The sequence below is a fragment of the sulfur-oxidizing endosymbiont of Gigantopelta aegis genome, assembly GCF_016097415.1.
Lineage (GTDB): Bacteria > Pseudomonadota > Gammaproteobacteria > GRL18 > GRL18 > GRL18.
Map to the genome: position 1 here is coordinate 1580015 of NZ_JAEHGE010000001.1, position 57671 is coordinate 1637685.

Genomic DNA, 57671 nt, shown 5'->3' on the forward strand with positions numbered 1-57671 from the left:
ATAAAATTCCGAGATTCTAAAGCAGCCACTAAGGTGACTGCGGGGGTGTCGGAATGCCTTAGTCTATTGGGGCTATAGCTCAGCTGGGAGAGCGCCTGCCTTGCACGCAGGAGGTCAGGAGTTCGATCCTCCTTAGCTCCACCAATACTAACACTCAGCAAAATCCAAAGGCGGATTAAGTATAGTTACTGACACATTGTAAGATTCAGTATTTATAGTTAATCCATTTTTATGGATTAGAACGAAGACTTGGCAACAAGTCATCGTGCTCTTTAAAAATCAGTGAAGTAAACCAACGCAAATGTATCTTAGGTGATACATTGTGCTTGCCTGTTTTTTATCCAACAAGCAAGTACAAACAATTACCGAGGGTATGCGTCTACAAGCAATGGCTGGTTGTATTGACAGTGCTCGCAAGAGGACAGAAGAAACAACTGGCTAAAGTTCAATAGTAGAAAAGTAGTTCTTAAAAACGAGGCCACCGACGCAAGTTGGTGGTTGAATTCTTAGAAGAAAGTTACGAAAAGCGATCTTTATGTATCCATAGTCTTAACTAGCAATAGTGAGAGACAGGTATTTTCGACGCAACGACGCGAGTCGCAGCAAACAAAAGGCCGAGAGTACTTTGTGATATATAGTCAAGAGATTAAGCGCATACGGTGGATGCCTAGGCGATAAGAGGCGATGAAGGACGTGGTAATCTGCGATAAGCTCTGACAAGGTGATAAACATCCGTTATAGTCAGAGATTTCCGAATGGGGAACCCAGCCAGTGTAAGCTGGTTATCAATATCTGAATACATAGGATATTGAGGCAAACGAGGGGAACTGAAACATCTAAGTACCCTTAGGAAAAGAAATCAATAGAGATTCCGTCAGTAGCGGCGAGCGAACGCGGAACAGCCCAAAAGTTTAATAAGTGTTAGTGGAATGACTTGGGAAGGTCAGCCAAAGAGAGTGATAGCCTCGTACACGAAAGCACATATTAGATGAATCTGAGTAGGGCGGGACACGTGATATCCTGTCTGAATATGGGGGACCATCCTCCAAGGCTAAATACTCCTTATCGACCGATAGTGTACCAGTACCGTGAGGGAAAGGCGAAAAGAACCCCGGAGAGGGGAGTGAAATAGACCTGAAACCGTGTGCGTACAAGCAGTGGGAGCAGACTTTGTTCTGTGACTGCGTACCTTTTGTATAATGGGTCAGCGACTTAATTTCAGTAGCAAGGTTAACCGAATAGGGGAGCCGTAGGGAAACCGAGTCTTAATAGGGCGCAAGTTGCTGGTATTAGACCCGAAACCGAGCGATCTAGCCATGAGCAGGTTGAAGGTGCCGTAACAGGCACTGGAGGACCGAACCCACTTATGTTGAAAAATGAGGGGATGACTTGTGGTTAGGAGTGAAAGGCTAATCAAGCTCGGAGATAGCTGGTTCTCCTCGAAAGCTATTTAGGTAGCGCCTCGTATCTTACTCCAGGGGTAGAGCACTGTTTCGGCTAGAGGGTCATACCGACTTATCAACCCGATGCAAACTCCGAATACCTGGAAGTACAATTACGGGAGACACACGGCGGGTGCTAACGTCCGTCGTGGAGAGGGAAACAACCCAGACCGCCAGCTAAGGTCCCAAAATTATTGCTCAGTGGGAAACGATGTGGGAAGGCCCAGACAGCTAGGAGGTTGGCTTAGAAGCAGCCACCCTTTAAAGAAAGCGTAATAGCTCACTAGTCGAGTCGGCCTGCGCGGAAGATTTACCGGGGCTAAGCAATATACCGAAGCTGCGGATGCCGCTATTTATAGTGTGCATGGTAGAGGAGCGTTCTGTAGGCTGATGAAGGTGTTCTGTAAGGAATGCTGGAGGTATCAGAAGTGCGAATGCTGACATAAGTAACGATAAAGGGGTGAAAGACCCCTCGCCGAAAACCCAAGGTTTCCTGCTCTACGTTAATCGGAGCAGGGTGAGTCGGCCCCTAAGGCGAGGCAGAGATGCGTAGTCGATGGGAAACTGGTTAATATTCCAGTACTTTTTATAACTGCGATGGGGAGACGGAGAAAGCTATACCAGCCTGGTGATGGTTATCCAGGTTTAAGCCGGTAGGCATGTCACTTAGGAAAATCCGGGTGGCTTTATGCCGAGACGTGATGACGAGACACCAAGGTGTTGAAGTGGTAGATGCTCTGCTTCCAGGAAAATCCTCTAAGCTTAGGTTATAAGGAACCGTACCCCAAACCGACACAGGTGGGTGGGATGAGAATTCTAAGGCGCTTGAGAGAACTCGGGTTAAGGAACTAGGCAAATTAGCACCGTAACTTCGGAAGAAGGTGTGCCCTCCATGGTGAAGCATTTACTGCGTAAGCTGAGGAGGGTTGCAGTGAACTGGTGGCTGCGACTGTTTATTAAAAACATAGCACTCTGCGAACACGAAAGTGGAAGTATAGGGTGTGACGCCTGCCCGGTGCCGGAAGGTTAATTGATGGGGTTAGCTTCGGCGAAGCTCTTGATCGAAGCCCCGGTAAACGGCGGCCGTAACTATAACGGTCCTAAGGTAGCGAAATTCCTTGTCGGGTAAGTTCCGACCTGCACGAATGGCGTAACGATGGCCACACTGTCTCAACCCGAGACTCAGTGAAATTGAACTTGCTGTGAAGATGCAGTATACCCGCGGCTAGACGGAAAGACCCCGTGCACCTTTACTACAGCTTTGCACTGAACTTTGAACCTACTTGTGTAGGATAGCTGGGAGGCTTTGAAACCATGACGCTAGTTGTGGTGGAGCCACACTTGAAATACCAGCCTGGTATGTTTGAGGTTCTAACCTAGACCCCTTATCGGGGTTGGGGACAGTGTATGGTGGGTAGTTTGACTGGGGCGGTCTCCTCCCAAAGAGTAACGGAGGAGCGCGAAGGTACCCTAATCCTGGTCGGAAATCAGGAGGTTTGTGCAAAAGCATAAGGGTGCTTGACTGCGAGACAGACATGTCGAGCAGGTACGAAAGTAGGCTTTAGTGATCCGGTGGTTCTGTATGGAAGGGCCATCGCTCAACGGATAAAAGGTACGCCGGGGATAACAGGCTGATACCGCCCAAGAGTTCATATCGACGGCGGTGTTTGGCACCTCGATGTCGGCTCATCACATCCTGGGGCTGTAGCCGGTCCCAAGGGTATGGCTGTTCGCCATTTAAAGTGGTACGCGAGCTGGGTTTAGAACGTCGTGAGACAGTTCGGTCCCTATCTGCCGTGGGCGTTGGAGAATTGAGAGGAGCTGCTCCTAGTACGAGAGGACCGGAGTGGACGAACCTCTGGTGTTCCGGTTGTCACGCCAGTGGCATTGCCGGGTAGCTACGTTCGAACTGATAAACGCTGAAAGCATCTAAGCGTGAAGCAGGCCTCAAGATGAGTTCTCCCTGACACTTTAAGTGTCCTAAAGGGTCGTTGAAGACTACGACGTTGATAGGTTGGGTGTTGAAGTGCAGTAATGCATGAAGCTAACCAATACTAATTGCCCGTGAGTCTTGACTATATATCGCAAAGTACTTTCGAATAAGAGATTGTTTGAGAGAATTACATTCTACAGAATGAATTAAGGCTTTAGCGTATACCCAAAGATACGGTTGTTACCGAGTACCAAGGGTAACGATAACGACCAGCGTTGGGCGGTTTGATAACCGCCTGAGAAGTTTACTTCCAATATTCGAGCGAGGGGCGAAGCGCAAGCTAGCCTCTTACTCCACCGCCTTTCCTGGCGGCCATAGAGACATGGAACCACCCGATCCCATCCCGAACTCGGAAGTGAAACGTGTCATCGCCGATGATAGTTTGGGAGTTCCCATGCGAAAGTAGGTCACTGCCAGGGTTTAATACGGCTTGCACTGAAAAGTGCCAAGCTAAGAAGAAGCCCCTGAGTCTCACGACTCAGGGGCTTTTTTTTGTGCGAAAGAAAAGATGCAAGAAAAAGACTAAAAAAAGCAGGGTTGATAGTTAGGTATCGTTGCGCTTAAAGTACAAGTTATTGAAACGTAGGATGCTGCTGAGGCACGATGCGCATCAATGTAAAGTTTAGGCACTATTTAATTAACACTTTATTCACTCTTAAAAAAATGCATTTGAAAATAACTGCAAATAAACTCTAAAGTTTCAAAATTTATGGCCGCTAACGCATGTGAGATCTTATAAATTTTATTTGATCGTTAATTTTGTGAGGTGTTTATGGAAATTTCAGGTGTTTCGACAGGTGTTGTGGTTGATACTGCGGTGAAAAGTGCTGATGTCAGTACTAATAACGAGGTGGATAAAAGTACACGTAATGTCCAGTCTCAAACTGATACACAAACTAAGAATGCTGTGCCTCAGACTTCCGAAAATTTAGGACAGAATATTAACGTTAAGGTTTAAATGCGCTTGTTTGAACCTGTCTGTCTTAATTTGCTATTCACTCATCGTACTATTTAAATAGTGCGAGGACTTCTGACGCCTCTTGTCGGTCATTTCCTTTGCAGCTGATCGTGCGCTTAACGCCAAATGTTATTTGCTCTGAATTCTTGTATATTTCTTTGGTAAAATCAGTAAAGTGATTAGAAATGAGTACCGGTATTCCTTTCTTGGCTAATTCTTCTGCTAATTCTGCTAATTTTTTTTGTTGCTCTATGCTAAAGCCATTTTTCTGGTATTTGAATGATGAATTGCTATCGTTTGATAGTACATAAGGCGGATCGCAATAGATAACATCGCCTTGTTTAGCGTTGGCCATTGTGGTTTCAAAATCTTGGTTTACAAACTCGGCATTATTACTTTTTTCTATAAACTCATAAATGTAAGCCTCTGGAAAACTCACTTTTTTATATTTTCCAAAGGGGACATTAAAGCCGCCAGATGAATTGTATCGGCATAGGCCATTGTAACCGTGCTTGTTTAAATATAAAAAAAGTGCAGCTCTTAACTGCTTGTTGTCAGTTTCATTAAAGGTTTTTCTAAATTCATAGTATTTGTCTGCATCATTATTTGCTGGAATAAAAAACTGGCTAGCATATTCAACAAATGTTGTTTCTTTTTGTTGTAGGTGATGATAAATATTAATAACATCTTTATTGGTGTCTGCGATGAGATTTTTACTATAATCCGTATTAAGAAATACGGTTGCTGAGCCACAAAAAGGTTCTATTAATCGCTGTCCCTCGGGTAGTAATGCTTTTATTTTATCAATGATTTTACGTTTGCCACCGGCCCACTTTAAAAATGGAACCTTGGATTTATAGGGTGTTTTTGTATTTTTCAAAATTATTATAAGCTTTTTATATAGACGGCTGAATTGCGTTGATAATTATACAAGGCTTGCTTTTCACTGGGTAAATCTGCCAGTGTCTTTTTGACAAAGCCGTGCTCCATAAACCAATGGGTAGCCTGGGTTGTTAAAATAAAGAGTGCTTTAAGTCCCATTTTTGCAGACTGCTTGCAAATATGAGAAAAAAGTTTTTCGCCACGACCCTGTGATTGATATTCAGGGGCGATTGCCATGCAGGCAACTTCAGCCTGCATAGCATTGTCTGCAATATAGAGTGCGACACAGCCAATAATGGAATTTTCCCGTTCTATGACGTAGAAGTTATTAATTTCGGTTTCTAAACGTTCACGGGAACGTTTTACCAGCATACCGGATTCTTCCAATGGTTGGATGAGTTCGATGATACCATTGACATCATCAATTGTGGCTTTGCGAATATCTTCCAAATGATCGGTGCTGACTAAAGTACCAATGCCATCCTGAGTGAATAACTCTAGGAGTAGTGAACCATCAATATTTCTATTGATCATGTGTACACGTTCTACTCCGGATTCGCAGGCGTGTATGATGCGTTGATAATGGCGTTTAATATTCTCAGAGATAGCACCAGATTGAATAAGTTCTTTTAGCTCATTGACGGTGAGGTCTCGTAAGAGTTTATTGTTTTCGTCACGGATGCCATTACTATCGTCAATGAAAATGAGCTTATCGGCTTTTAGCTCGATAGAGCTTTGGGTGGCCAGATCTTCACCATTGATATTGAAAGATTCACCGGTTGGGGAATAACCTACTGGCGATAACAAAATGACATCACCGGCAGATAAAGAGCGAAGAAATGAATGGGTATCAATTTTTCTAATGTCGCCGGTATGCAAGTAATCAATGCCATCAATAATACCTTTGGGTTTGGCGATCACAAAGTTACCGGAAATGATATTAATTTGTGAGCCTGCCATGGGGGTGTATTTTAAACTGGTGGTAAATAAGGCCTCGATATTGAGACGAATACATCCGGAGGCTTCTTTGATCACTTGCATGGTTTTGCTATCGGTAACACGTAGTCCATGGACGTATTCTGACTTGATGCCTAAATCGGTCAGCCGTTTATCAATTTGTGAGCGTGCGCCATGTACCAGAACGAGTTTGACCCCCAAACTATTGAGTAAGCTTATGTCGTGTACAAAAGAAGGAAACTCATTATCTGCTAGCACATCACCACTGAAATAAATAACAAAAGTTTGATTACGGAAGGCATTAATATAGGGCGCAGCATTGCGAAACCATTGCACGAAGTCTGTTTCAATCGCGTTTGTTGAGATTGCACTTGTTGATAGCATATCCGTTGAGGATGAGTTGTTGCTTGGAGTTGTGTTAGAATTACTCATGTCTTTCTCTTATACCTTTGTTTAGTATACCATTAAGACGATTTTATTACCTAACCTAATTAGCATTGGATTTTTTACCCTTTATGTCACTCTCTTTACCGGATTTATTGGCCTTAGTGGCTTATCTTATTGTTGTTATGGCCATTGGTCTGTATTTTTCACGGAAAAATATCAGTACAGAAGAATATTTTGTCGGTGGTCGTTCGTTTTCGGGCTGGGTGATTGGCCTGAGCCTGGTTGGAACTTCGATTAGTTCAATTACCTTCCTGGCTTATCCCGGCGATGCGTTTAAAACAGCCTGGTTACGCTATTTGCCCAATCTCATGTTGCCCGTTGCTATTTTTGTTGCTGCTTATGTCTTTTTACCCTTTTTTCGACGTGGTAATACTATTACGGCTTATGAATACCTTGAAGATCGCTTTGGCCCTTCGATTCGTGTCTATGGCGCTTTGACCTTTATTTTGGGTCAATTAGTGCGTATTAGTTTAATTTTATATTTATTGTCTTTATTAATTCATGAATTAACAGGATTAAGTGCTGAGATGTCGATTGTTTTAGGGGGCATTTTTGTGGCGGTTTATACCATCGTTGGTGGCATCGATGCAGTCATCTGGACCGATGTTTTACAGACCATTGTGTTGGTTGTGGGTGGTATTTTTTGTCTGGCAGTGATTGTGCTGAGTTTGCCCGGTGGTTTTGAGCAGATTATTAGTGTTGCTACTGAGCATGGTAAACTAGCTTTTGCAGAGCTTAAAGGGGGTGAGTTAGTTCCTGTCGATTGGTCATTTTCATTACAGGATAAAACCGGAACGATGTTATTGCTTTTGGGCTTAACGGCCTGGTTAACTGAATACAGTGCTAATCAAAATACCGTACAGCGTTTTTGTGCCTCCAAAAGTGATACTGAAGCGCGTAAGGCAATGTTTGTCTGTGCTTTTACTAGTTTGCCAATTTGGGCTTTTTATATGTTTTTAGGCACTGCATTGTATGTCTTTTTTCAGGTGTTCCCAACTGAAACTGCGGCGCAGATTTTAAACGGGGAACAAAAAGCTGAGCAGATTTTACCCTATTTTATTAATCACTATTTACCGGCTGGTGTTGCAGGGATTGTGATTGCAGCGGCCTTGGCAGCGGCAATGTCCTCATTGGATTCCAGTATTAACGCTATTTCCACTGTATCGATTGTGGATATCTATAGGCGTTTTTCCACAACAGAAAGAAGCGACAAACACTATTTACGTGTAGCACAGCTCATTGCGGTATTGGTGTCTATTATTATGATTGTGGGAGCGACCTTATTGATTAATGCGGAAACGAAAACCTTGCAGGATACAGCAACTATTTTAGTGTCTATCGTCTCTGGCGGTGTTTTAGGGATTTATTTATTGGGCTTCTTTACTAATCTAGGTGATGCACGTGCTATCTGGAGTGGTTTAATCTTGACGGCTTTATTTACTATCTGGACTATTTTAGCGAAAAAAAGTTTATTGCCCGATGGCTGGAATTTACCTTTTGAGCTTTATTATACGGCGATTATTGGTAATTTTTTGATGTTTATGAGCGGTTTTCTGGTGGCACAATTTATCTTTAAACGTACTGATAAGGTGGGTGATTTATCAGTTTGGGGACGTAGTGCTTAAACGTCTATATTTCGAACCTTCTTATTACCTATGATACTTGGAAATGCAGGCTTCGTTATTTTAACTAAAAGCCTCAATCATGTAGTGCTTATACAATCAATCGGCTCTTAGTCAAAATGCCTCGCTGCATTTCCAAGTATCATGGGTATAAATATGAGAGATTGAGTTTTTTTATCTTTCATAAACTCTTATAATGCTAGCTTTTAGATAATACTCTGAATCAATTTATTGATTACTGACTTTTCTCAAGGATTTATTTATGCCTGAATATCGTTCAAGAACTACTACTGCCGGTAGAAATATGGCGGGTGCAAGAGCGCTTTGGCGTGCCACTGGAATGAAAGATGATGACTTCCAAAAGCCGATCATTGCCATTGCCAACTCCTTCACTCAATTTGTGCCAGGCCATGTGCATTTGAAAGATATGGGGCAATTGGTTGCACGTGAGATTGAAAAAGCCGGTGGTGTGGCAAAAGAATTTAATACCATTGCTGTGGATGATGGTATTGCCATGGGCCATGATGGCATGTTGTATAGCTTGCCGTCACGAGAAATTATTTCCGATGCGGTGGAATATATGTGTAATGCGCACTGTGCTGATGCGCTTGTGTGTATTTCTAATTGCGACAAGATCACACCGGGTATGTTAAATGCCGCCTTGCGTTTAAATATTCCGGTTATCTTTGTTTCGGGTGGCCCAATGGAGTCCGGCAAAGTGGTCATGAATGGTAAGGAAGTACATCTTGATTTGGTGGATGCTATGGTTGCTGCCGTTGATGATAGGGTCAGTGATGCTGATACCGAAATTATGGAGCGTTCAGCTTGTCCAACCTGTGGTTCTTGTTCTGGTATGTTTACCGCCAACTCAATGAATTGCTTAACGGAAGCATTGGGTCTCTCTTTGCCTGGTAATGGTTCATTGTTGGCAACCCATGCGGATAGAGAAGAGTTATTTCTAGAAGCAGGACGTCGCATTGTCGATTTAGCAAAACGTTTTTATGAGCAGGATGATGAATCGGCTTTACCGCGTAATATTGCGACTTTTGAAGCTTTTGAAAATGCCATGTGCCTGGATATTTCCATGGGGGGGTCAACCAATACCATTTTACATTTGTTGGCAGCAGCCCAAGAGGGGGAAATAGCGTTCACTATGGATGATATTGATCGTTTATCCAGAAAGGTGCCTAATTTATGTAAAGTTGCCCCCAGCACGCAAAAGTACCATATGGAAGATGTGCATAGAGCTGGCGGAGTAATGGCTATTTTAGGCGAATTAGCGCGTGCAGACTTATTGAATATGGATGTCAAAATGATTCATAGTGATTCGCTGTCAGAGGCGATTGCACATTATGATATTGCGGTGTCTGATGATGCTAAGGTACGAAAAATGTTCAGTGCCGGCCCCGGTGGTGTTCCCACTCAGGTCGCTTTCAGTCAGTCAAAGCGCTGGGAAAGTCTGGATGAGGATCGGGTTGATGGTTGTATTCGTAGTAAAGCCAATGCCTATAGTCAGGATGGTGGTTTAGCGGTTCTCTATGGCAATATTGCCTTGGATGGCTGTGTGGTCAAAACGGCCGGCGTGGATGATTCTATTTTATGTTTTACCGGTCCTGCGCGTATTTTTGAAAGTCAGGATGCTGCGGTAGCGGCAATTCTAGCTGATGAAGTCGTAGCGGGTGATGTGGTGATTATTCGTTATGAAGGACCCCGTGGTGGACCGGGTATGCAGGAAATGCTGTACCCGACCAGTTATTTGAAATCCAAGGGTTTAGGTAAGGCTTGTGCTCTATTGACCGATGGACGTTTTTCCGGAGGCACTTCAGGCTTGTCGATTGGTCATGCTTCGCCAGAAGCGGCTGAAGGTGGGGCAATTGGTTTGATTGAAGAGGGTGATTTGATTGCTATTGATATTCCTAAGCGTAAAATTGATGTTAAAATCAGCGATGAGGCATTAGAGCAACGCCGTCAGGCAATGGATGCCAAAGGTGATTCTGCATGGCAGCCTGAGCTGCTGCGTGTGCGTAATGTGACTCCTGCTTTGATGGCCTACGCAGCGATGACCACATCGGCATCGCGTGGTGCAGTACGCGACGTTTCTCAGTTGAAAAGAAAGTTTTAGTATCAATAAAGACTAATAAGCGATTGAATTATGGCATAAATTGGTAGTTTTGTGAATTTGTGCCACAATATGTTGTATATAGGAAATTTAAAAATACGACATAGAGGTTATTATGGCAATTGCAGCAGAAGTTGATCGTCGTGAACACCCCAGACATCCCGTTCAGTTGGAGGTCTTTGTCTCGCCTGTCAAGGTAACGAATACCCGTCTTGCTTCCAGAATTATTAATATGAGCTTATTAGGCTGTGCGATTGAGCCTAATGACTATGTATTTACTAATAAAGAAAAGCTGGCCATTTGCTTTGTTGCTTCGAAAGAGCAATGCTCGATGTCAACGCTCATTAAGGCTGAAGTGGCTCATATTTGTGATGACTATATTGGCTTGTCATTTGAGTCGATGGGCATAGAAGTGATTGAGTTGTTACGTAGTTTACTTGATGAAGCGAAATATTTTTGAGCTAGGAATAAATTGGTAAGTTAAGCTATAAAAGCACACAAACTTACCAACATCTTTCGCTTATAAACTTATAAACGATTCCAGTTCGCTTTTTTCTGACCAGAACGGAGTTTAGGGAATATCAAGCCTAAAATCATCCCGCCAAATAAGACACCTGCACCAGTCATAAACCATTCTTGATCGCTATTGTCTTCTAAAGTTTGATATTCTTGCTTTAGAATGCGGTTTTCAGCTTCTATTTTGACCAGATCATTTCTCAGTTGATCATTTTCTGCTTCGAGTTGCATGGGACGTGCGGCTATTTTCTTGAGCTTGGTTAATTCTACATTGAGTTTTTCTTTATAGTCTAATAATTGCTTCTCTGAGCTACTCAGTGTGTCGCGTTCTACGGTGATGGTTTTAAGTTTACCTTCCATGGCATCATATTTTTCTTTCATTTGCGCGACGTCGCTTTGTGCCTTGCTGAGTAAGGTTCTGGCGACCGGCGTTTTTATCAGGAAACGGCTGAGTACCCAGCCTTCAACGCCTTGCGGTGTCCTGGCGCGAGTATAACCGGCATCTTTTTCTAACACGGTGAGAGGTGTGCCGCTTTTGACGATTTTAATTATTTTAAAGCCATTGCCTTTGCCTGAACGCATATTAATCACCAACTCATCACTAACATATTGCACTAATGCCATTGATGTGCTGCTAATTAATAATAAAAATAATGTAATGAGGCTTATGAGTAAGGTGCGTTGTCTTGGAATATCCATATTAGAGTCCTTGGAGGATTAACTGAGTCGTCAATTTTGCTATTGATGAAGTCATTATTTTAAACGATAAAATAATCGAGGCGCTATTATCCTAAATTCTGCAACAGGTTTCCACTATTCAAACGCTTCTTGTAAATATTCGGAGGGATCGGAGTAAAAGAATAGGCCGATCTGAGTGCCATCAACCCGAGTGACCTTGGCGGCAATGGAATAACTATTTTGACTATGATTGATGGGTAAATAAAGGTTAACGTCGTCTAGTTTGGATAGAATAGTGCCGGATATTTTATCTAATAGCATGCCCCCTCGACCGATATTGATGGCAGTTCCTTTGGCTCGTTGGCCATTGGCTAATTCGATTCCGACGTTAAAGCTGACACTATTACGGCTATATTCTCTTTTATTATGCATTGTTGCTAGGACTCATTTGTGTTATTTATATCTCTGTAGAGAGATGATAGCCTATGAAGGGATATTTATCACCCTGTATTGGGCTGACTTTAATTTTTTTAAGACTGATAAGAGATATGATGGTGAAACAACGATTCTGCTTGCTTATGTGCTTGTTATTTACGATTAATTTATCTATGGCGCAAGCTATGGAAACTAAGGATAAAGATTCTGAAGATTTAGCGCATTTTCAGCCTGTGTTGAGTTATGAATTTAAACAATTATTTTATGATGCTGATCTGTCTGCAGGTGAAGAATATTTTATGCGTAAATGCTCTTCTTGCCACGATAGTGAAAAAAGTGATACGCATGGTAAGGGGCCTAATTTATGGAATATATTTGGCCGCAAAGCGGGTACGGCAAAAGGTTTTGAGTATTCGGATGCGATGCGCCAGTCAGGCCATATTTGGAATTTTGCAACCCTTAATTATTATTTGACCCGTACTGAACGGGCAGTGCCGGGGCGTATTATGAATTTTAGAGGCATTCGTCAGGATAAGTATCGGGCAAAGTTATTACTTTTTTTAAGCACGATGAATGATGTTGCACCTGTTTTGCCAAAGTGATTTAAGAAAAAAACGAGGGACGTTTGAAAGTGGTGTCTCCAACCAGACTTACCCACCTTTTTAGCACCCATTTCGAACTCTAACAATGAACCTCCGGTAGTTCATCCCATTGGCTGGTATAAGACGGGGAGCGATAAGCTTGACGCATGAGCCATTTTTTATGCACGCCTTCAGCGGCAACATAAATTGAATTTTTACCATAATGCTGGTTGATTTTATCCATGGTATTCATAAGCTGATCGGTTTTTATTGCTTGTCCAGCATGAAAAAGATCCAATTGTTGATGTTTCTTTTCACTGAGATCTAATAAGCCCACGCCGACTTTAATGTAGGCGATATTGGCCTTGAAAATTTGTTTAATGACCTGGCGAGCAAGGTTTGAAATGAGTCGGGTATCATTGCTGGGATAGGGTAATTGTATAACACGTTGTTGATTGTAAAGTGGATTTTCGTAGCTGACGCAATAGAGTAAGACTTGTATTGAAGCACAGAGCGATTGTTGTGCGCGCAGTTTTTCACAGGCACGGGCAACATAGAGGCTGGTGGCATCCAAAATACTTTGCAAATTGCTGGTTTTGTTGGCGAAAGAGCGGGAGCAATATATTTGCTTTCTGATGTTGGGAATTTCATCCAGTGACAAGCAGGCATGACCATTGAGTTCTTCAATGATCCGCTCGACGCAGACATTAAAGTAGCGCCGTATGTATTTAGGATCGGCATTGGCCAATTCCAATGCGGTATAGATATTTAAGTCGGCCAGACGTTTGGCAAAGCGTGTTGAGATCCCCCAAATATTATCGACCGGCGTTCTTTTTTTCATCCAGTCCCATTTCTTTTTATTGTCGAGTACACAGACGCCTTGGCACTTGGCGATGTTTTTAGCGGCATGGCTCGCTAGTTTGGCCAGTGTTTTGCTGGGTGCAATGCCCACACCAACAGGTAATGCTGTATGTTGATAAACTGTTTGTTTGATATGGCGTCCATAAGCCTCTATGGATTGAGTATTGCTATGATCTTCAAGATAAAGAAACATTTCATCGATGCTGTAGATTTCAATATGTGTAGCAAATAACTTTAAGGTGCTCATGACACGGGCGGATAAATCACCATAAAGTGGATAATTACTGGAAAACAGGGTGACGTTTTTCTGTTGCATCCAAGGCTTTATGGCTGCTGTGGTTTGTAGGTTACCGATCCCCAATGCTTTTGCCTGAGGAGAACGTGCGACGATAAAACAATCGTTATTAGACAGTACAACGACAGGCTTATTACGTAGATCGGGACGAAAAACTTGTTCACATGAGGCGTAAAAACTATTGCAGTCAACTAAACAAAACATACTTATCTATGGTTAAGACTGAGGGGTAATATGATGGCGTATGGAGTGAATCACTACGCCTTCGATAATGAGCTCAGAAAATTCACTGAGTTTGATTGGGCTATAATTATTGTTGGCAGCCCGTAGACAGCGGTTTTGCTTATCCAGTATTTTGCAAGTGAGTTGACCATCAATGGCGGCAATAATAATTTGCCCCTGTTGTGCTTCGAGACTGCGATCAACAATCAATAAGTCACCATCATAAATACCACTGCCTTCCATCGAATCACCACGAGCGCGTGCCATATAGGTAGCAGCCGGGTGTTTGATGAGGTAGATATTTAAGTCCAGACTGCGTTCCATATAGTCATCAGCAGGGGATGGAAATCCTGCGGGGACGGAATGGAGAAAGAGGGGGATGCTTAATAATTTCATGATTTTTTAAAATAATGTACGATAATCAAATTATAGCTTGTTAAGAAAAAATGTCCAGAATAATCGGGAGTTTTTAAAAAAGTGGAAAGGGAGTGAAATCGTTGTTATTTTTCTATACACTCTTGTTAGCCTATATTCTGTAAATTTGCTGGGCCAATAGAATGAGCGTGGAATTAAGAGTAAATGAATGAAACAAATGTTTACATTGGTCTGAGTAATCCTAAAAGTCCGGATAATGTTAATTCAGTGAAGCGTGCAGCGGGTAATTATGGCGTTGATGCGATTTTTTATACTGGGACGCGCTATCCTCGGGCATTAAAGTTAAATCCCGGTGGAGTGAATATGAGTCGGGATGTGAGTTTGAACATTCCGCTGAACGGTGTTGATGATTTGCTTGAGGTGAAAGTTGAGTGCATGCAAATCGTCTGTGTTGAATTTGTCGAAGGTGCTATCGCGCTACCGGATTATCAGCATCCTGATAAGGCTTTTTATATTTTTGGACCGGAAGATGGTAACTTGACTCAGGCTATTATCGATCAGGCTGATGCAGTGGTTTACGTGCCGACGCGCGGGTGTATGAATTTGGCGGCAACGGTGAACGTGTTATTGTATGATCGGCTTGCTAAGTCGAATCAAACTGCTATTGGAGAAGAGCTGATTCGACAGAGTCGGGATAAGAATAATAATCTTAAAGTAATAAAAAAGTGTGATTTTAAATGAAAACAGTGATTTATAAGGGACATAAAAAGCAGGATAGCTATTTGTATCTTGAGCAGGAAGATGATTTTTCTCGAGTGCCGGAAATATTGCTAACGTCTTTGGGGCAACTTGAATTGGTAATGACGATAGAGTTAAACCAGGATAAAAAACTGGCTCAGGCTGATGCTGTCCGAGTTATGGCCTCATTAACAGAGGATGGGTTTTATTTACAAATGCCGAGTGAGTCTGAGCGTTTGGCTTTGTCGGGTAAAAAGCCGGTATCTAATCCGATTCCCTCGCTTTAATTTGCCGTTTGAAATAACCAAAGCGATACAGCCAAAAAGGCATGGCAATGACCTCACCGATGACGGCGGGCATACTAATGCGGTTGTTGTATAAAATCAATTCAGGATCAAAAGGCCAAAAAAGCCAGATGGGCAGGGCGATAGCATAGGCGCTGATATAGGTCAGGGCTAGGCAGGAAAGAGCATCTCTAATGGTTCTGCGATTAGTATTTGAAGTAAGAAAACGTGCCATGAGTAGCCATTGCCCAATCGTGATTATCACTTGAATGGGCGCATTGACTGATAGGGCTAGCCATGCGGCTTCGATGATTTGTGCTAGGGAAGGCATGGTCTCTAATACTTAGTAAGAGGCTTTGCCCATTAAGAATTCTAAGAGTGCTTTTTGTGCATGCAGGCGATTCCCCGCCTCATCCCAGACTACACTTTGCTTGCCATCAATGACTGAGGCGCTGACTTCTTCACCGCGATGTGCTGGTAGGCAATGCATGAATATCGCATCATTATCTGCCTGTGCCATGAGCTTATCATCGACAAAATAGCCGTTAAAGGCTTTTTCCCTACGTGCTTGTTCTTCTTCCTGCCCCATGGATGTCCAGACATCGGTAACGATTAAGTCTGAAGCAGTAGAAGCTGCCATTGGATCACGAATAATTTCCACCTGATCGCCCGCCGCAGAAAAAATTTCAGCATCGGGATCATAGCCTTCAGGGCAGGCAATATTCAGTTTGAAGCCCCATTGACGGGCGGCATTAATATAAGAATGGCACATATTATTACCATCACCCACCCAAGTTACTGTTTTGCCTTCAATACTCCCTCGGTGTTCCTGATAGCATTGCATATCAGCAAGTAATTGACAGGGGTGATACATATCAGTGAGAGCATTAATGACAGGTACGGATGAATATTGGGTAAAGGTTTCTAATTTCTCATGCTCAAAGGTGCGGATCATTATAATATCAACCATTTGAGACAATACGCGGGCGCTGTCTTCAATGGGTTCACCACGACCGAGTTGAGTATCTCTGGGAGATAAGAACAAAGCGCCGCCACCAAATTGCACCATGCCCGTTTCAAAGGAAACGCGGGTACGGGTGGATGATTTTTCAAAAATCATTCCCAGCATACGATTTTTTAATGGCTCGTAGATATCACCGGCTTTCTGCATTTTTTTTAATTCTACAGCACGAGTGGTCATATTTCTCAGTTCAGTACTGGAAAAGTCCATTAAAGTTAAAAAGTGGCGTAATTTAGTTTCAGTTGTCATTTTTTCTTCTCCTGCGATGCAGGTTGCTCTTATAAAGTGTTCTAGGTTATTTGCTAGCGATAAATGCTTTGATTAAGTCGCTAACAATGGCGATGATTTCATCGGCTTGTTCATTGCTACTGATTAGTGCCGGTAATAAACGAATGACGCTATCAGCGGTGACGTTGATCAAGAGTTTTTTATCTAAGGCTTGTTTGACTAATTCAGTGCAGGGTTGATTCAGTTCAACGCCTATCATCAAGCCCTTGCCGCGAATATCTGTTACTGCACCCTGAGCAATTAAATCGGCCAGAGACGCTTTGAAGCCTTGTAGAAAATAGTCGCCTAATTCAGCGGCACGTTTGTCTAGTTGTTGTGCTTGCATGGTCGTGACAGTGGCTAGCGCTGCGGCACAGGCCAGGGGGCTACCACCAAACGTTGAGCCATGAGTGCCGGGCACTAACATTTCAGCTGCTTTGCCCTTGGCTAAACAGGCGCCAATAGGAAAACCATTACCCAGGCCTTTGGCTAAGGTCATGACATCCGGTACTATAGCGCTATGTTGTCCGGCAAACCATTTGCCGGTACGACAAACACCGGTTTGAATTTCATCAAGAATCATCAGCAGATCATGCTTATCACAAAACTGCCGTATCGCGGGTAAATAAGTGCTATCAGGGATGCGTAAGCCCCCTTCACCCTGAACCGGCTCGACCATAATGGCGACAATGTTGTCATTATTTTCGGTGGCCTGTTTGATAGCATCCATATCATTATAAGCAACATGAATAAAACCACGCACTAAGGGCTCAAAGCCTGCCTGTACCTTGGGGTTGCCGGTTGCTGATAAGGTCGAAAGCGTGCGCCCGTGAAAACTTTGATTGGCCACAATAATCGTTGGTAAATCAATATTTTTACTATGGCCAAAACGCCGTGCTATTTTTATTGCGGCTTCATTGGCTTCGGCACCGGAATTACTGAAAAATACCCGCTCCATTGCGGATAATTCACAGAGCTTGTCGGCCAGTTCTTCCTGCTTTGGAATACCATATAAATTGGAGGTATGCATCAAGGTTTTAGCTTGTTCAGCAATGGCCTGGGCAACTGCGGGATGGCTATGACCCAGACCACAGACAGCAATACCTGTGAGCGCATCGAGATAGCGTTCACCCTGTTCATCAAAAAGATAGCAGGCTTCTCCTTTGACGAAACTGACCGGTAAACGGCCATAGGTATTCATGATATGATCAGGCACTGAAACATCCTCAAAACAAATAAATGATAGGCTCAATCTAATAAGGCTAAGCCTAAAATAAAAAAAGCAGCCGGTAAGACTGCTTTAGTGGACTGAGCATTATAATAATTTTAGCGGGCAATATCAATAGCACTGATTTATTGGGCTTAATGCGTTAATGGCCTGTTTTGAATCATATTTATAGCGCAAGAATGGATAATACGAGCATGCTGAGCATAGAACAAAGAAATAAAGCCTATCTGGACTGGGTTAATGAGTGTAATCAATACCAGGTGAGTGATTTTCATCCCTTTTTTATTGATGATGTCGTATTGGGTTATGTGCATAAAGAGAAATTATCTGTTTTTGATGATTTTCCACATATTTTTTCTCATGATGTTTTTCAGGGGCGTGAAGGACTGACCTTTCAGCCGACAATTAATGATTTTGAGCGTCGCACTCAGGCCGCCGATGAAGTCGCTAAAGCTTGGTATCAATCCGGTGTAATTAGTTCTTGGGTGGGGGAGCAATACGATGTCAGTAGCGGTTTTAATCATCGTTCTTATTTCACCATAGAGCGTGCCGCATCATCATTATTAGGCATAAAAAAATACGGTATACACCTTAACGCTTGGGTGGAGAAAGATAATGAAATGTACCTCTGGGTAGCACGACGTGCTCGAGATAAACATACTTTTCCCAGCAAGCTTGATCACCTTGTAGCCGGTGGTCATGGTGCAGGTTATAGCATTGAGGAAACGATGGTAAAAGAATGTGCAGAAGAAGCCAATATTCCTGAGGCCATTGCCTTGCAAGCCAAAGCGGTTTCACTGGTTTCTTATGTGATGGATATTAAACAAAAATTACAGCAGGATCATTTATTTGTTTATGACTTACAATTAGGCGTTGATTTTGTGCCAGAAAATACCGATGGCGAAGCCGAAGAGTTTTATCTTTGGCCTATAGATAAGGTGCTGGATTGTGTTGCGACGACACGAGATTATAAAACCAATTGTAATTTAGTGATCATTGATTTTGCCGTGCGCCATGGTTTTTTAAAACCGGATGAGCCTCATTATATGGATATTTGCTCAGGATTACAGCATTGTAAGCTTTAGGGTTAATGATGCGCTTCGTACCTCAGCAGCATCCTACGGGACAAATAGTTGTGAAAAAATATGTAGGATGCCGCTGAGGTACGAAGCGCATCAATATAAAATACATTGCGATATTTATTTAGCAAGCCGTCAGTTTAAAATTTCAGACCCAAAATAAGGATATCACCCTCCAATGAAAAAAATAATTATAATAATGCTGTTAATTATTTTCACCAGCTATATGTTTACTCGTGAAAACGATATGGGTGAACTCGACCCCGGTCTGGGAAAATCCATTATCGATCTGCATGTTCATGTTGCAGGCCTAGGCTATGGTGATAGTGGTAGTTTTGTCAGTGAGCAGATGCGAAATAACCCTCGTTTTCCAATTTACCTTTGGTCAATGGATGTGTCAGAGGATGAGCTAGTTGAACAAGGTGATCAAATTTTATTTGCCAAACTCAGTGCTAAAATTGCGGATTCAAAGACGGTTAAAAAGGCCGTTGTGTTAGCCATGGATGGCTATATTGATTTAGAGGGGGCGACAAAAGGGTTGTTAAATAAAAGCAAAACCCAAATTTATGTACCCAATGATTATGTGGCAAAAGAAGTCGCCAAATATGACAACTTGCTCTTTGGTGCCAGCATTAACCCTAATCGCAGTGATGCCTTAGAGCGTTTACAACAGGCTAAGGATAATGGTGCGGTATTGGTTAAATGGATTCCTTCGATAATGAATATTAATCCCGCCAATCCTAAGCTCATTCCTTTTTATCAATTAATGAACAAGCTGAACATGCCATTGCTAACCCATACTGGGATGGAAAAATCGTTTGCCGATGCACGTGATGGACTGGCTGATCCCAAACGCTTGAAGCTACCCTTAGAACAAGGTGTGACCGTCATTGCTGCACATATCGCTACCACCGGAGAAAGTGAGGGAGAGGATAATTTTCAACGTATTTTACCCATGCTAAGGAAGTATTCAGGCCTCTATGTTGATATTTCCAGCTTAACGCAACTCAATAAACTGAACTATTTAGCCAGTGCATTGCAGGAAGAAGGCCTGAGCCAAAAAATGCTGTATGGCACTGATTGGCCCTTGCAGTTTTTTCCGCTTATTTCACCCTGGTATCACATTAATCATATCAGTATCAAAGATGCATTTCGTGTTGGTGGTATCAAAAATCAATGGGATCGGGATGTGGCTTTGAAAGTGGCCTTTTCTGTGCCGAATGCCGTGTTTTTAAGAACAGGGAAAATAATTGGCGAGTAAGTATTGGGCAGGGAGTATCCCATAATATGGTCTATTAATTGCATCTTCATGTTATGCCTTTGGTATATTTAAAATAATGTACTAAGCTTTATAAGGTAATTATTTTTTTGAGGAAATTGAGCGTGAAGAGTCTTAAGCAATTTAATGCGGTGCAAGTTTTTAATTCTGTAGCCGGTCGTTTAGGGCTTGTCTTGTTTAGTGCGATCGCCGGCATGATCTTTTTCTCTATTCTGAGTATCCAAGAATTTAATAACGTTAAACACACTCTGAATTTATTTCAAACTGAGATCAGTGAGAAGATTTCTTTCTTATCCAAACAAAAGCAGGATATCTCTCAGAAAAAAGCCAAGCTCTCCGCAGAAAAACAGCTCATTTCCAAAAAGAATAATAAAATCTCAGAACAAAAACGTAAAATTTCCGTCAAAAAAGAAGACATGATAGAACGCTCGTTTCAGACCTCACAAAAATCAGGCATCGTTTATCTACTACTCGAAGCCATTGCCAAGGGCGAGAAAAGCCTCTGGGAGTTCAGTGCCATTAAATTTTCCAATGGTGATACCTCGGTTATGATGCCCGTGTTTAAACAACAAAAAACAGAAAGAAATAACCTAATGACGGCTTTTTCATTTTTAGGAGCCCAGACCGATGAAGAAGGTAAAGTGAGAACAGAATTTGTCGATTATATAAAAACGGGTATTAAACCCATACTAAAAACAATTATTGTCAGTCTGCTTCAAGATGATTTTGCAAGCTATGCAGCAAACAAAGACAATATTACACCGACTTATCAGCAACTAACCTCTCTCGGGCATAAGTTGATTGCCATTATTAATGCACAAACAAAAGCCTTTGATAGCTTGCGTGAAGAACTGAGGACTCAAGAAAATAATTATGTAAAAAAAGAAATTGAGTTACAAAATCAGGAAAATAATCTCAACAAAGAAGAAACTGAATTACAGCAGGTAGAAAAACAACTCAATCAACAACAGGTGGCGGTGGAAAAAGAATCTGCCCAACGTTTGACTGAATTAGAAGAGGCCTTAGATAGTTCCATACAGCAGATCATCATATTAGGCATTATTTTAATCATAATGATTATTGTTGCCGGTTGGTTTATTTCTGTATCAGTCACTCGTCCGGTCAATGATTTGAAAAAGAGCATCAATGAAATTGCCAATGGTAATGGTGACTTAAATCGCGAACTCAAATTAAGCCAAGTCACCGAATTGAAAGATATCGCGGCAGGCTACAACCAGTTTATCAGCAAGCTGAGGACGATGTTGCAAAATATAGGGGAAAATGCGGATAAAGTATCCGATGCATCCATTGCATTAAAAGAGGGGGCAGAGCAAAGCAATCTAGTGGTGACTGAACAGCAGTTTGAAACCAATAATGCGGCCATTGCGATGGATGATATTGTTGCCGAGTTCAGTCAAATTTCACAAGATATTACCCTGGCCGCTAATTTGTCTGAATCAATAAGGCAAAAAACACAGCATGGTATGGCCAAGGTTCAAGATACTTTAAGCTCGATGGCCAAGGTTGTTTCCGAGGTGGATAACACCTCAGGCTTAGTGGATTCGCTTGCGAGTGGTATTGATGAAATATCCGCTGCCATTAATAATATTAATAGCATCGCTTCACAAACCAATTTACTGGCCTTAAATGCGGCCATTGAGGCGGCTAGAGCGGGTGAGCATGGACGTGGTTTTGCCGTTGTAGCCGATGAAGTGCGTAGCTTGTCATTTAATACGCAACAGGCAACAGAGCAAATCGAAAAAGTCATGGAAAAGTTGGTAAAGACCACTTCACAGGTTGTTGCTGCGATGAAAAATAGTAAAACCTGTGTGGATGTGGGACAGGGAAATGCCGAGCAAGTGGCAGTCGAGCTCAAAGCTGTGTTGTCAGAACTCGATGAAATTACCGAAATTACCACGGCAATTTCGCATTCAACCAGTACTCAGGCAGAAAACACTCAGTCCTTAAATAGTAATATTACGGAAATAAATAATGCCACCAGTCAGATTTCTCAATTGAGCAAAAAGACTAATGAGCAGTCGTCCTCTTTGGCTAGCTTAGTCAATAATTTGCAGGACTTGATTCATGTCTTTCAGTCGGCTAAAAAATAGTAATTAATTTGGCTTGATTTGTTGATCTGATCCCTTGTTTTTTCTTTCAAATGTAGTAACCTGAAGCTTAGGCTGAACTTGTTTAGTCAATGCTTCTCGAACTAATGGCTATCGAGTTTAAATAATAGGGATATTTTATTAATGAGTGATCAATCCCCCCCTTATATCAGCACATTTATTATTTGTTTTATCTTGTGGCTGTTATTAACCGCTTCTTTTAAAGGCGACGAACTGATAACCGGTTTTGTTGTTGCTGCGTTCATTTCTAGCATTACGGCAAAAAATTTAAGTATCTTAAATGGGATGAATTTAAGCCCTAAAAGCCCTATCGCTTTAGTGCGTTATTTGGTCTACTTTATGATTGAATTGGTGAAGGCAAATCTTGACCTAGCGAGTCGTGTTTTGTCAAAGAAAATCCCGCTTGACCCAACCATGATAGAAATAAAAACATCCATGCAATCTGAGCTGGGTCGCTTATTACTGGCCAATAGTATTACTTTAACGCCGGGTACATTATCGGTTGATGTTAAGGGTGAACGTATTTTGGTGCATTGGATTGATTGTTACCAAAAGGCAGACTTAGTGCAAGCGACTGAAAAAATTGCCCAGGGTTTCGAACGTCATTTGAAAGGATTCGTAAAGTGAATACTGCTGAATTAACAAGCCAGATTACCGCGCCTGAGACCTCTAGCGGGCTAATTTCATTGATGAATTTTGAACGTCAAACAGGCGTAGACATGCAAATTAATATGCTGGAAATTACCGCCTTAGTCTTAATTGCACTTGCAACACTGATGTGTCTTTATCGTTTATTATTTGGCCCGACTAATCCGGATCGCATTGTCAGTGCTGATGCTTTATCGGTCATTGCAACCATCATGCTATGTATTATCGCAGCCATATTCCAAAGTGTCTTGTATTTAGATGTGGCATTAATTTATGGCGTGTTGTCCTTTGTGGGCATTATTGCTCTAGCACGTGCTATAGAAGGAGATAGGTCTTGAGACTGATTGCCGATCTATTTCTTTTGTTAGGTGCCTGCTTTGTTTTCTTGGGGGCGTTGGGTTTGATTCGAATGCCGGATGTTTATAATCGTATTCAGGCGGGTACCAAAGCAGTAACCCTGGGCGCTATTGCCATATTTATCGGAATTGGTTTTTTGTTTCCTCAGTGGTGGGCAAAATTACTCGTTATCATGGGCTTCATTTTATTGACTAATCCCGTGAGTTCATCAGCCATTGCCAGAGCTTTCTTTGCCTCGGGTGTTAAACCCTGGCATCGAATGGGAACTCCTACGATAGCTTCCTCAGACTATTTTGCCGAGGCATCGGAACAAGCGCCTAAATCGGATACTGCAACTGCAAACTCTGCTGATGCTAACAATGCTGATATCAATAAGGAGACATCGAAATGATCTGGATTGTCTCTTTCATTGTTCTCATTATGCTAGCTGCGGCGCTGGCAGTGCTTATTTTGCCCAATATGCTGGCAGCAGTGGCAGCATCTTCAGTCGTTTCTCTGGCTTTGGCGGTTTTATTTGCCTTAATGAAGGCGCCCGATGTTGCCATGACAGAAGCCGCCATTGGTGCGGGTTTAAGTAGCTTATTATTAGCCATGGGGCTGAGGCGTTTAGGTTTGTGGCAATTAGACAAGTCGGATCTTGAGCAGAGCGGAAGGAAAAAATAAATGCGTAATGTAGCCGGTTTACTTTTTTCAGGTGGTTTGGCCTTTTTGTTATTAGTGCTTCTGGCACAATTACCTTTTGGGCATCCAGTGATGCTCTTGGGTAATGATATTATTCAAAATGCCCCTAACGACGTTGCGACTGCGAATATTGTCGCCTCTGTTTTATTAGCCTATCGTGGTATTGATACCCTGGGTGAGCTGGCTATTTTATTTACGGCAGCAGCAGGTGTTGGTTTGTTGCTGGGTAGTAAAAACTATCAATTGTCATCTGAAAAAACAACAGCACAAGCATCAGACAGCGGCTTTATCTCCACTCGTGCTGCTGACTTAATGATGCCCCTATTAATGCTGGTGGGCTTTTATATTATCTTTTATGGACATTTAACGCCGGGTGGTGGTTTTCAGGGCGGTGTTATTTTAGCGATCGCTTTTTTTCTACCGGTGTTGGTTCGTCCTGGCAAAAAGTTGGATCATAAAATGATAACGATAATAGAAGGGCTCGCAGGCGGTGGATTTATTTTAATCGGTCTATTGGCAATGTTTTATGATAAGCCCTTTCTACAGCCTTTCATGAATGGTTTTTTAGGCAATGGTGATATTGGCAGTCTATGGTCAGCGGGTACTTTACCCTTATTGTATTTAGCGGTGGGTTTAAAAGTGGGTGCTGAATTAGCGGGATTGTTAATCACGCTTGCTGAGACACCTGCACTCGACAAGGATGGCCAATAATGACTTTATCAGCTATTGAGATGGTACTTTATAGCGGTGCAATTGGCTTATCAATGATTGGCCTTATGGGACTATTATTAATTGATAATATTTTTCGTATGTTATTGTCCTTAGTAATGCTGGAAGCGGGGGTTAATTTATTATTGATCTTGAGTGGTTTCTGGGAAACCGGCGTTGCACCCATTTTAATCAATGCGACGAGCTTTGACTTGCTAATGAATGACCCCGTTCCTCAGGCGCTAGTTCTAACTGCAATTGTCATTGGTGTGGGTATTCAAGCTCTGGCTTTGGCCATGATCATCCGAATAAAACAACATTATGGCACCCTAGACATGACACTCATCCGTCAATACCTGGAACGCGATATCGCCCAGAGTGCAGGTGTTGCCATTCCGGGCAGTGTGGACAGCCCTGAGCAGATGAACAGTCCTAAGCAGGTGAACAGCCCTGAGCAAGTGAACAGCCCTGAGCAAGTAAACAGCCCTGAGCAGATTGAACAAACAGTGGCACGAGGCAAGAACAATGACTAATATTACTCTATTCGTTGTACTGCCCTTATTGGCCGCATTTTTAATGCCGGTTATAGCCCGTTTTTCTCAAGTGTTAGCAAGAACCGCAGGCTTATCAGTCCTCGTATTATCCATTTTAATTGTCTTGAGCCAGTGGGGTAATGTTGATACCAAGGCTGTCGCATTTACCATTGGTGGTTACCAACCCCCTATGGGGATTGTTTTTTATGTTGACCAGCTCTCGCTACTTTTTGCCTTATTGATTCCGGTCATGGTATTGCTCTTTTGGCCATGGAACCGCGTCACACATATCCGTGAATACTCTTTGATGATGTTATTAACGGCCTCGGCTTCAGGTTTAGTTCTCAGTGGTGACTTGTTCAATATTTATGTTTTTTATGAACTGATGGCCGTCGCTTCCTATGGCCTGGTAGCGAGTTCCAATGCATCGACTAGACTATCGAGTGGTGCAACCATTGCCGCAGCATTTAGATACTTATTATTAGGCAGCGTCGGCTCAGTGATGTTTCTACTGGGGATCGCCATTATCTATACCCAAACCGGCACCTTGAATCTGGCGCATTTGGCCTTATTAGCACCAGAAAAATTAAACAACTTAATTGGCTTATCAGCCTTTGCCTTGATTTTAGTCGGGGTAGGAGTCAAAGCCGAATTATTCCCTGTTAACTCATGGGTGCCTGAAGTCTATGGCAGTATCTCAACACGTCTAGCCTCTTTAATGGCAGGTTTGTTGTCTAAGCTAGCCGTTATTGTCATTGTGCGCTTGTTGATCTTGATTTTCCCTCAGCCGGAAGCATTGCAGTTGATGGCGATACTGGGCATTTTGGGTGTACTGACAGGCGAGTTAGTGGCTTGGCGAGCGAAAGATCTGATACGGATGCTATCATTTTCCTCAATTGGTCAATTGGGATTGATTTTCCTGGCCTTTTCAATTCCCGGCGAAATGGGCTTAATGGCTGGCTTAGCACTGGTGTTTCACCATATGCTGGTCAAGCCGGCCTTATTTATGCTGGCTGAGAGTTGGTCCGGTCCATTGGATAATCTCGTCGGTTTGGCAAAGCGTTCTCCCATTTCAGTGGCGCTATTTGTTTTGTTAATACTTTCTATGTTGGGTGTGCCTCCTTTGCCGGGTTTCTGGGCAAAATATTTACTGATGCTTGGTCTCTCAGCACAGGCGGATTCTATCTATAGTTTCGCTATGATGGTCGTCCCTTTAGCGATGGTGATCGAAGTGTCTTATTTGTTCCGAGTGGTCAATATCCTTTATAAAAAGCCTTGTGCTAACACACCAACAGCCAATGAGCGTGGCCTAAAAGTGCAGCGGGCGATGGACTTTAACATTGCTCTGGCTGTGGGCTTTGTATTATTGCTTATTACCATTCAGTTGCCAGCTACGTCTGATAAGCTCAGTTCACTGGCTAAGCAAACAGGTGATCGGGAGCATTACATTCAAACGGTCTTTCCAGGATCGGCATTGACAGGAAAAATACAATGACCGTATTAGATCAACTACTGCTATTTTCTGCTTTAAGTACGCTGGTCATTATTGGCCTGAATCGACTGGCATGGGTCGATAAGTTATCGCCTGTGTTCTATGCTATTGCCCTGTATTTTTTGATACAAATGTCAGGGCTGGGTTATGGCGAACAATCAAGTGTTAGCGCTTCGTTTCAATTAACAGTTCTAGGTGAAACCTTGCATTGGCGTTTTGATGCAATTTCCTGGTTCTTTGCTCTTATCACATTAATTTCTGCCTTGTTTGCTGCCGTCTATATGAGTGGTGCCTGGGGGCAATATTATCGTGAAAAAACATCGCCTGCTGCTAGTGGCACTTTACATATTGCTTTAGCACTCAATGTACTTGCCATGCTAATTTTATTGGCCAGTGGTGATTTGCTGTCCTTATTTATCGGTTGGGAGCTTGTGAGTTGGGCCAGCTTTATGATGATGGCGCTGAATCCTGAAAAATCAGCTCGTAAAGCTGCAATAAAGTATATTATTTATGCCATGGCCGGAGCGATGGCATTTCTGATGGCCATTGCTATGACATATACCCTGGCTGGATCACTCGAATATGCACAAGTGGCGAAAGCCTTTGTTAATGCATCCAATACACAAATTGTCATGCTGACACTATTATTTGGTCTGGGCTTTGGCATTAAAATGGGTGTCATTCCTTTTCATCTTTGGCAGGCCAAAGCCTATGCCGAAACCCCGGGTGGTGGGGCTATTTTTCTTGGCGCTATCTCAGCACGCATGGGGCTTTTTGCGCTCGTTATTGTCATCGTGCAATTAGTGGGTCTGACCCGCTTGCATGACATTGCAATCCCCTATACCTTTTTAAACCTGCAAACGACCCTGGCTTGGATTGGCGCTTTAACTACGATAATTCCCACCTATATTGCTTTACAACAAAATGATGCGCGGCATTTGCTCGCATGGCATGGTGTGGGTCAAGGCGGCTATATGCTATTGGGCGTCATGATTGCTGACAATATTGGTTCTGCCGGTGGCTTGATGCACGTGTTTAACCATGCCACTTATCAGGCTGCTTTGTTTATGACCGTTACCGCCGTTATTTATCGTACCGGTACCTCAGATTTTGGCAAATTGGGTGGTCTGGTGACACAGATGCCATTGACCTTTTTAGTCATGGTGATCAGTATTATTGGTTTAGCCGGTTTACCGCCAATGAATGGCTTTGTGTCAAAATGGTTGATTTACCGTTCTTTATTATTAGAGGGACAGCCCTTTTTATTCGTAGCCGCAGTGATAGGTACACTAGGTACTATATTGTCTGTGTATAAACTGGTACACAATACTTTTCTGGGACAAATCAGAGTAGAACATCATGAAGTGCGTGAAGCACCTTTGACCATGTTATTGCCGATGCTGGGATTAGCAATCATTATTTTTGCGACGGGTATGATGCCTGGTATCGTGTTGGACTGGGTTGCCTCAGCACAGAGTGCGATAGGTCTTACTCCAATAGCACATAGTCTTGGCGGGATTAACTTGGCTGCCGGCGGTTTGGATATGCTTTGGGTGACGGGTATTTTATTCTATGGTCTGGCAGTGGGGGCAATTATCTTTTATGTCTTTGGTGGCAAGGCCAAACGGGTGCATCAATACGACAACTATGCCGGTGGCCATTTTCTGACCAGTCAGGTGCGTTATCATTATAGCCATCATTTTTATGCCGGTTTAATGCACTTAATAGGCGGCTGGTATCGACAGGTTTTTATTAAATTGGAACGCGCTATGGTTTCACTTGTTAGCTTTTCATCACAAATGGCAGAAAACTTTTACCGCAGCAAACAGCCGGTGATGTTATTGGCTGCGGTGATGCTTTTTGCTTTATGGTTTGTTATCGGAGGCGCCTCCGATAGTGTGCCCAATAGTTTGGTACAAGGGGGCATAAATTAATGGATGCAATAACTGCAAGTGTCGTCTCTGAACACTCCATTATGACTGTGTTAGCACAGCTTATATTGATGCCTCTGATCGCCTTTATTGCCGGCCTGATCATGGTGCTCATGCATCGTAAAATTGCGGCTCGTTTACAGCGCCGTATAGGACCACCATTTTTTCAGCCAGTGTATGATATTGTTAAACTGTATAGCAAGGAAACGCAAATATCCCATGGCTTAATTCATGATATTGGTATCGTGGTTGCTGTCGGCGGTTATGTCGCAGCCGTGATTTTACTACCTGTCCCGGGGATGGATGGCATTGCGGATAAAGGGGGCATTATCACTCTGTCTTATTTTTTGATGATCCCGTCTTTAGGCATGGCATTAGGCGTTGGACAATGTGCTAATCCCAATGGCTCTATCGGTATTTCTCGTGCTTTAACGGCGATGCTGGCCTATGATATTCCTTTTATTATTGTCGTGTTTGGTGTGGCCACGCACTATCAAAGTACGTCTTTAGTGGGCATGATCGAATATCAGCAGGCGCATCAATGGGGTGTTTTTGAAATGCCCTTATTGGCGGCAGCGGGCTTGTTTACCTTGCAGGGCATGATGGGTAAGCAACCCTTTGAAATTTATGTTGCCCCCGCTGAAATTGCCACGGGTCCTATGGTTGAGATGAGTGGTAAGTTTATGGGGGGACTGTTTGTCATGCAGTCTTTTCAGTTTTATGTGGCCAGTGTTTTGTATGTCTCCTTATTTCTAGGTGGTGGCGAAAATTGGTTTGAATTTTTATTAAAGGTATTTTTTGTGGTGGAAATCCCCATTTTTATCGCCTTTTTGTTTCCCCGATATCGGACTGAAGATATGGTACGCATTATGTGGAAATGGCCAGTGATGGTCGCATTAATTGGTATTGCATTTGTGATGTAACATTTTTTGGCTGTTGCTATTTACGCTGCAACCTTTTATGAGTTGTAACCTTTTATTTATGAGTTGTAACCTTTTATTTATGAGTTGTAACACTTTTGAGTAACGATATGAGTGAAATTGGAAACATTCCGGTTACCACCGGCAATGATAAGAAACGTAGCAATCCATTGGCCAATGTATTTGATGAGCTGATTCGGTTTTGTCAGGCACGATCTATGTTTATGTTGCATTATTGTACCGGCTGCGGTGCGATTGAATTGCCACCTGCAATGACCTCTCGTTTTGATATGGAACGCTTAGGAATTCAGCCGATGGTGACGCCACGACAGGCAGATATTCTGCTGGTGACGGGGTATGTGTCGGTGAAAACATTAAAACGAGTGATTTTGACTTATGAGCAGATGCAGTCACCGAAGTATGTCATTGGTATTTGTTCTTGCACGGTAAATGGGGGCATGTATTGGCAGAGTTATGCTACCGCTAAAATTTTGAATGAGTATATGCCGGTGGATGTTTATATCGCAGGCTGTATGCCGAGACCGGAAGCTGTGATCAGCGGTTTACGTCGTTTGATGGGGAATATTGAGAACGGCAAGGCAAATGGCTGGAAGGATTATTATCAGCGTTATGATTACTATCTTGGCAATCAGCAACATTTATTTGGTGATGATTGGCAGACACCGACGGATATTATCGGTGAAGCGAATTTTTATGATTTGAAGGGTGATGAGACTTGTGGTGAGCATACTAAAATTTTGGAACAGCATCAGGTGCCGCTAGAACCTTTGCCTATGCAGATTAAGTTTTAGGGGTGTTGTGTTGGTAAGTTGAGTTTTGTAGCTATCGAGTTGGGTGCTTTAAGTGAATACTGTTAATTGTAAACTCACGAAATTAAACATTAAAAATTAAACATTTTCTTTTAAAGATTGAGATTAAGTGATATGAATTGTGATGAGATTAATGTCTGGCTGGATACTTTGCTCAATGAAATACATGAGATAAAAGTGATCCGTAAAAGTGAGCGGCGTCTGCGTGTGGATGTGGATGCCAGTTCCTTGCCAGCATTATTGGAACTCTTAAAAGGTAAGGCATCTTATGTGCACCTCTCGGCGATCAGTTGTGTGGACTGGCCGGATGATGAGGAGTTTGAGTTGGTTTATCATTGCTGGTCTTATGAAGCAAAGTCTTTATTGTCTGCCCATACGCGCATTCCCCGTAATAGTGGTGAAGATTTAGCGCGTTATGTATCGGTGTATGATATTTATAAACCTGCGGGTTTTTTCGAGCGTGATATTTATGAGATGTATGGGGTGTATTTTGAAAGTAGTCCCTATATGGAGAAATTTATTCTGACAGAATGGAATGGACCACCACCGATGCGTAAGGATTTTGATGCAGAAGCCTACGTGAATGAAACCTTTAATTGGGCGGAATATAATCCTCAATGGTTGCAGGATATTACGGATGAGGGTGGTGGTATTGCTATTCGTCCTGAGGATATTCGTAAATGAGACCAGAAAATTATCAGGCGGTGAGTCTGCCCTGCAGTAATGAGTATGAGCTTTTTATCGGCCCGAATCATCCCGGTATTGAAGGGAATTATGCCTTTAAGCTAAAACTGGATGGTGATCGAGTGCTCTCGGGCAAGGCGGATGCTGGCTACTTGCATCGTGGCTTTGAAAAGTTGATGGAAGGGCGTTTGTGGATTCAGAATCTGGCCATTGTGCCACGTATCTGTGTGCCTGATCCGGTACCGATGGAAGTGGTTTATTCTTTGTCGGTAGAGGCAATTGAGAATACCGAAGTACCTGAGCGGGCGCAGTGGATCCGTGTCATGCAATTGGAATTATCCCGTGTGGCATCACATTTGTTTACCTTTGGTGGCCATGCTGCGACCACCGGCATGTATACGCCCAGTTTTTGGGGAGTGGCAGATCGGGATCTGGCGCTGGATTTATTTGAAGAGTTAACGGGTGGCCGAGTTTATCATATTTATAATATTCCCGGTGGCGTGCGACGGGATATTCCCGATGGGTTTTTAGATCGTTTAAGTCAGTATTTGGACTATCTGGAAAGCCGTCAAAATGATTATGATAATTTGTTATTCACTAACCTAGTGTTTGTTAAACGAGCCCGTGATATTGGTTGTTTAAATCAGGAAAATGCGTTGGAATGGGGTGTGACAGGGCCTAATCTTAGGGCGACAGGGCTTGCCTTTGATGTGCGCCGTGATGATCCCTATTTGATTTATGATAAGTTAGATTTTGATATTCCGGTGCAAACAGCCGGGGATTGTCTGGCACGCATCTTAGTGCGTCGTGATGAATTATTTCAAAGTGTGCGTATCTTGCGACAAATTATTAAGCATCTACCCTCGGTAAAAGGCCCGGTGCGTACGCCCATTCCTAATCCTTTGGCCTGGAATGTGAAAGCCGGTGAAAGTTATAGTCGAGTGGAATCCTCTAAGGGTGAACTTGCTTATTATACCGTGTCTGATGGTGGCGATATGCCTTATCGAGTACATGTGCGGGGGCCTTCGTCTATGCATGCGGTGCAAGTGTTAGAAAATATGTCAGTGGGAGAGCGTATTGAAGATATTGCTCAGATAATGTTTTCTCTGGATGCTTGTCCTCCGGAGGTGGATCGCTAATGAAAAAAATTCGTCATGAAGATACTGGCAGTATTTTAAATCCGCTGAAAAATCTACAGTTTTTTGCGCGCAAGCCTGTCACTGAGTCACTGGAACCGCGTCCGGCGGCAAAAATTTATCGAGGTTTTCACCTCAATGATATGGATAAGTGTATCGGTTGTAGCACTTGCCAAAAGATTTGTGATAATGCAGCTATAACCATGGTGACTGTCCCGGCACTCAAAAATGATCCGGTGAATGGTATTCGCAATTTGCGTCCAGCGATTGATTATGGCCGTTGTTGTTGGTGTGCCTTATGTGTTGATATCTGCCCGACGGGCGCGATTGAGCTGTCCCGAGAATATGTGCATACCTGTGATGGTGATGAAATCGATAGTTATTTTGTCCTGCCTCAGGCTCTCGGCATTCATGGTACTGTGCAGGAAAAAGGCTGGACCAAAACGATAACGAATGATCTGTTGGATCGTACTCGCACCGATATGGAAGAAATAACGCCTGAGGCTAGGGTGGATAATTTTTCAGAAATCGTTAATGGTTTTACCGATGAACAAGCAGTTTTAGAAGCATCGCGTTGCGTACAATGTGGTATGTGCCATGACTCCTGTCCCACTCACATGCATGCACCTGAATACATTCGTGCTATCTGGAAAGGCAATGTCGAAGAAGCAGTAGAGTGGATGTATGAAACCAACCCTTTCTCTCATGTCTGCGGGCGGGTCTGTACCCATCGTTGTGAAACGGCCTGTTCTTTAAATCAGACTGGATTGCCACAAGGGAGTGAGCCCATTGCTATTCGCTGGTTGAAGCGTTATGCCATGGATGCTGTGCCTCATGAGCGTATCAAAGAAATAGTGGCAAAGAAAAAAGCCTCGGTTAAAACCGGTAAGAAAATAGCCATTATTGGCGCAGGGCCTGCGGGACTAACGACCGCTTTTGATTTAGTTAAACAGGGTCATGAAGTGCAAGTTTATGAAGCCTTGGCAAAAGGTGGAGGCATGACACGTTATGGCATTCCTTTTTACCGCTTGCCGAATTCAGCTCTGGAACGGGATATTGATATTATCCAATCCATGGGTGTTAAAATCCAATATGATACACGCATTGGTAGCGACCTGACGATGCAACAATTAAAGCAAGATTTTGATGCGGTGGTGTTAGCCATTGGCTTACAATCGGGCCGTTCAACCCGTATTCCGGGCTCAGAACATCAGGATTGTCATAGTGCGGTAGAATTATTAAGAAAAATAGGCCATGATCAGATAGGGAGCAATCCTGGTTTTAAGATTCCCAAGCGTGCAGTGGTGATTGGTGGTGGTAATGTTGCCATGGATATAGCGCGTAGTTTAGCGCGCTACCAGAAACAACAATTTAATGCTGTAGAAGTTATCGTAACGGCGATTGATGAACTGGCTAAATTTCCTGCTGATAAAGAAGAAATTAAAGAATCACTCGAAGAAGGGATTCAAATTATACCTTCACGTGGGCCACAGGAAGTATTGCTTGAAGATAATCATGTCAGAGGTTTAAGAACCTGGCGAGTAACATCAGTGCATGATGAGCAAGGTCGCTTTGCACCGCAATATGATGACTCTGATGAGCAAATTTTCACAGCAGATATGGTTATTGAAGCGATTGGTCAAATGGCCGAGGTGGATTTATTGGGTGAAGATTTGACCGAAGAGTTGGATTGGGAGCGTGGACGTATTAAAATCAATGACAATGGACACACATCGGTTGCCTGGTTATGGTCAGCAGGTGATTGTGTCAGTGGCCCAGATGTCGTACATGCTGTGGCGGATGGTCATCGGGTAGCAGATAGTATTAATGAGAATATTTAAGAGTTAATAATATGAATAAGCAATCACAAGGGCATGTGTCAGGCAAAGAAAAATTACAGGCCTGCACGACATTGCAAGAGATTCTTGAACAAGCCACTGACTTTGAGCGCACAGCACGAGATTTTTATGCGGCACTTGCGCCTAAAGTCAGTAAACGCATTCGCTTTTTGGTCGATGAATTAGTGATTGAAGAGCAGGCGCATTATGATCTATTTCTTGATTTGGCCAAAGATCCGGATGTAATACATCAGATCCATATTAAGATTAATGTACCATCCAGTAATAAACGTTTTTCGGATTGTATTCAATTACCCGAATTAGGTGAGAATCCAGATGACCAGACGATTTTACAATACGCCTTGGGACGAGAACAGGCGGCAATGGATCAATATCATGCCTTAGCAGAAAGTACGCCTGAAGGCCCCTTAAAGGACGTATTTGTATTTCTAGCTCAGGAAGAAACTGAGCATAAAAATGAGTTGGAAAAAATTTACTATGAAGTCGTCCATAGCGGTGGCGTTTAGAGTAGGCCTATGGGGTTGATAAAACGACTAAAAAACTTTTTTCAATTTCTTCAATTCTCAAGTTCAGCAGATAAATACAGCGGTCAAATAAACAAATGGCATGCCAAAAAAAAGTTTGAGCATGAGCAACTCTCATGGCCGGAACAAAACCAGGACTTGTGCAATGAGTTAGAAGATACTTATTATCAGTATTTTATCGGCGTTAATTCACTATTAAACACGCAGCTAAATACATTTGAACAAAATGTTATCAACTCCCTTGAGAAGGCGCTAAAGCAGAATTATGCCTTTGCAGAAGATATTCCCCGACTCCCTGATGTTATTCCGCGTTTAATTCATCTGTTTAGAGATACCAACTTCACCTGGAAAGAGGTAGCTCATGAGATTGCTCTGGATCCAGTTTTTCTTGTCGGTATTGTTAAAATTGCTAATAGTCCTGCTTATAACCTACAGGCTGAAGCTGATCAACTCGAACATATTCTCGTACAATTGGGCTTGCAAGAAGTTAAAAAAGTGATGATGAAAGTAGCCTTAAAACCCATATTAGATGTTGAGGGTGGATATTTTCTGAAACATTCCGGAACAAAAATATGGGTGCATTCCATAAAATCAGCAGAGGCCTGTGCTAGTTTGGCAAATTCATATCATGAAGAAGTATTTAATGCCTATTTAGTGGGCTTGATACATAATTTAGGCCAGACAATCATAGTGACAAAAATGAATGATGCCGAAGATTTTTCCGTGCCACGTTCGCTCTTGTTTAAAGAGCAATTGCTGGACATTGCCAAACAAATTTCTCTGATAATTGCACAAAGTTGGGACATGGATGAAAGTATTATTGATGCCCTAAATGAACAGCGGTATAAAAACCCTGCAGAGATCAAGAGCGCCTTAGGACAGATTCTCTGTGAAGGCTCAGCAGTGAGTAAGCAACATATTCTTGTCTTTGAAAATCGTTGGCAAATAACGGTAGATAGGGCTGAAGATAGCACTGTAGATAAAACAGGAAATGAATTTGAAGAGGCTTATCACAAGCTGGACTCAATTGATTTTAGTTAGAGATAAAAGTAACAGTAAAATGAATCGAATCGCTATGAAACCCGCCCATATTTTAATTCTCATTGTTTTTAATGTATTTTTACTATCAACTGCCTGGGCTGCTGAATTAGTCAGTGAAAAAAAGCTTACGGAAAAAATAAAATCAGTTGAAACGCTAAACGACTTAGATGAAGACAGTAAAAAACAATTGCTGGATGCTTATACAAAAACCATTGATTATCTGGAAGCGATCAAAAATAATGAAAAACAAATACAGCTTTATCGTAATACCATCAAGCAAGCCCCTAATGAAATCAAACAACTGAGAAAAAAATTACAAGAACTAGAAAAACAGCAAGATAAGAAATCCACAACGCTTATTCAGACCAATAAATTTAAAAAAACCTCATTACTTGATTTAGAGCAGTACTTTGATGCCGAAGCTGCTAATTTAGAAGCGATTAAGGCGAAAAATAACGACTTAAGCCAAGTGATTAGACAAGAAATGGATAGCTCACCTGAAATCAGAACATTACTAATCGAGGCCAACCATACCTTAGAACAAAGTTTGGAAGATGAAAAGTTGGCTCCCAGTGGTGCGACGGCAGAGCATAAAAAGGCCAATCAATGGTTATTAAAAGCCCATATTGCAGAATTACGCAGTGTCATAAAAAAACTTGACCTACAATTACTCAGTCAGTCGGAACGGGTGCAACTGTTAAAACTAAAAAAAGAAGTCTCAGATTTTCATTTAGAAAAAATTCAGAAAAAAGTCAATTTACTGAAAAGTCAGGTTGATTTGAAACGTAGCAGCGAAATACAAATTACTCAGGATCTAACCCGGGAAGGGCAAGAAAAAGCTCAGGGGAAACATCTTTTGATCCAAAAAATGGCCAAGCTTAATGCTGAGTTGAGTGAAGTCATTAATGTTATGACACAAAAACTGATTCAGGTAGAAACGGGTGACGAGAATGTTTATAAAGAAACCCAGCGCTTATCAGAAGAACAGGTTAATACCAAAAAGAAGTTAGAAATAGCCGGGCTGAGCCGTATTTTAGGACAGTCTTTGCTCGAACAAAAAAAGGCCTTGCCGGATAGAAAAAAATACCTGAAAAATCTGAAAAAAAGAGAAGATAAGATTGCTGAACTGGGCTTGCAGCATATTCAGTTTCAAGACGAATTACGTAAGATAAAGAACAAGAAAGACTATCTAGCCGAGTTCATGAAAGAGGTTCCCCCCGAAGTTCAAAAAACCATCGAAGACGATTTATTAGCCCTGATAAAAATTCGTAAAGAATTATTAAAAAAAATTATAAAGATCGATGAAAGTTATCTACGGGCGATTGAAGAACTCGACTTCGCAGAAAAAAAGTTATTAATGGTCGCCGCGAGTTATGCACTATTATTGGACGAACATCTATTATGGTTGCGAAGCGCACCCGTGCTTAATTTTAGTAATATTACAGATATTCCAGCGCAGGTCGCTTTTTTTCTATTACCTTCAAAATGGGAGCTTGTCTCTAAAGACATTATACATGTGCTTAGTTCTTCCATAGCCTTGATTTTTGGTTTGCTTGTGGTCATAGCTTTGTACATAAAACGCACACGTTTTATGAAACTACTGGTGAATACTGGGAAAAAAACCCATCGTGTTAGTCAGGATAGTGTACTGCACACTTTTAAAGCATTATATTACACCTTGTTTTTAGCACTACCCTTACCGGCTGTTTTTCTGCTATTGGGTTGGCAGTTATCGCGCATGATTGATGTCTCAGATTTTTCTCGTGATTTAGCTGACGGCTTATTATTTGTTATAATCCCCTTATTTTGTTTACAATTTTTTCGCTATTTATGTGTGCCTAATGGCGTGGCAGAGGTGCATTTTAAGTGGTCGAAAAAAATGACTGACAACTTAAGCAAAGAAATGGGGCGTCTAATGGTGACCCTACTCCCCGCTATTTTTATTACCGCAGTACTTATTTCTAAAGGTGAATCATCGGTTAATGGCGGCTTGGGTCGGCTGTCATTGTTAGTTACCTTATTGACTATTGCCATTTTTCTCTATCGCTTGCTCAAGCCTAAAAGTGGTTTTTTAAGTGCTGTGGCAGATCATTCACAAGGCTGGTTTTCACGTTATCAGCGATTTTGGTTTTACCTGAGTATACTGATCACTGTGAGTTTGATGGTATTGACTATCGCCGGATATGTTTACACTGCGGGTCAGCTTACGTCTCGGCTAATTGATACCGTATGGTTCATATTTACCCTCAGTATCTTACAGCAGATGCTTCTGCGCTGGCTATTATTGACCCGGCGACGTTATGCGCAAAAAGTCGCCAATGAAAAGCATAAGCTGGCGAAGGAAAAACAGTTCAAACAAGCTCAGCAAAGTGATCGTTCTCACGAGGGACAGGAAAACATGCCTGACATTGAAGAAGAGGAGGTTGATATGGTGTCCTTGAGTGAAGACACCAATCAATTACTCAATTTGCTGTTGTTTTTATTGGGGGTGTCAGGCTTAATTGCTATTTGGATTAATTTATTACCGGCACTAGGTATTTTTGAGCAGGTGACGCTGTGGCACTATAGCGGTGTAGAAAATGGTGTTGAAAAGATGTTACCCATTACCTTAGGTAGCTTGGCGCTGGCGGCTTTAATTGCCGTGTTAACCATCGTTGGTGGTAAACGCCTGCCAGCGATCATTGAAATTGTCTTGATTCAATACACAGCTGTTAGCTCGGGCAGTCGCTATACGATTACGACACTCATAAATTATAGTATTATTGGCATTGGCTTTTTTAGCATATTTAATATTCTTGGTGCGGACTGGGCGCGTTTTCAGTGGTTGTTTGCGGCTCTAAGTGTTGGTATCGGCTTTGGCTTACAAGAAATTGTCGCGAATTTTATCAGTGGCATCATCATTCTTTTTGAGCGTCCTATTCGCGTGGGTGATTATGTGACTGTCGGTGATAATGAAGGTACTGTGAGCCGCATTCAAATTCGTGCGACCACAATTATGACCCGTGATAGAAAAGAATTATTAGTACCGAATAAGGAATTTATTACCGGACAATTATTAAACTGGTCGCTCTCAGATCCGACAGCTCGATTAATTATTCCTGTGGGTGTGGCCTATGGTAGTGATATTCCTCAGGCTAGAAAATTATTGCTGGAAGCGGCACAAGAAAATCAGCGTGTCTCAGAAGATCCGAAGCCTAGAGTCCTCTTTTTTAACTTTGGCGATAATACTTTGGATCTGCAATTGCGCTGTTTTATCCCCAATATGGATTATCGCCTAGTGACCATCAGTGAAATTAATGAAGCCATTAATGATAAGTTTAATGCGGCAGGCATATCAATTGCCTTCCCACAACGGGATATTCATCTGGATATTAAGCAGCCAATCGACATTCGCTTGCAGGATAGTCGCTTACAAGACAGTGTTTTACAAGAGCATCGTAGCTAAACAATATGATAAAATTTCTGCTTAACTCTCTGGTTCTTTTTTTATTGATTAGCTTATCATTTGTTGCATCATCTTGGGCTGATACCCTGGTTATGAATGATGGTTCTGTATTGATAGGTACAGTCTTACGACAAGAAAAAAATACTCTAAAATTTAAGACCACTTATGCGGGCACATTGGATATCAAGTGGGATCAAGTAAAAAATATTCAAACTGATAAAGTAACCACCATTATGCTAGTCACCGATGAACTGATAGAGACGCGCTTTGTCAGCAATAATGATGATGGCGTCACACAGATAAAAAAAGAAGGTGAAGAATGGCGCACTGCCTTTAAGTCAAAAAATGTTGCCTTTATTAACCCCGATTCCTGGCGTTTGGGGCAGGGTTATAAAATAACGGGCATGGCCAATCTTTCTATAAAATCACAAAAGGGTAATACCGTTAAAGATGAACTCGAAATGGATGGACGCATACAGTTTCGTAGTTTAAAAGATCGTTATACCTTCACTGGCACATTAGAAAATGACAATGCTCAAGGAACAACCACCGCAGATAACTGGCTGGTCAATGGCAAGTATGATCACTTTATTGATAAGCGTCGTTATTTAGGTGTTGTATTGTCTTTTGAACGGGATGTTTTTACGGACTTACAATTACGTACTACCATTGGCCCTCATATAGGTCATCAGTTTTTTGAGACGAAAGCCTTAAACCTCAGAACTGAAAGTGGTTTGGTGCAGGTTACGGAGGATAGAAATGATGCCGATGATCAGGATTATCTCGCTATCAATTGGTATATCAATTACGACCAGTTTTTCTTCAAAGATCTGACCCAATTCTACCATGAACAGCGGGGGCTTTGGGATGCTGAAAAAACAGGGAAAGTGACGTTCAACTCATGGACCGGGTTTCGTTTTCCACTTAAATCGGGTGTTGTTGCCAGTGCCGAAGTTGAATTGGAATACGATAGTAAGCCCAATGATCAAGTGGATAAAACCGATGCGACTTATCGAGTAAAAATTGGTTATCAATGGTAGTGACGTAGCAAAGATACATATTTTTACTGAGGCACGAAGCGCATCGCCGGTTTGCTTGTCTGTGAAAAAAAACAATTGTTATGATAAACTGACAAAATTATAGATAGAAAATAGGTTGTTTATGCAATTTTTACGCAAAGATACAGTTCACTCATTACTATTGATTTGTTTACTGCTCACGTGTTTGACTTTAAGTCGTCAATCATTTTCACAGTCTAATTATGCTTACCCTATACAAAATCCAATTGCTGCAACGGTCATTGGAACACCCGATGCACTCAAAATAACCATAGATGACTTATACGATTGGCAGCCTGATTATGTTGACATGCCCAGCTCTAAGAGTCAGTTCAAACAAACGGTTGACGAAGAATATAAATTAACACTTTTCCCCAAGCGTTATATCCCCCCTGTTTTTTGGTATGAGCGAGGTGGTCTGAAATATTCGATAGCACAACAAAATATCAAAGCACCACTTATCTTTATCATTGCCGGCACCGGAGCAAGTTATCGCTCCGGTACGGTAAAAGCACTGCAAAAAGTGTTTTATCAAATTGGCTATCATGCCGTAGCCTTGAGTTCGCCCACTATTCCTAACTTTATGTACAATGCCTCAACGTCTATTATGCCGGGGAACCTCGAAGAAGATGGCGCTGATCTCTATCGTGTTATGCAAGCCATTATGAAGCAGCACAAGAATATACAAGTGTCAGACTATTATTTAACGGGTTATAGCTTAGGTGCATCTCATGCGGCATTTATTACCCGTCTGGATGAGCAGAAAAAGACTGAACAAAAAGCACATTTTCAATTTAAAAAAACCTTATTGATTAACCCGCCACTGAGCTTATTGAGTTCAGTGGATGAACTTGATGATATGTTTGAAGACAACATTCCCGGTGGTATCAATAATTTCAATCAATTTTTTCAGCGTTTTATTGGTAAAGTCTCTGATTATTATCAGCAGAATGAACAGTTAGGTTTAGGGAAAGAATTCTTGTATAAAATTTTTCAAGAGCATCCACCCACAGAAGAAGAGATGAAGGTAATGATTGGCTTCGTCTTTAGGATTGCGTCTGCCGGGATGATTTTTGGTGCTGATGTTTATAATCATCAGGGTTACATTGTCCCGAAAAATAAAGTCTCAAGTTTGACTGCTTCCAGCTCTCTTTCCAAGTATTCAAAAGTGGCACATCGGCTGGGTTTTAAAAACTATATTCAGAATGTATATCTGCCTAACTTTAAGAAAAAAACAGGGCTGTCTGAGCAGCAATTAATAGAACAGTCTAGTTTAGAGTCCATCAAAGGGTATTTACAGCAGGCGAAAAATATTACCATGATGCATAATTTGGATGATCCTATTTTAAAGTCAGGTGAAATTGAAACGCTTATATCACTCTTCCCTGATAGGACTATCATCTATCCCCATGGAGGGCATTTAGGTAATATAGAATTCAAACAAAATGTACTCGACATGGTTAAATTTTTTCAAAGCGATGCACTGAAAAGAAAGTCATCAAGCGATAAAATATCGATGCACACCGCCGGAGAAATGCAATGAAAATATCATTTTTCCGTATAGGCCGTTATTTTTTGATTGCGGTGAGTTTTATTGTTCTCAATGGTTGTAGTTCAGTCGCCACTCAAGACACAGAAGGCCCTTTTGTTGTGCATGAGACAGAACATAATGAGCCTGCAATGAATACTCTTGAGACTTTGGGGGTTGATGAAAATACCATCCATGCAGTGGACATTTATGACCCCTGGGAAGGAATGAATCGTAGCATTTATAACTTTAATGCTCAGCTGGATGACTATCTTTTATTACCCGTCATAGATGGTTATCAGCGTTATATTCCTTTGTTTTTACGTCAAGGCATTCATAATATCTACCGTAACTTTTCTTCCTTCAATCATACTGTAAACTCTGGATTGCAACTAAAAGGTAAGGCGACGCTTAATAATAGTTTGCGCTTTATCTCAAATTCAACCATCGGTATTTTGGGCGTTTTTGATGTGGCAACTGGCATGGGATATCCTGAGATGCAGGAAGATTTTGGTCAGGTATTGGGCTATTGGGGCGTGAGTGAAGGACCTTATCTGGTATTGCCATTTTTTGGGCCTTCCAATTTGCGTGATGGCACAGGACTCGTTGTTGATTTTTATATTGCTGAAATTTATCTTCAAGAATTTGGTATGAATGAAGGTTCAGAGGCTTGGCTATATTTTTATTATGGCTTAATGGGTATCGATCAAAGAGACAAAGTAGACTTTAGATACTATGATTCGCTAACACCCTTTGAATATGACTTTATTCGCATGATGTATACTGCGCAACGGCGTATTTTGATTGGTGGTAGAGATGTCGGCAAATAGCCTTGAATATTGTATTTTTTAGACATTGGAGTTTTTCTTATCAATTCAAAAATTATACTCTGTCATGAATGTGACCTAATTGTTCAAAATCAGAGTATTGCTGAGGGGAGCAAGCTGCTCTGTCCTCGCTGTGAACATGTCTTGTATCGTCACAAATACAATACCATCAACACTTCACTTGCCTATACCCTCACTGCCTTGATTTGCTTTTATCCGGCAGTAACAGAATCCATTATGAGCCTGAATATGGGCGGCCTAGAACAGCAACAGAGCCTGATTGGTGGGGCTTATGTGCTACTCGAAGAGCAATATTATCTCGTGGCTATTTTAACCTTGATGAGTAGCTTACTGCTGCCCTTATTACGTTTGCTTTTGTTACTTTACGTCACCTTTAGTCTGAGTCTTAATTACTTTCATAATAATTTATTTTGGTCATTTCGTTTATATCGTCACATTGAAGAATGGGGCATGTTAGATGTTTATATGCTGGGTATCATTGTCTCGGTAGTAAAAATGTTATCCATGGCCGAAATTCAGCCCGGCTTTGGTTTATGGGCTTATGCTGCGTTATTGCTGACTTCTATTATGGCGACCACCACTTTAAATGAACACGAAGTCTGGGCTTTATTATTGAAGAAAAAAGGTCAATTGCTGAACAATAATGGAGTGAAATCGGCTTGAACTCATCGGCATCCAAGGTCATAACAGGCAAAGACGCAGGACTGGTGCTTTGCACGGAATGTCATGCAATCTATCAACATATCCCCGATGTTGATTCGCAATGCACTTGTTGCGGTGCCCAATTGCATCAACGTAAACACAATAGCCTCAACCGAACTTGGGCCTTATTGATTGCCTCCATGATCTTGTATATTCCTGCGAATGTGCTGACAATCATGAATGTGATTTATTTTGGCAAAGACGACCCCTCCACCATTATGGGCGGAGTCATTTTGCTGATTCAATTGGGATCTTACTCCGTAGCATTTGTTGTTTTCGTTGCCAGTGTGGTGGTTCCCATCTTTAAAATGTTGGGTATTCTGATGATTTTATTGTCGCTAAAATACCGTTTTAATATGACCGATAGACAGCGCATTCGTTTGTTTCGCTTTATTGAGTTTATTGGCCGTTGGTCAATGCTGGATATTTTTGTTATCTCAATACTTGCAGCGTTAGTCAATATTAGTGGTGTAGCAGTGATCACCGCTGGTCAAGCTGCAACTGCTTTCGGCACTGTCGTCGTGTTAACGATGTTGGCGGCAAACAGTTTTGATACTCGTTTGCTTTGGGATTGTAAAACACAAGATTAAATAATAAAAATGAATAAAAACCAAAATACTACACCAGATTCGGGGCAATTTTCTAAGCCCAAAATCAGTGCTAAGAAGAGCTACTCACCTATATGGATTTTACCCATTGTTGCGCTATTGATTGGCCTGGCATTAATAGGTAAAAGCTATTTTAACGCGGGGATCATGATTACTCTTCAAGTGCCTACGGCAGAGGGGATTGAAGTAGGCAAAACCAAGGTTTTATACAAGGGAATTGTCACTGGGGTGGTTAAAAATAGAACTGTGACCGAAGATCTACAAAATGTCATTTTACATATTGAAATGGACAAAAGAACTGAACGAGTGCTCAACGTTAATGCAAAATTCTGGGTCGTAGAACCAAGGATTTCATTATCAGGTGTCTCTGGTCTGGATACCATTCTCAGCGGTCGCTACATTGCCATTGATACTGGCGACAAAGGTAAATCAAAGCAAGACTTTATTGCTTTGACCATACCACCACCGCCTTCATCAGATACACCGGGCTTACATATCAAATTGCGCCTCAATAGCTTGCAATCGATCGATCGAGGTACACAGATTTATTATCGCCAGATCCCCGTGGGTGAAGTGACTAATTATACCTTGGAAGAAGGTAATAGTGAGATACATGCCTGGGTTTTGATTAAGCCCGAATATGCTCGTTTGGTCAAAGAAAATTCCCGTTTTTATAATGTCAGTGGTGTGAAAATTGACGCGGGCTTATCCGGCGTGAAAATTGAAATGGAATCTATTGTGTCACTCTTGGCCGGAGGTATTGGATTTTATAACCCACAGGAGACTGAACAAGTTTCTCAGGCAAAAAAAGGCGCGTTCTTTTTATTATACAGTGATTTTGAAACTGCTAAGGTAGGGATTCCCATTGTTTTGCGCTTGAAAAATGTGGATACGCTACAGGAGAATGTGACCGAAATTAAGTTTCAAGGACATAAAATTGGTCGTATTGGTGAATTTGCTTATGATAAGCAGAGCAATGAAACTATCGTGCTTGCCTATATCGATCCTCTAATGGAAAACGCACTCAAAGAAGAAACCCAATTTTGGCTGGTTAAACCCAGCGTTAGCCTGCTAAAAATTTCAGGACTGGATGCCTTGTTAAATGGCAATTACATTCAAATGCGACCGGCACTAAAAGGGCAGGCAAAGCGAGAATTTAAAGTATTGGAGTCAAAGCCTTTATCGTCTAATAGCGTACCGGGTTTACATCTTGATATAGATGCTAATTTGTTGGGGTCAATCACTCAAAACTCACCCATTTATTTCAAAAATATTCAAATCGGTCATATCGAAGGATATAAACTCAGTGACGATAGCAAAACAGTACAATTAAGAGCATTTATTGAGCCTGACTATGCGAAGTTGGTTAAAAAACACAGCCGTTTTTATGATGTCAGTGGCTTTAATGTCTCAGGTGGTTTGTCTGGTATTAAGGTTGAAGTTGAATCATTGGTTTCGCTACTAAAAGGCGGCATTGCCTTATACACTCCAGAGCTTGAAAAAACACCAGAAAATAGCCGTAATGGCGACCGTTTTAAGCTTTACAAAAACTTTGAAGAGGCAAAAGTTGGCTTTGAAATTCACTTAATATTTGATTCTGCCAATGGTTTGGTGGCGGGTTCAACAAAAGTCATTTACAAAGGAATCGTATTAGGTGTTGTGCAAAAAATCACGCCCAATAAAGGCCGGCAAACAGTCACAGCACGGGTTGTTTTAGATCCGATAGCAGAGGATTCAATGCTGGAAGATACTCAATTTTGGATGGTTAAACCTAAGGTATCACTGGGTGAAATAGCAAATTTAGAAACCTTGATTAATGGTGACTATATTACCCTGAGAATTGGTGTCAGCAAGAAAAAGAAAAATAACTTCATCGTCTCGCAACGCAGGCCGCCTTTTAATGATAACTATCCAGGCCTGCATTTAAAATTGACCAGCACTCAATTAGGTTCAGTGAGTGTCGGCGCACCCGTTATGTTTAATCGTATTAAAATTGGTGATGTCCAATACTATGAATTGGCGCAAGATAGACAAAACATCAATATTCTAGTCCATATTTGGCCACAATATATGGATATTGTCAGGCAGGATTCTCGGTTTTATAATGCTTCAGGGGTGCAATTGGACGCGAATTTAGCTGGAATTAAAATACATACTGCGTCAATTGAAAGCATTTTAAGAGGTGGTATTGCTATTTACAATCCCCATCAAATAGCCTTCCATCACCAGAAAACACATAAGACAGCTAAGCATAAAAGCAAGGCGAAAAAAACTCAAAAAAAGCATAATGCCATCGCTAATGGCACTTTTTTTAATCTGTTTAATGATCTCAATGCGGCACGTTTAAATGCCTTTTATGTGCAAGTTCAATTTAAAAAATCCAAAGGCCTCGTCATTGGTAGCAAAGTGCAATATCGAGGCATCAGCGTCGGTGTGGTGGAAAATATTCGCCTTAATCAGCAAGATTCCGAATCCGTTATAGTGACTTTGGAATTGGATGATTTATTAAAATCAAAACTAGGTAATGACTCCCAATTTTGGATCAGAACCGCTAAACTGGGTTTGGCTAGAACAGAAAACTTGGATACTTTAGTTAAGGGTAGCTTTATTAGCATTAACCCAATTAAGCACAGCTCAGAAAAACCACTGAATAAATTCACGACGAGTAATTTGCCAGTTTTTATCGGCTTAGAAGAGCAACCACTGATTCATCAGACGGAGAATGGTTTTAATATCAGCCTGACCGCCTCACGATTGAGCTCTATTAAAACCGGTGATCCGGTATATTATCGTCAGGTAAAAGTGGGCGCTGTTGTGGGCTATGAACTGGCTGATACTGCTGATCAAATTCTTATTCATTTACGGATTCGTAATCGTTTTAAACCCTTGATACGAGAGAATAGCAAATTTTGGCATGCCAGTGGTGTGGCGTTTGATATCAGCTTATTTGGTACTTCAAAAATTAGAACTGAGTCTCTTGAGGCTATTTTAGCGGGCGGTATAGCCTTTGCTACACCGGATAATGACAAAATGGGGCAAATGCTCGCATCAGGCAGCTTCTTTGTGTTACACGATGAGCCGGATCCAAAGTGGACACAATGGAATCCCATCATCCATTTGGCCAAAGAAGTTCAGCAAGATTAATACTATTAAATAAAAGTGACAGGTAAAATTTTTATATGGATTTAAACTGGATTGCAATTTCACTCTCAGAAACTGGCTGGATAGTGGCTACTTTTTTTATGGGCTTACTCACCTATAAAATAGGCCTGCCCCCCATGCTGGGGTTTCTGGCAGTCGGCTTTATTTTCAAAGCCTTTGGTCTTGAAAGTACTCATGAGTTGCGTGAAATTGCTGACTTGGGTGTTACCTTGATGCTCTTCACTATTGGCCTTAAGCTCAATCTGAAAAGTCTTTTAAGAGTGCAAATCTGGGGCGTGGCATCGGCACACATGCTGATCACCATCATTATTTATGGTGGCTTGTTCTTTGCCCTCAGTTTCTCTGGCATATCAGCCTTTGCTGACATCGAAAACATCTGGAGCGCCTTATTAATTGCCTTTGCACTCAGTTTTTCCAGTACGGTATTTGCCGTCAAAGTGCTTGAGGGGAAAAATGAAATGGGTGCGCTTTATGCGCAAATTGCCATTGGCATACTCATTGTCCAGGATATTTTTGCAGTATTGTTTTTAACCGCATCGACGGGCAAAATCCCTTCGATTTGGGCTCTGGGTCTTTTGGGCTTACCCATGCTCAGACCTATTTTATACAAATTAATGGATCAGGTTGAACATGGTGAATTATTGGTTCTCTATAGCCTCTTATTAGCAGTGGGAGGCGCTGCATTATTTGAACTGGTGGGTATGAAGGCCGACTTGGGGGCCTTAATTTTCGGGGTGCTCATGGGGCAGCATCATAAAGCCGCCGAAGTCTCAAAAACACTCTATAACTTTAAAGATCTCTTTCTGGTCGGCTTCTTTGTTAATATTGGCCTTTCAGGGAGTCCGAGTATGGAAAACCTGCTTATCGCTGCCGCATTATCAGTATTGATGTTTGCCAAGGTCATACTTTTTTTCTGGTTATCGTTGAAAACACATTTACGTGCCAGAACCGCTTTTTTAACCTCCATTAGTCTGGCCAATTACTCAGAATTTGGCTTAATCGTCGGTGCTATTGGTGTCAGTAATGGCTGGATGAGTAATGACTGGTTGATCACCATCGCCATTGCTTTAGCGATGACTTTTGTTATTGCCTCACCACTGAATTCTATGGCGCATAAACTCTATGCGCGTTATTCGGTTTATCTACGTGGCTGTCAAACCGAAAAATGCCTGAGTGATGAACTACCTGTTGATGTCTCAGGTGCTAGCATACTCGTCTTTGGCATGGGACGTATCGGTACTGGGGTTTATGAGGATATTAACCTGCATTATCCCGATAAAGTGTTGGGCATAGACTTTGATACCGGTGTGTTCAATGAGCATAAAGATGATAGTCGAAATGTGGTCTATGCTGATGTGATGGATAAGGATTTTTGGAATAATATCAACCTTAATAGTATTAATATGGTATTTTTAAATTTACCTGATTTTGATAAAAATCTTTTTACCGTGAACCAGTTAAAAGAAAAAAACTTTAACGGACACATTGCCGCCATTGCCATGTATGATGATGAAATTACTCAGTTAAAAAATGCAGGAGCCGAGGAAGTTTATAATTTTTATTCTGAGGCGGGTATCGGTTTTGCAGAACACGTTCGCTATCGTTTGCTAGTACAAGAGCAGCAGGATAATGACTCTGGTGAAAAAAATGGTGAAAAAAAAGATGCTACAAAAGAATGACTAAGCAAGAATATCTGGAATTAATAAATTTTCCAGTTTGATGATCTCATCTTTTAAATGCAATTTATGTTTTTTTAAACGTGAAAGTTGCAATTGAGTATGGATGGTTTTGGGCATGTGATGAATAGCATCATCGAGATCGCGATGTTCTTGCTTGAGTTCATCTAATTTTTCACGTATTTTTTGTTTTTCGATTTCATTCATTGCTTTGCTCATTCATCGCTTGGCATTTATCCTAAAATAATCAGTTGAATCGTAGCGAGAGCGACTTAGGTGCTGAAGATTAAGGGTTTTACAGGTTATTTTGGCTTTATTCGTAGTCACCCTACGGGTGAAGTCAAAATATTCTGGAAAATCCTTAAGATTCAGTGCATAAGGCGGTCGCAGTAGGTTCAACTGATTATTTTAGGTTTATAGGTTAGGTATCTGTTTGACTCGATTATAAGTATTATAGATTACACTATTAAAATCAAGATTAAGTTTATAAGGACTATTATTATGATTAGCATTATGAGTAGAAGTAAGCGCATCAATCGTCTGGCAATCAGCACTTTGTTATTAGTGGCCTTGGGCAGTCTGATTGCTTGTTCCTCAAACCAGACTCGACTCTATGAGCGTTGGCATGATACGACTTATTCGGGAGAAAAATTAAGCAAAGTATTGGTGCTGGGGATTTTTAAAGACGATATCCAACGTCGCGCATTTGAAGATAATTTTATGAATGCTGTTAAGGCAGGTGGTAAGCAAGCGGTTGCAGGCTATACCCTGATGCCGGAAAAAGAAGATTTTGATAGCAAAGAAGATATTTTAGCCGCCGTCGCGAAAGTAGGTGCTGATGCAGTATTAATTACCAGCTTTAAAGGGGTGATTGAAAAACAACGTGAAGTCGCGCCTCGTGTTGATTATGTGCCGACTACTCGTGGTTTTTATGGTCGTGGTTATGGCGGCTATGGTGGTTATTATGGTGCAACTTATGACACAATTTATCGCCCTGGTTATACGATTACCGATACTATTGTGCAATTAGATACCCGTGTTTATGCAGTTGAAAATGAAAAATTGATTTGGGCAGGTAAAACCAAAAGCGTTAACGCTAGCTCCGCTAAGGAAATTACAGAAGAATTAGTGGGTTTGGTGGTTGATGACATGAAAAAGAGTGGCTTGATTAAGTAAATCAATATTTTGGTAAATCAATGTTTTGGTAAATCAATGTTTTGGTAATTCAATGCCGAAGACAGACTTAAAACATGAGTGATATTGGGGGAGAATATTTTGCAAAGCAAATTTGAAGTTGTTTATAAGGGCTTACAAGACGGCATATCGGATGATGAGTTTATTGCCAAGTTTTGTAGCAAATTTGGCATTAGTGAGTCTAAAGCTGAAAAAATAGTTGCCTCGAATGGTGACATTGTTGTCAAAAAAGATCTTGATGAAATCAAAGCTAAAAAATACCTGGCTGCATTTGAAGCCTGTGGCATGGTTGCGGTTATTAATGAAATAGCCGTAGAGGAAGACGAGGAAGAACTCAATGGTTTTTCCTTAGAACCCATGGGGAATGAGGAAGCAGAAGTCGAACAAACATCAGCTGAAATAATAACATGCCCTAAATGTGGTTCCCGTAATATCAAAGACGATCAATGTAATGACTGTGGTATTTATCTGTCAAAATATCAACAAAATATTCAGTCTAGCAGCGAGCAATCTAATAACGATGAATTCGAAGAGGCAGATGAAAAAACCGACGTAAGAAGCAATATAACAAGCGATGAAACAAATCCCTATGCCACACCAGAGGCTCCACTGGAAAGTATCAGCATCAATAAGGATGGCCAGGGAACACTGGAAGGCGGTATCAATGGTGACTACGAACTCCGTGTCGGTGATGTTTTTTCTGAAGCATGGGAAAAAAGCAAGGGTGCCAAGGGAAGCTTTCTATTAGCCTGGTTGCTATACATTATTGTGGCTGTTGTGGTGAATATCGGCCTTGCTTTTATCAGCCCTGATACTGAAATGCTGATGCAGCAAGGACGTTTTACTGAAGGTATGCTATGGTCTATTCTTCCAGGCATGATTACCATTCCTATTTTATATCCTATTTTAGCCGGTATTACCTTAATGGGACTGCATCGTGCTGTTGATGCAGAGATCAGTGGCACATCTGTTTTTAGTCACTATAACAAGATCATTCCTATCACTATATTGACTGCGGTAACAAGTGGTTTCGTCATGGTAGGTATGATGTTATTGGTTATTCCTGGTCTTTATTTGTTGTTTGCCTACATGATGGCTCTGGCATTGATGATGGATAGAGATATGGGGGTATGGGAGGCCCTAGAAACATCACGCAAGGCCATCACCAAACACTGGTTTAAAGTATTTTGGATATACTTTTTGATGTCTTTGCTGTTTATCGCCGCCTCTCTACCGATGATGATTGGCTTGATATGGGTGCTACCTTTAATGTCGATCATGCATGGCGTGATGTATAAAATCATGTTTGGAGTTGAGTCCGCCGAGTAAAAACTCTCCGTTTTCAGGTTCATTTCAGTTTCAGCGACTATACTTGCGGAATCAATGAGATAAACTAGGAAACAAAATGAAATTTACTCATCCTCGGCTGATAATTTATTCACTGACACTGCTATGGCTGGCACCTGTCCCAGCCTCTGCCGTATCAATGGATTTTGTGAAATTGCTGGATAACATTATTGCCCAGCAACCTGAGCAACAAGTACGTAAAGGTGTTCAGGAAGTTTATAATGCCAATAAAGAATTTTCTGATAGTTGGATTGCCGGTGATGTCGATTTAATTGTACATCACGAAAATGATAGCCTGACAGATAATGATAATTATCAGAACTGGCAGGTTGGGGTGGAATTTCCTTTATGGCTTCCCAGTCAGAAAAATGCCCAAAAGCAGATTGCCAATAGTTATGGTCAGGAAGCTACGGCACAACAAACCTATCTTCGCTGGTTAGCATCCGATACCTTGAGAAAACTGGTATGGCGTTTTCAAACAGCAAAAATCAAAGTAAATGCAGCACGCTCATCCTTGAAAAAAAGTCAGGACTTAGAGCATAAAGTGGCACAAAAAGTGAGTGCGGGTGAAAGCCCCCGAATTGATTTGTTGCTAGCAAAGAAGGCGGTACTGAAACAACAAAATCAACTGGTGCAAAAACAAAGCGCTCTGACCATTGCTCAGAATCTATTCCAAAAGTGGACACAGAGCCGTCAACTACCCAAAAACATCAAAGAACGCCCACTATCACCGATAGTGATGGAACAGCATCCTAAAATTGTCAAATTACTCTCCGGTTTGCAACTGTCACAAGCACAACTACAAAAAACACGGTCATTTAAGCAGGATAGCCCACGCTTATTTTTAGGCGCACAAAATGATAAGGATCGCAACAGCGAAAATTCGTCACTGATTTTTGAAGTATCAATTCCCCTAGGTATGAATCCTGCCTATTCTCCTAAGCTAGCAGCCGAAAAACGCAATATCTACGAACAACAGGCTATTGTGGATAGAGCAAAAATTCAACTTGAGCAGACTATTTTTAAAGCTCAGCAAACTCTGGCATCGGCAAAACAGGGTATTCATTTTTCCAAACAACAATATGATATTAGTCAACAAGCACTGCGCATGTCAGAAACAGCATACCAACTCGGTGAAACGAACATTCAGAATTTATTACTGGTTCAGCAACAAACCGCAGAAGCAAAATTGAACTATCAATTGATACAGGCTCGCTCTGGTCAGGCGATTGCAAATTTGAATCAAGTATCCGGACATATTTTAGAGGCACAGCAATAATGTTTAGTTTTAATCACAAGGCTTTTATTTTTAGAGCATGTTTATCAAGTAGCTTTATATTATTAGGGGCTGTCCAGTCGGTATCTGCTAAAAGCTTAACACTCAATGCTTCACAGCAGACAGCAATGGGACTCGCAACTGAAGTTGCCCAATCAGTCGATTTGATACCCAGTGCAATCTATCCTGCGCAGGCGGCTTTACCATTACAAACCTTGCGAATACTTTCAAGTCCTTTGTCAGGGCAAATTGTGAAACTCAATTTCGTCCATGGCTTAATAAAAAAGGGTCAGGTGATTGCTGAAATAGAAAGTCCTGAATTACTGCAAATGCAGGAAGACTTGTTAGCAACATTATCAGATTTAAAAATCTATCAACAAAATTTAACCCGTGCAAGAAAGCTCAATCAGAGCGGTGTTTCTTCGACCAAAAAATTACAGCAAGCATTGGCAGAAGTGAGTAAATCAAAATTAAAAAAAGCCCAATTAGAAAAGAGCTTATTATTTATTGGTATGGCCGATAGCGCTATCGAACAATTGAAAAAAACCAAGCAATTACAGCCAGCAAATCTGCAAATTAAATCACCCATTGACGGGCAACTATTTGACTTACAAGTGAGACTGGGTGAACGGGTAGAGAAAAATCAAACAATTATTTCCATGGGGGAAACCAATCCCATTATATTAGTCGTAAGAGTGCCGGTTGAATTGGCCAATGAGATAAAACCTCAACAACAAGTCTCTCTCATAGAAAAAAAATTAATGGGTAAAGTGCAGCATATTGATATGATGGTAGACGCCATGACCCAATCTGTTGATGTACATATTAAAGTACAAAATGATAATAATGCACTGCGCTCAGGGCAATTATTTAAAATTCGTTTTTTAGCAGAAAAAACAGCCCAAACCTATAAAGTATCAGCCAATGCCATTAGTCAATACGGTGGTAAAACCGTGATATTTGTACAGCAGAAAAAGGCGATTGAAGTGCTACCCATTCAGGTGGTGACTATTACCGACAAACAACTCTATTTTACCTTGCAAGGCAAAACCCCAGGGGCATTGACTACCTACATCAAAGGCTCAACGGCGATTAAAGCGGCCTTAGATGCCTCTAATGAGTCAGACGGTGAATAAGGGAGAAGACTATGTTAGCTAAAATATTACAGTTTTTCCTTATTCAGAGAACCATGGTTGTTCTCATGGTATTTGCTGTGCTTGCGGGCGGTTGGCAGGCATTTCAAAAAATACCCATTGATGCCTTTCCTGATGTTTCGCCTGCTCAGGTGAAAATGATTTTTAAAGCACCGGGCATGACGCCTTCAGAGGTTGAGCAACGTATTATTGCCCCCTTAGAATTAGAACTATTGGGTCTGCCCAATCAAAAAATCCTTCGCTCACTGGCAAAATATGGTATTGCAGATATTACTCTGGACTTCAGTGAAGGCACCGATATTTACTGGGCCAGACAATTGGTCTCAGAACGCCTTAATAATATGAGTTTGCCTCAGGGCGTTAGCGGTGGTATGGCACCTTTATCCACCCCGTTAAGTGATGTGTTTATGTTCACTATTGAGGGGGACAGCCTCAATAATATGCAAAAACGTGACCTGCTCGACTGGGTTATTCGTCCGGCATTGCGCTCAGTGCCAGGTGTTGCTGATGTGAATGTATTGGGTGGCTTGGTGAGAACCTTTGTGGTTAAACCTGACTATCAAAAATTACAAACTTTTCAAGTCAGTATCGATCAATTGATACAATCCTTACAGGCGAACAATAAAAATGATGGCGCAGGGCGTTTAAATCAGGGTGAAGAAGTACTGCTAGTCAGAACTCAGGGTAATTTACGCAATATTGCCGACATTGAACACATCGTTGTTGATTATAATAATAACGTCGCGATTACCATAAAAGACTTGGCAAAAGTTGAAATAGACTCCTTATACCGTAATGGTGCAGTAACCCAAAATGGTGAAAAAGAAGCCGTCGAAGGGCTAGTGATGGCACTCAAGGGGGCTAATGCCCGTGAAGTGGTCAGTGGTATTGAAACCCGTTTAGAGGAATTAAAGTCGGCATTCCCAAAAGATATTAGTATTTCCGTGTTTTATAACCGCAGTGACCTAGTGAATACCGCCATTTATGGCGTATCCAAATCATTGGCAGAAGCGGTTGTGTTGGTAATGGTGGTACTATTATTGTTTTTAGGTGATTTACGTGCTGCGATCACGGTGGCATTAATTCTGCCCTTAGCGGCCTTAATGACCTTTATTCTTATGCGCTGGTTTGGCCTGTCTGCTAACCTGATGTCGCTGGGTGGTTTAGCCATTGCGGTGGGTATGTTGGTTGATGCTGCGGTGGTCGTGGTGGAAAATATTGTTTCACACATGGAGCAAGATGCTCAAAAATCACAGGGTCAACTGCCTAAGATGCACATTATTTTTAGGGCGCTCAAAGAAGTCTCCGTACCAGTGATTTCCGGCATCTTAATCATCATGACTGTTTTCTTACCACTATTGACCCTGGAAGGTCTTGAAGGCAAGCTCTTTGTACCCGTGGCCTTGACTATTATCTTTGCTCTGGGCAGTTCATTGATCTTATCTCTGACCATTATTCCTACTCTAGCCTCTTTTATTCTAGGTAAGCCCGCACATCAAGAGCCCTGGTTGATTCGTCAACTGCTGGCAGTCTATGAGCCAGTGCTGAAGTGGAGTTTGAAACAAGATAAAATCATCGTGTCCGGTGCGGTGGTATCTTTGCTGGTTGCTGGTTTTGTTTATACTTTGGTGGGCAAAACCTTTATTCCACAGATGGATGAAGGCTATATTGTCATGCAAATAGAAAAAACACCCTCCATCAGTTTAAAAGAATCTAAAACCATGGATCTTTATATCCAAAAAGCAATCATGGCACAAGTACCAGAAGTGACCCGCATGGTTGGTCGTGTGGGTTCTGATGAAATTGGTATGGACCCAATGGGCCTCAATGATACTGACGTTTTCTTAATGCTAAAACCAAACTCAGAATGGCGTATGCAAAGCAAGGATGAACTCATTGCCGTGATTCGGGACATACTTGAAACACAATTTCCTGGCATCAACTACGCTTTCACCCAACCAATACAAATGCGTGTGGATGAAATGCTGACGGGAGCAAGAGGGGACTTGGCTATAAAAATCTTTGGCGACAATGCTGAAGAGCTAAACCATGTGGCCAAAGAAATGGTGGCCATGGTGAAAACTATTGAGGGTGCAGAAGATGTCAATACTCAGATGAATGAAGGTTTGCGTTATCTGCAATTGGAAGTCAATCGAGACATGGCAGGGCGTTTGGGTTTGACGGTCGATCAGGTAGAAGATATTCTACGTGCGCAAATCAATGGTTTGGAAATGGGTATTATCTATGAAGGTATTCGTCGTATACCTTTAATGTTACGAGCGCCAGAATCCTATAAAGCATCACGTTATGATATGTTGCAACAACCAATTACTGTGGCAACCCCAGAAGGTGTGAAGACTGTGATGTTGAATCAATTAGTAAATGCCAGTTCAACCGAAGGCCCAGTGTCAATCAAAAGAGAGCAAAGCAAACGTTTTTCTGTGGTGGTGGCCAATGTCAGTGGTAGAGACTTGGTGGGTTTTGTTGAAGAAGCCAAATTGAAGGCGCTGTCCTTAGATATCCCTGCAGGTTATTATTTTGAATGGGGTGGAAAATTTGAAAACCAGCAACGAGCGGCACAAAAACTTGCCATTGTTGTACCCGTTGCTCTGGTACTGATCTTCCTGATTCTCTTTAGTACCTTTGGTTCAATTCCTCAGGCTTTGATGGTATTGATTAACGTGCCTTTTGCACTGATTGGCGGCATTGTGGCACTCTGGCTAACGGGAGAATACCTCTCTGTGCCTGCATCAGTGGGCTTTATTGCCCTATTAGGTATCGCGGTACTCAATGGCGTGGTCATGATTACTTATTTTAATCAATTATTAGCACGGGGTATCAGTATCGGACAGGTAGTCATTGAAGGAGTCTTACGACGTCTCAGACCTGTATTAATGACGGCATCCATTGCAGCCTTGGGTCTTGTGCCTCTGGTCTTTGCCACTGGGCCTGGCTCAGAAATTCAAAGACCATTGGCAATCGTTGTGATCGGTGGACTCATCAGTTCAACCCTTCTGACCCTCTTGATTCTGCCTATTATCTTCAAACGCTTTGGTAAATATTCATAAAGGAAAGCTAGCTATGCAACGCTGTATTTTAAAACTCATACTAACCAATGAACTTTATGATGAAATGACGGATACTTTGCTCACTTTTCCGACGAGGGAGTTAGAATTTCTAGGGGTTTCTGTTCAGGCACATACAAAAATGCTTGCTGATATCAGTGAGCAGGTTTCAGGCTTTAAACAAAAAATGGTCATTGAAATAACGACCGATGAGCATGAAGCCAAGGCAATATTTCAATTTCTCAAAAATAATTTAACCGAAGCCAGTTTTGAAGGGCAGTTATTTCCTCTTTTGGAACTTTAAGAGGCTAGTTCAGAAATTATCCTTTTGAGTCCTGTTTTACCCAGAAAGTTGTATTAAGCTCTTTCGTTTTCTATACTTTAATGAAAATTGCAATAGAGCCTCTCAATAACACAATGAAAAATATAACTTTTAAGGATGTTTACAAATACACTGGAAAACTTTCGGTGTTATATGTAGAGGATGATGCTGAAATAAGGCAATCTACAGCGCTTTTGTTGACAGATTATTTTTCCACCGTTGATGTGGTCGCAGACGGCCATCAAGGACTCGCAAAATATCATGAAGAATTAACGACCAAGCCCTATGATATTGTTATCACTAATATCAATCTGCCAGGTTTAAGCGGCCTAGAAATGCTCAAGGCAATACGCTTTCGCAATGAAGAACAACAATTTGTTTTAATGACCTCACGTGATAAATGTGAAGCCTTTCTCGATGCTATTCGCACGGGCTTTAATTACTATTTACTCAAACCATTAAGCGTCGATGAACTCTCCAATGTACTTTACCATGTTGCGAAAAATATTCGCAAACAAAATCAAGCATTGGAAC

General features: G+C 41.7%; 50 protein-coding genes, 1 tRNA gene and 2 rRNA genes (1 of these 53 cut by a window edge). 43 read left to right on the forward strand and 10 right to left on the reverse strand.

Going from position 1 to position 57671, the window contains the following annotated elements:
• The first annotated feature begins 68 nt into the window (after positions 1-68).
• The 4 genes from JEU79_RS08025 to JEU79_RS08040 all read left to right on the forward strand — a co-directional run bounded on the left by JEU79_RS08025 (position 69) and on the right by JEU79_RS08040 (position 4393).
• Positions 69-144 (forward strand) — tRNA-Ala (locus JEU79_RS08025).
• A gap of 492 nt (positions 145-636) precedes the next feature.
• A 23S ribosomal RNA gene (locus JEU79_RS08030) occupies positions 637-3521 on the forward strand.
• Between the two features lie 218 nt (positions 3522-3739).
• Positions 3740-3854, forward strand: a 5S ribosomal RNA gene (rrf, locus tag JEU79_RS08035).
• A 353-nt stretch (positions 3855-4207) separates the two neighbouring features.
• On the forward strand, positions 4208-4393 hold the full coding sequence (locus tag JEU79_RS08040; RefSeq protein WP_198263685.1) for a hypothetical protein: 186 nt from the start codon (positions 4208-4210) through the stop codon (positions 4391-4393).
• A 49-nt stretch (positions 4394-4442) separates the two neighbouring features.
• On the opposite strand, the gene JEU79_RS08045 is transcribed toward JEU79_RS08040, so the two are convergent.
• A complete protein-coding gene (locus JEU79_RS08045) occupies positions 4443-5276 on the reverse strand; it encodes a Dam family site-specific DNA-(adenine-N6)-methyltransferase (RefSeq protein ID WP_198265917.1) in 834 nt (277 codons plus the stop codon).
• 2 nt (positions 5277-5278) lie between these two features.
• Positions 5279-6664 (reverse strand): amino-acid N-acetyltransferase, encoded by a 1386-nt coding sequence (gene argA, locus JEU79_RS08050; protein WP_246540113.1) that lies wholly within the window; start codon positions 6662-6664, stop codon positions 5279-5281.
• Between the two features lie 83 nt (positions 6665-6747).
• Between argA and JEU79_RS08055 the strand changes: the two genes are divergently transcribed.
• The 3 genes from JEU79_RS08055 to JEU79_RS08065 all read left to right on the forward strand — a co-directional run bounded on the left by JEU79_RS08055 (position 6748) and on the right by JEU79_RS08065 (position 10880).
• Positions 6748-8304 carry a sodium:solute symporter family protein gene (locus tag JEU79_RS08055; protein ID WP_198263686.1) on the forward strand — a complete coding sequence of 519 codons (1557 nt, stop codon included), beginning with the start codon at positions 6748-6750 and terminating at the stop codon, positions 8302-8304.
• A 259-nt stretch (positions 8305-8563) separates the two neighbouring features.
• Entirely contained in the window at positions 8564-10423 is a 1860-nt protein-coding gene (gene ilvD, locus JEU79_RS08060; RefSeq protein WP_198263687.1) for a dihydroxy-acid dehydratase, read from the forward strand.
• 112 nt (positions 10424-10535) lie between these two features.
• Positions 10536-10880 carry a PilZ domain-containing protein gene (locus tag JEU79_RS08065; protein WP_198263688.1) on the forward strand — a complete coding sequence of 115 codons (345 nt, stop codon included), beginning with the start codon at positions 10536-10538 and terminating at the stop codon, positions 10878-10880.
• A 68-nt stretch (positions 10881-10948) separates the two neighbouring features.
• Here JEU79_RS08065 and JEU79_RS08070 read toward each other — a convergent pair whose 3' ends face one another.
• A complete protein-coding gene (locus tag JEU79_RS08070) occupies positions 10949-11635 on the reverse strand; it encodes a TIGR04211 family SH3 domain-containing protein (RefSeq protein ID WP_198263689.1) in 687 nt (228 codons plus the stop codon).
• Between the two features lie 114 nt (positions 11636-11749).
• Positions 11750-12046 (reverse strand): PilZ domain-containing protein, encoded by a 297-nt coding sequence (locus JEU79_RS08075; RefSeq protein WP_198263690.1) that lies wholly within the window; start codon positions 12044-12046, stop codon positions 11750-11752.
• A 188-nt stretch (positions 12047-12234) separates the two neighbouring features.
• Between JEU79_RS08075 and JEU79_RS08080 the strand changes: the two genes are divergently transcribed.
• Complete coding sequence (locus tag JEU79_RS08080; protein WP_198263691.1) at positions 12235-12651, forward strand: c-type cytochrome; 417 nt, start codon at positions 12235-12237, stop codon at positions 12649-12651.
• 79 nt (positions 12652-12730) lie between these two features.
• On the opposite strand, the gene JEU79_RS08085 is transcribed toward JEU79_RS08080, so the two are convergent.
• Both JEU79_RS08085 and JEU79_RS08090 read right to left on the reverse strand, forming a co-directional pair.
• On the reverse strand, positions 12731-13990 hold the full coding sequence (locus JEU79_RS08085; protein WP_198263692.1) for a Y-family DNA polymerase: 1260 nt from the start codon (positions 13988-13990) through the stop codon (positions 12731-12733).
• Between the two features lie 12 nt (positions 13991-14002).
• The gene (locus tag JEU79_RS08090; RefSeq protein WP_198263693.1) at positions 14003-14404 is read right to left on the reverse strand and encodes a LexA family protein; all 402 of its coding nucleotides are present in this window, start codon (positions 14402-14404) and stop codon (positions 14003-14005) included.
• Positions 14405-14587: 183 nt separating this feature from the next.
• On the opposite strand from JEU79_RS08090, the gene JEU79_RS08095 reads away from it, so the two are divergent.
• Positions 14588-15124 (forward strand): RNA methyltransferase, encoded by a 537-nt coding sequence (locus tag JEU79_RS08095; RefSeq protein ID WP_198263694.1) that lies wholly within the window; start codon positions 14588-14590, stop codon positions 15122-15124.
• Positions 15121-15408 carry a YcgL domain-containing protein gene (locus JEU79_RS08100; protein WP_198263695.1) on the forward strand — a complete coding sequence of 96 codons (288 nt, stop codon included), beginning with the start codon at positions 15121-15123 and terminating at the stop codon, positions 15406-15408. The genes JEU79_RS08095 and JEU79_RS08100 overlap by 4 nt, the downstream gene beginning before the upstream one ends.
• Here the strand turns inward: JEU79_RS08100 and JEU79_RS08105 are convergent.
• From JEU79_RS08105 to JEU79_RS08115, 3 genes are read right to left on the reverse strand one after another with little or no spacing between them, the layout of a single operon-like run.
• Positions 15386-15736, reverse strand: coding sequence for a hypothetical protein (locus tag JEU79_RS08105; RefSeq protein WP_198263696.1), 351 nt, complete (start codon positions 15734-15736; stop codon positions 15386-15388). The two genes, JEU79_RS08100 and JEU79_RS08105, sit on opposite strands and share 23 nt — an antisense overlap.
• 12 nt (positions 15737-15748) lie before the next feature.
• Positions 15749-16675 (reverse strand): ornithine carbamoyltransferase, encoded by a 927-nt coding sequence (gene argF / locus JEU79_RS08110; protein ID WP_198263697.1) that lies wholly within the window; start codon positions 16673-16675, stop codon positions 15749-15751.
• A 46-nt stretch (positions 16676-16721) separates the two neighbouring features.
• On the reverse strand, positions 16722-17909 hold the full coding sequence (locus JEU79_RS08115; protein ID WP_198263698.1) for an aspartate aminotransferase family protein: 1188 nt from the start codon (positions 17907-17909) through the stop codon (positions 16722-16724).
• Positions 17910-18100: 191 nt separating this feature from the next.
• On the opposite strand from JEU79_RS08115, the gene JEU79_RS08120 reads away from it, so the two are divergent.
• From JEU79_RS08120 to JEU79_RS08245, 26 genes are all read left to right on the forward strand, one after another.
• Positions 18101-19006, forward strand: a complete 906-nt coding sequence (locus JEU79_RS08120; protein ID WP_214660524.1) for a DUF4743 domain-containing protein — start codon at positions 18101-18103, stop codon at positions 19004-19006.
• A gap of 172 nt (positions 19007-19178) precedes the next feature.
• The gene (locus JEU79_RS08125) at positions 19179-20261 is read left to right on the forward strand and encodes an amidohydrolase family protein (RefSeq protein ID WP_214660525.1); all 1083 of its coding nucleotides are present in this window, start codon (positions 19179-19181) and stop codon (positions 20259-20261) included.
• 122 nt (positions 20262-20383) lie between these two features.
• Positions 20384-22390 carry a methyl-accepting chemotaxis protein gene (locus tag JEU79_RS08130; protein WP_198263701.1) on the forward strand — a complete coding sequence of 669 codons (2007 nt, stop codon included), beginning with the start codon at positions 20384-20386 and terminating at the stop codon, positions 22388-22390.
• Between the two features lie 141 nt (positions 22391-22531).
• A complete protein-coding gene (locus JEU79_RS08135; protein WP_198263702.1) occupies positions 22532-23035 on the forward strand; it encodes a Na+/H+ antiporter subunit E in 504 nt (167 codons plus the stop codon).
• Positions 23032-23394 carry a cation:proton antiporter gene (locus tag JEU79_RS08140; RefSeq protein WP_246540116.1) on the forward strand — a complete coding sequence of 121 codons (363 nt, stop codon included), beginning with the start codon at positions 23032-23034 and terminating at the stop codon, positions 23392-23394. The genes JEU79_RS08135 and JEU79_RS08140 overlap by 4 nt, the downstream gene beginning before the upstream one ends.
• The gene (gene mnhG, locus JEU79_RS08145) at positions 23391-23804 is read left to right on the forward strand and encodes a monovalent cation/H(+) antiporter subunit G (RefSeq protein WP_198263703.1); all 414 of its coding nucleotides are present in this window, start codon (positions 23391-23393) and stop codon (positions 23802-23804) included. The genes JEU79_RS08140 and mnhG overlap by 4 nt, the downstream gene beginning before the upstream one ends.
• Positions 23801-24076 carry a Na(+)/H(+) antiporter subunit B gene (locus JEU79_RS08150; protein ID WP_198263704.1) on the forward strand — a complete coding sequence of 92 codons (276 nt, stop codon included), beginning with the start codon at positions 23801-23803 and terminating at the stop codon, positions 24074-24076. The genes mnhG and JEU79_RS08150 overlap by 4 nt, the downstream gene beginning before the upstream one ends.
• Positions 24077-24805, forward strand: coding sequence for an MnhB domain-containing protein (locus tag JEU79_RS08155; protein WP_198263705.1), 729 nt, complete (start codon positions 24077-24079; stop codon positions 24803-24805).
• On the forward strand, positions 24805-25335 hold the full coding sequence (locus JEU79_RS08160) for a sodium:proton antiporter (RefSeq protein ID WP_198263706.1): 531 nt from the start codon (positions 24805-24807) through the stop codon (positions 25333-25335). Before JEU79_RS08155 ends, JEU79_RS08160 begins: the two co-directional genes overlap by 1 nt.
• Positions 25328-26830: a complex I subunit 5 family protein gene (locus JEU79_RS08165; protein WP_198263707.1), complete on the forward strand. Its 1503-nt coding sequence runs from the start codon at positions 25328-25330 to the stop codon at positions 26828-26830. The genes JEU79_RS08160 and JEU79_RS08165 overlap by 8 nt, the downstream gene beginning before the upstream one ends.
• Positions 26827-28761, forward strand: a complete 1935-nt coding sequence (locus tag JEU79_RS08170; protein ID WP_198263708.1) for a proton-conducting transporter transmembrane domain-containing protein — start codon at positions 26827-26829, stop codon at positions 28759-28761. Before JEU79_RS08165 ends, JEU79_RS08170 begins: the two co-directional genes overlap by 4 nt.
• Positions 28761-29681 (forward strand): respiratory chain complex I subunit 1 family protein, encoded by a 921-nt coding sequence (locus tag JEU79_RS08175; protein WP_246540117.1) that lies wholly within the window; start codon positions 28761-28763, stop codon positions 29679-29681. The genes JEU79_RS08170 and JEU79_RS08175 overlap by 1 nt, the downstream gene beginning before the upstream one ends.
• Before the next feature lie 107 nt (positions 29682-29788).
• Positions 29789-30490 (forward strand): NADH-quinone oxidoreductase subunit B, encoded by a 702-nt coding sequence (locus JEU79_RS08180; RefSeq protein ID WP_198263709.1) that lies wholly within the window; start codon positions 29789-29791, stop codon positions 30488-30490.
• A 132-nt stretch (positions 30491-30622) separates the two neighbouring features.
• On the forward strand, positions 30623-31192 hold the full coding sequence (locus tag JEU79_RS08185; RefSeq protein WP_198263710.1) for an NADH-quinone oxidoreductase subunit C: 570 nt from the start codon (positions 30623-30625) through the stop codon (positions 31190-31192).
• Positions 31189-32331: an NADH-quinone oxidoreductase subunit D gene (locus tag JEU79_RS08190; RefSeq protein WP_198263711.1), complete on the forward strand. Its 1143-nt coding sequence runs from the start codon at positions 31189-31191 to the stop codon at positions 32329-32331. The genes JEU79_RS08185 and JEU79_RS08190 overlap by 4 nt, the downstream gene beginning before the upstream one ends.
• On the forward strand, positions 32331-34169 hold the full coding sequence (locus JEU79_RS08195) for an FAD-dependent oxidoreductase (protein WP_198263712.1): 1839 nt from the start codon (positions 32331-32333) through the stop codon (positions 34167-34169). The genes JEU79_RS08190 and JEU79_RS08195 overlap by 1 nt, the downstream gene beginning before the upstream one ends.
• Before the next feature lie 11 nt (positions 34170-34180).
• Entirely contained in the window at positions 34181-34693 is a 513-nt protein-coding gene (locus JEU79_RS08200) for a ferritin family protein (RefSeq protein ID WP_198263713.1), read from the forward strand.
• A gap of 15 nt (positions 34694-34708) precedes the next feature.
• On the forward strand, positions 34709-35752 hold the full coding sequence (locus JEU79_RS08205) for an HDOD domain-containing protein (protein ID WP_214660526.1): 1044 nt from the start codon (positions 34709-34711) through the stop codon (positions 35750-35752).
• A gap of 19 nt (positions 35753-35771) precedes the next feature.
• Positions 35772-39197, forward strand: coding sequence for a mechanosensitive ion channel domain-containing protein (locus tag JEU79_RS08210; RefSeq protein WP_214660527.1), 3426 nt, complete (start codon positions 35772-35774; stop codon positions 39195-39197).
• 92 nt (positions 39198-39289) lie between these two features.
• Positions 39290-40237, forward strand: a complete 948-nt coding sequence (locus JEU79_RS08215; RefSeq protein WP_198263716.1) for a DUF481 domain-containing protein — start codon at positions 39290-39292, stop codon at positions 40235-40237.
• 184 nt (positions 40238-40421) lie between these two features.
• Complete coding sequence (locus tag JEU79_RS08220) at positions 40422-41798, forward strand: alpha/beta fold hydrolase family protein (protein ID WP_214660528.1); 1377 nt, start codon at positions 40422-40424, stop codon at positions 41796-41798.
• On the forward strand, positions 41795-42613 hold the full coding sequence (locus JEU79_RS08225) for an MlaA family lipoprotein (protein WP_198263718.1): 819 nt from the start codon (positions 41795-41797) through the stop codon (positions 42611-42613). Before JEU79_RS08220 ends, JEU79_RS08225 begins: the two co-directional genes overlap by 4 nt.
• 141 nt (positions 42614-42754) lie before the next feature.
• Complete coding sequence (locus tag JEU79_RS08230; RefSeq protein ID WP_198263719.1) at positions 42755-43294, forward strand: paraquat-inducible protein A; 540 nt, start codon at positions 42755-42757, stop codon at positions 43292-43294.
• A gap of 20 nt (positions 43295-43314) precedes the next feature.
• Entirely contained in the window at positions 43315-43923 is a 609-nt protein-coding gene (locus JEU79_RS08235) for a paraquat-inducible protein A (RefSeq protein ID WP_198265921.1), read from the forward strand.
• Between the two features lie 9 nt (positions 43924-43932).
• Entirely contained in the window at positions 43933-47085 is a 3153-nt protein-coding gene (locus JEU79_RS08240) for a PqiB family protein (protein WP_198263720.1), read from the forward strand.
• A 35-nt stretch (positions 47086-47120) separates the two neighbouring features.
• Positions 47121-48782: a cation:proton antiporter family protein gene (locus tag JEU79_RS08245; protein ID WP_198263721.1), complete on the forward strand. Its 1662-nt coding sequence runs from the start codon at positions 47121-47123 to the stop codon at positions 48780-48782.
• Here the strand turns inward: JEU79_RS08245 and JEU79_RS08250 are convergent, their stop codons facing one another.
• Positions 48783-48998, reverse strand: coding sequence for a YdcH family protein (locus JEU79_RS08250; RefSeq protein ID WP_246540118.1), 216 nt, complete (start codon positions 48996-48998; stop codon positions 48783-48785).
• 294 nt (positions 48999-49292) lie between these two features.
• On the opposite strand from JEU79_RS08250, the gene JEU79_RS08255 reads away from it, so the two are divergent.
• From JEU79_RS08255 to JEU79_RS08285, 7 genes are all read left to right on the forward strand, one after another.
• Positions 49293-49955 carry a hypothetical protein gene (locus tag JEU79_RS08255; protein WP_198263722.1) on the forward strand — a complete coding sequence of 221 codons (663 nt, stop codon included), beginning with the start codon at positions 49293-49295 and terminating at the stop codon, positions 49953-49955.
• A gap of 99 nt (positions 49956-50054) precedes the next feature.
• Complete coding sequence (locus JEU79_RS08260) at positions 50055-51302, forward strand: DUF2189 domain-containing protein (RefSeq protein WP_198263723.1); 1248 nt, start codon at positions 50055-50057, stop codon at positions 51300-51302.
• Between the two features lie 76 nt (positions 51303-51378).
• Entirely contained in the window at positions 51379-52599 is a 1221-nt protein-coding gene (locus tag JEU79_RS08265; RefSeq protein ID WP_198263724.1) for a TolC family protein, read from the forward strand.
• Between the two features lie 125 nt (positions 52600-52724).
• A complete protein-coding gene (locus JEU79_RS08270; RefSeq protein ID WP_198263725.1) occupies positions 52725-53732 on the forward strand; it encodes an efflux RND transporter periplasmic adaptor subunit in 1008 nt (335 codons plus the stop codon).
• A gap of 11 nt (positions 53733-53743) precedes the next feature.
• Entirely contained in the window at positions 53744-56818 is a 3075-nt protein-coding gene (locus tag JEU79_RS08275; RefSeq protein WP_198263726.1) for an efflux RND transporter permease subunit, read from the forward strand.
• A gap of 13 nt (positions 56819-56831) precedes the next feature.
• Entirely contained in the window at positions 56832-57119 is a 288-nt protein-coding gene (locus tag JEU79_RS08280) for a DUF3240 family protein (protein ID WP_198263727.1), read from the forward strand.
• A gap of 113 nt (positions 57120-57232) precedes the next feature.
• On the forward strand, positions 57233-57671 hold the 5' end (the start) of the coding sequence (locus JEU79_RS08285) for an EAL domain-containing protein (protein WP_198263728.1). Its footprint extends 1883 nt past the window's final position; 439 of the gene's 2322 nt are visible here — the first part of the coding sequence; its start codon is at positions 57233-57235; its stop codon lies beyond the right edge, outside the window.

Excerpts from the sequence above, each read along its gene's own strand:
- JEU79_RS08180 (WP_198263709.1), top strand. The coding sequence starts at position 29,789 with ATGAGTGAAATTGGAAACATTCCGGTTACCACCGGCAATGATAAGAAA.
- JEU79_RS08245 (WP_198263721.1), top strand. The coding sequence starts at position 47,121 with ATGGATTTAAACTGGATTGCAATTTCACTCTCAGAAACTGGCTGGATA.
- JEU79_RS08275 (WP_198263726.1), top strand. The coding sequence starts at position 53,744 with ATGTTAGCTAAAATATTACAGTTTTTCCTTATTCAGAGAACCATGGTT.
- JEU79_RS08150 (WP_198263704.1), top strand. The coding sequence starts at position 23,801 with ATGATCTGGATTGTCTCTTTCATTGTTCTCATTATGCTAGCTGCGGCG.
- JEU79_RS08090 (WP_198263693.1), bottom strand. The coding sequence starts at position 14,404 with ATGAAATTATTAAGCATCCCCCTCTTTCTCCATTCCGTCCCCGCAGGA.
- JEU79_RS08085 (WP_198263692.1), bottom strand. The coding sequence starts at position 13,990 with ATGTTTTGTTTAGTTGACTGCAATAGTTTTTACGCCTCATGTGAACAA.
- JEU79_RS08270 (WP_198263725.1), top strand. The coding sequence starts at position 52,725 with ATGGGACTCGCAACTGAAGTTGCCCAATCAGTCGATTTGATACCCAGT.
- ilvD (WP_198263687.1), top strand. The coding sequence starts at position 8,564 with ATGCCTGAATATCGTTCAAGAACTACTACTGCCGGTAGAAATATGGCG.
- JEU79_RS08065 (WP_198263688.1), top strand. The coding sequence starts at position 10,536 with ATGGCAATTGCAGCAGAAGTTGATCGTCGTGAACACCCCAGACATCCC.
- JEU79_RS08055 (WP_198263686.1), top strand. The coding sequence starts at position 6,748 with ATGTCACTCTCTTTACCGGATTTATTGGCCTTAGTGGCTTATCTTATT.
- JEU79_RS08240 (WP_198263720.1), top strand. The coding sequence starts at position 43,933 with ATGAATAAAAACCAAAATACTACACCAGATTCGGGGCAATTTTCTAAG.
- JEU79_RS08120 (WP_214660524.1), top strand. The coding sequence starts at position 18,101 with ATGGATAATACGAGCATGCTGAGCATAGAACAAAGAAATAAAGCCTAT.
- argA (WP_246540113.1), bottom strand. The coding sequence starts at position 6,664 with ATGAGTAATTCTAACACAACTCCAAGCAACAACTCATCCTCAACGGAT.
- JEU79_RS08195 (WP_198263712.1), top strand. The coding sequence starts at position 32,331 with ATGAAAAAAATTCGTCATGAAGATACTGGCAGTATTTTAAATCCGCTG.
- JEU79_RS08095 (WP_198263694.1), top strand. The coding sequence starts at position 14,588 with ATGAATGAAACAAATGTTTACATTGGTCTGAGTAATCCTAAAAGTCCG.
- JEU79_RS08075 (WP_198263690.1), bottom strand. The coding sequence starts at position 12,046 with ATGCATAATAAAAGAGAATATAGCCGTAATAGTGTCAGCTTTAACGTC.
- JEU79_RS08070 (WP_198263689.1), bottom strand. The coding sequence starts at position 11,635 with ATGGATATTCCAAGACAACGCACCTTACTCATAAGCCTCATTACATTA.
- JEU79_RS08210 (WP_214660527.1), top strand. The coding sequence starts at position 35,772 with ATGAATCGAATCGCTATGAAACCCGCCCATATTTTAATTCTCATTGTT.
- JEU79_RS08255 (WP_198263722.1), top strand. The coding sequence starts at position 49,293 with ATGAGTAGAAGTAAGCGCATCAATCGTCTGGCAATCAGCACTTTGTTA.
- JEU79_RS08160 (WP_198263706.1), top strand. The coding sequence starts at position 24,805 with ATGACTTTATCAGCTATTGAGATGGTACTTTATAGCGGTGCAATTGGC.
- JEU79_RS08080 (WP_198263691.1), top strand. The coding sequence starts at position 12,235 with ATGGAAACTAAGGATAAAGATTCTGAAGATTTAGCGCATTTTCAGCCT.
- JEU79_RS08225 (WP_198263718.1), top strand. The coding sequence starts at position 41,795 with ATGAAAATATCATTTTTCCGTATAGGCCGTTATTTTTTGATTGCGGTG.
- JEU79_RS08190 (WP_198263711.1), top strand. The coding sequence starts at position 31,189 with ATGAGACCAGAAAATTATCAGGCGGTGAGTCTGCCCTGCAGTAATGAG.
- JEU79_RS08100 (WP_198263695.1), top strand. The coding sequence starts at position 15,121 with ATGAAAACAGTGATTTATAAGGGACATAAAAAGCAGGATAGCTATTTG.
- JEU79_RS08135 (WP_198263702.1), top strand. The coding sequence starts at position 22,532 with ATGAGTGATCAATCCCCCCCTTATATCAGCACATTTATTATTTGTTTT.
- JEU79_RS08105 (WP_198263696.1), bottom strand. The coding sequence starts at position 15,736 with ATGCCTTCCCTAGCACAAATCATCGAAGCCGCATGGCTAGCCCTATCA.
- JEU79_RS08250 (WP_246540118.1), bottom strand. The coding sequence starts at position 48,998 with ATGAGCAAAGCAATGAATGAAATCGAAAAACAAAAAATACGTGAAAAA.
- JEU79_RS08215 (WP_198263716.1), top strand. The coding sequence starts at position 39,290 with ATGAATGATGGTTCTGTATTGATAGGTACAGTCTTACGACAAGAAAAA.
- JEU79_RS08265 (WP_198263724.1), top strand. The coding sequence starts at position 51,379 with ATGAAATTTACTCATCCTCGGCTGATAATTTATTCACTGACACTGCTA.
- JEU79_RS08165 (WP_198263707.1), top strand. The coding sequence starts at position 25,328 with ATGACTAATATTACTCTATTCGTTGTACTGCCCTTATTGGCCGCATTT.
- JEU79_RS08155 (WP_198263705.1), top strand. The coding sequence starts at position 24,077 with ATGCGTAATGTAGCCGGTTTACTTTTTTCAGGTGGTTTGGCCTTTTTG.
- JEU79_RS08170 (WP_198263708.1), top strand. The coding sequence starts at position 26,827 with ATGACCGTATTAGATCAACTACTGCTATTTTCTGCTTTAAGTACGCTG.
- JEU79_RS08200 (WP_198263713.1), top strand. The coding sequence starts at position 34,181 with ATGAATAAGCAATCACAAGGGCATGTGTCAGGCAAAGAAAAATTACAG.
- JEU79_RS08280 (WP_198263727.1), top strand. The coding sequence starts at position 56,832 with ATGCAACGCTGTATTTTAAAACTCATACTAACCAATGAACTTTATGAT.
- JEU79_RS08040 (WP_198263685.1), top strand. The coding sequence starts at position 4,208 with ATGGAAATTTCAGGTGTTTCGACAGGTGTTGTGGTTGATACTGCGGTG.
- JEU79_RS08175 (WP_246540117.1), top strand. The coding sequence starts at position 28,761 with ATGGATGCAATAACTGCAAGTGTCGTCTCTGAACACTCCATTATGACT.
- JEU79_RS08125 (WP_214660525.1), top strand. The coding sequence starts at position 19,179 with ATGAAAAAAATAATTATAATAATGCTGTTAATTATTTTCACCAGCTAT.
- argF (WP_198263697.1), bottom strand. The coding sequence starts at position 16,675 with ATGACAACTGAAACTAAATTACGCCACTTTTTAACTTTAATGGACTTT.
- JEU79_RS08185 (WP_198263710.1), top strand. The coding sequence starts at position 30,623 with ATGAATTGTGATGAGATTAATGTCTGGCTGGATACTTTGCTCAATGAA.